Raw genomic sequence first — 57671 nt, 5'->3', positions numbered from 1 at the left:
CTTTGTCCAGCGCTTCCAAGAAGCCGATGGGATATCCTGCGAAACGACCGGCAAGCGGAACATAGGGATCGTCCCTGCCTGCGTTGAACGCGTCCAAGCGCGATTTTCCGTCGATCGGGCGCTCGCCGCTGATGGCGTGATACAGGGTCGCTGCCAGCACATACAGGTCGCTGGTTTCGTCTTGATCGGCACCACGGGCATAAAATTCATGCGGCGAGTAGCCGTCTTTGATGACACGCAAAGTCAGCAGGGCGGCGGAACGGTTTGCGGCCTGTTCGCGGGCTGCGCCGAAGTCGATCAGCACAGGTTCGCCATGCTCATCGATCAGGATGTTGTCGGGCGAGATGTCGCGGTGCAGCATCCCGTTTTCATGGATGAATGATACAGCGGACAGCATCTTCTCGGTGACTTTTACAATAAAGTCCGGCGAGGCGTCGTTGCGGTCATCTTGAATATAATCCAGCAAGTCGCCGCCGTTGATTAGATCCATCGCGATATAGGCGGTCTGATTGTCCTCGAAAACCTGATGCACGTTCACAATGTTCGGGTGAACAAGACGTGCGTGGTTGCGGGCTTCCTGAATGAACAAATCAATGATCGAGCGCAGGTCTTCCGCATAGGCTGGGTCAACAGCTTCAACCTTGCTGCCATCGCGGCGGCAAAGCGCGCTTGGGAAGCATTCCTTAATGACAACATTCCGGTCTAAACTGTCGCGTGCAAGGTAGGTGACGCCAAAACCACCATTGTTCAGGAAGCTTAGAATCTCGTACTGGCCGCGCAGCAATTTCTCACCGGGCTGCAAGGCTTCAATTTGGGGGTTTTCAACATCGTGCCCCGAGGCCTGATTCTGGCTCATTTAGTCTTACCTGCGTGTCTCAATTACTACCGAGGGATACATCTGACCTTTTGGCCTTTATTGTGATGGTAAATGCAACCCCTGATGCCTGAAAGTTAGACTTATGAATTGAGACCAAACTGTGGCGGGCGCATGGCTTCGCTATGACTCAACGCGACAAATCTGGCCGCGTAGTGGCTTTGTTGCTCAAACGGAGAAGATATAGGCGTGCGCCATATGTTTGCGTGCACAGAATCCTTGATCAATTACACAAGATGAAAAGAATTTGTGCCCGGTTGGCTGAATGATTCTTAGCTTGGTTGACGTGATTCTGTGGATAAGTCTTGACTAGCCGTCATCTGCGCGCGTTCCAGACCACGACAGATTGTCAGTGAGCTGCGTCAGGATGCTCAATACAGTTTCAGATGCGTTTGGCGTGTCCTCGAACTGCATTAACGTCAATAGATCCGAAGCGTTTTCAAATTCGCCCACGATCCAATCGGCGGATGAATCGACGCTGCTGCCAGGTTCCAACTTCTGGGTGAAGTCATCAACCAGCTCCTGACACAAGCGCAATAGCTCGGTCGGTTCGATGTCCGGCGAGGCGCGAAGTTCGTTTGTCAGCGAGCGAATCTCGCTCTTCCATTCGTCGAGGAGTGCATTGGAAAGGGGGGCGGTGTCGGCTTGGGATGCCTTTGCGGATCCAGCGGGAGGTTCTGGCGCGGGGGCAGGGGCTTCTTCAGGTTCCGGCTCTGTCGCGGCCTGTGTCGGAGCCAACGCCACAAGCGCAGGAGCGAGTGTTGCTTCCCAATCCGCCTTGGCTTTCTCTAGATCTCGCGCTTTGTGCGTGGCAGCCAGATCCAGAACACATTGCGCCAGATCAGCGCCACCGCAAGAAGACCAAAGCTCGAAATCCGGCTCGGGTTCGTTTGCCATGGCTTGTGCAGCGACGGGAGTGGCGATTGGTACTACGGCCTGAAACATCCCTTCGCTGTCGCGCTTCAAATGCGGAACGAGGCGTGCCAGTGTTTCTTGTACGGTCGGTAGGTCTGTGTGGGTTACAGCCAGCAAGCTGTTTTCATGCAGGTCGGGCGAGACATGCGACCATAGGAAGCGTTCAGTCTCGCGCCAGGGATTGGTGCCGTTGGTGCACCAAATCGCGCAATCGACGAACTTCAGCAGCTCGAGCGTCTGCTTGTAGCTTTCATCCAACGCGCCCGCGCCCGGCAGATCAAACAGAACCAACTCCTGCAGGGCCTCTGATGGAAGGCCAATCGAGATGAAATCCGGTGAATGCTCGGCGGCCTTTTCCAAATCAATTCCAAGAGTACTATCCGCAGGCCTATCCCACCAGCCGACCGAGGTTTCTGGTTCTGCAGCATACTTAACGATGACTAGGGGCAGTTTCAGGTGCTGCGGACCTGTGGGCAGGATGTCGGTGCCGGCTAGCATGTTGGCTAAGCTGGACTTACCCGCGCCAAACTCGCCGGCAAAACCGATTGTGACGGCGCTTTCTAGCTGGTCGATATGTGCCTGCGCTTGTGCCCGCATTGCATCCAACGGGGCCGAGCTGGGCGCGGCCTCTGTCTTGGAAAGAAACTCGTTCAGATTTCCAAGCACTTCGTTTGTTTCTGGAAAGTTAATCACGTGGCCGCCTCGAGTCGCTGTTCAAGCTCTTCGCCCACGTCGAATAGCTCTTCCAGCTCATTTGAAAGTCTCTTGGCGTTTTCTAATGCGGCATGTGCATCAGGTCTAGATGCGGTTTCATCATCAGTCAGTTCTTCGAAGCGCGTAGCCAGAACTGCAAGGTGGTGATCGATGACTGTCGTGAGCCGTTCTGCCAGGTCGGAATGGAATCGATCCACCAGATCAGATGCGATGGACTGGAACTCACGGGTGATCATTTGCTCAGCGCGTGCGACCACGGATTGTTGTTTCAACAGGCGCGCCAGCCACGAGATGCGAAGTTCAACCGTGATGCCACGGGTCAAAGCGCTGGTGTCCGGGCGGTACCAGCGCAGTGCACTTGTATCCACGCTGAGGGGCGTGTCTTCGTCCTCGCTTCCGCGTTCCACAAGAGCCGCGTTAGATTTCATGTCAACGGTGTATAGCTCGTTCAACATGCTTTGGCACTGAGACTTTGCCACTTCCAGAAGCTGGTTACGCATCGACAGGCGCAGGTTGCTGAAATCAAGTTCGGTAGCGCCGCCGGGATCCAACAAGGGCGAAACGCCATCGCGACCCTGAACTACGTCCGACACCATATCGCGCACCGTAATATTCAGTGTTTGCCTCAATGCTTCGGTGCTTTGTTCGGCATGGGTATTCAGTTGATCCTTGGCGTCGATGATCATCTGACTTAGCTGCGAACGAATAGAGTCTTCCATCTGCACGAAATCGTTGTCACCATCATCATCATCCACCAGCTTCAGATGCACACGGCGGCGCTCCAGCTCGCTGGCGGCGAAACTGCGCAGATGCTGCGCGGCAATGTGAATGCGTTCGGCACGCGGCCCGTCTGAGATTTCACGGATCACATGGCTGCGCAAATCCGGCAGGCCCGACGCGATCATGGCCGCAAGGCGCAGGGCGCTTTCAGCAGCACCTTCCGGCCGTGTTTTCTTCAGGCGCTCAATCTCCTCCAGAAACCGTTGCATCTTTTGTGGGTGCGCTTTCAGCCAGGCCAAAATCTGATCATGATCAATGCCGTTACTTTCGCCTGTCAGCGCATAATGGGCCCATTGCGCGCTTCCCATGATGACGGGCATCTGGCTGCTACCCAGAGCTCGCTCAAGCCCAGCTCGCACATCGGCATGCACAGATACAGCATCCTCGACACCGCGATTCAGCTCGTCTACGCGGTTCACGAAGACAACCATCTGGCCAAGCTCAAGTGCCTGCATCAAGCGAAACAGTTTAAGGTCGGCCTGCGACAACGCCTGGTGTGCCGACATAACAACCACGAAGAAATCCGAATTGCGCAAATATTGATGCGAGATCTCTTCCCGGATCAGGAGCGGGTCGTTGATACCCGGAGTGTCGGTGACGGTCAGCGGGAAGGGGAACAGACCCTGTTCAAAAAAGACCTCGGCCTTTCGGGTCAGGTCGCTGAAATAGGGCGCGGTGTGCTCGTCGCGTTCCTCGCCCTCATCCTCGGGATCGGCTCCGGCGCTAACATAACGGGCCAAATCGCTTTGCGTCATGTCTTCCAGATCGTGCGACGTGCCCAGCAGATCTTCATAGCGCTCACCTAACCGAGCCTTAGCGCGCGTTTTCATCGCCTCGATCTGCTCTTCGATGATCTGGCGTTTATAATCGTCTTCACTATCGGGTAGCAGACCGCGAATTTCGTCACCTTCTGACAGCAATGCCTGCCACTGGTCGTTGTCGAAGAAGTGGAAGACGCCGCCCTTGGCGCGGCCGGAGGGGTGCCCGAAATGCATGTCCGTTACCACTGTGGTCCACGGATTCACGTCTGATGGCAAGAAATTCGCCTGACCAGTAAAGCCGTTAATCAACCGTGATTTGCCGGCCTTGATCTGGCCGACAAAGGCTATGCTAGGCTTCAGGGCTTTCAAATCGGTCAAAATACGCGCGATGAACGGCTGCGCGTCATCGCTTGCCGTTTGCGCCATCTGTTCGGCGATCCGAATTAATTCCTGTCGACGGGCCTCATCCATCAATTGACATCCAAATCACTTTTCAAAGCATCTCACCTCGCAAGGCGGTCGTAACAACATTTCAATCTATAGCCGTATTCAGCTGGATTTTTGTTGCGTTGTCAAAGTTTTCCACAATTGGACAACAGAACCGAGCTTTCGGGTAGGGTGTGCTGTCATGGCTGTCGCGTCCGAATCTCGACAAATTGTCAGGCTTGGCATGTCTTGGCTTTGGGAGCGCATTATCACCAATTGAGGCGCGGTGCCTCCATGATCGCTATCGTCTTCCCATGCGGACAAGTCATCCATCAGTTGTTGCACCACATCAATGTTCTGCGTCAGTATTCCGTCTGGACCAGCCACCGATTTGTCATCGTGCGCGACCAATACACGCTGGTCGCCGATTTTCGTCACGCTGGCAAAGAAGTCGGCGGCAAGACCCGAGACCGATTTGCCAGCTGCTTTCTCAGGTTCTGCAGGGGATTCCTCGGGTTCTGGCGGAGGGGGGGGCGCTACAGTCGGGGGCTCCTCCGGCGTGGCCGTTTCTTGGACAGGCGCCTGTTCTTCCGCAGGAGCATCCACCGAAATCTCTTCGAAAGCCGCTTTGATATCAGAGGCATAGATGCCCTTCGTTGCGATATCATCCGCGTCATTCGGGGCTGAGCTGTCCAGCTCAACGCCCTCTCTGGTACAAACTTTCATCAGCACCTCGGCTATCTGTAGGGCCGTCGCATCAGCAAGGTTTTCTATGGTCCCGTTGATTGTCACATCAGTGATTTCAGCCACGCGACCGTTGTTGACCGACAGCGTAGCCGAGTCGTTTTGCGCGTTCGAAAAGCGCACGAAACGGGGCAAGATGGTTGCCTGCAGGCCGGCAACCGCGGCGTGTCTGCGCGCGTCCGCCGTGTCCTGCTTCAGCGCGATAGAACGCCCGCGCCTTGCGATTGCGCCTTCGGCGATTTGCTCGAGGCGGTCGATGATATCTGCTTGGTTCATAACCTGTTTCCCGCCTAGACCGCAGCCGAAATCATATTCATTTTCGATGTGGATTTGGCCAAGGCCAGACCGACATTCGTGTGCCCTTTTGAAACAAAACAGACCACATGATCAGGCTGATCAGCACGTCTGAGAAGCAGGTAAAGGCGGTCGCCGGAATAGATTGCTATCTCGCCGAATCCCGAGCCCTGTGATTCTTCGCCACTAGACAGCAATTTTTCAAAAGCACTTATGCCTTGTCCAAGGATCAGGTTCGCAATCGAGGTCGACATGTTTTCTAGCGCAGCCATGCTGTCATCGTCACGCCCTTCAAGGCCCAGAAGGAACCCTGTCTGCATGTCGATATAGCCAGCGGCCACACAGTTTGGAACGCTCTGCATTGCTGCCGTAAGCGCATCATCAAGCGACACTGGTGTGTCACCTGCCATATCAGATTGAAGCATTTGCATTACAGTACGTGCCAGACGGTATCGCTATCAGCACCCGCGCCACTGAGCGCCTCAAGTGCGCCTTCGGATTGTTTCTCGTGATGCGCGCGGGCGCGCATGTCGAAGCGGGTCAGGAACTCTTGGAAGGCGTTAAGCAACGCCGATGGATCGTGAATGTGTTCAAGAGTCGAGAGATGTTCGGCCCATGCATCAGCCGCGCTTAGCGGATCCGTGTCCGGCATGCTGAAAAGCGTGGAGGCGGGGGGCAAAGCGATCGGTTCAGCGGTCGCAGACGTGGAGGCGGGTTCGATTACATCATCGTTGGCCGGTTCCGTCTCTGCCGTGTCCGACATCAGTCCACCGATCGAGGTCAAAAGACCATTTTCGTCATGAGGCACCGGTGGCGCTGCAGTCGCAACTTCAGGCTCGGCTGGGGTGTCATCTGCAGCGGTTTCCTGCGCTAAAGCAGCACGAAGATCCGGCAGAATGTCCCCTGTCGCGTCCGACTGTTCGGCAACCTCAGGAGTGGGTTCTGGCGCCGGCTCGGGCGCGGGTGTGGCTGGTTCGACTTCGGACGAATCCAGCGCGGCACGGATGCCAGCCAAAGCGGATGGAAGACCCAGATCAACCTCGGCAGCATCGTCTGTGTCGGCTTCCGCAGCTACCTCGACTACTTCAGGTGCCGAGGCGACCTCGTCAACCAGCTCAACAGCTTCTTGAATGGGGTCTACTTCGACCGCAGGGGTCGGCTCCTCGGGTGTCGACGGCATGTCGAATACCGATTTCAGGCCCTGAAGATCGTGGTCTTCTTGATTGTCCGCATGGACCTGAGCGCGCAGCTTGTCGGCCTCGTCGGCGTCAATGCGCTGGCGCGAAGAGCTTACGTCACGTGTTTGGAGCGTGCGGCGTGGGCGTGCCGGGCGAATACTGACAACATTTCCATCTGCCTGCGGCGCGCTTTCTGCCGCGGGTGCTGGCGCAGGACCAGGCGCTGGTTCATGCGTTACAACCGGCTCTGACGCTTGCACCGATGCTGCTGCTGTGGGTTCCGGTGTCGCCTCAGGGGCCCGAGCATGAATAGGTTGACGTATCGCAGGGCTTGCCGGCGTTGGCGCTGGGGCCGGTGTTGGTTCGGGTGTCGCTGCGACCTGCGGCTCTTCCGTTGTGGAAAGAACCGGGGCTGCCCAGACGCGCGTCGACGTCTCGCCACCCAACTGAAGCGCATTGCTTTCCGGCTGGGCGTTTGTGCCATCCGCTTGATAGCGCGCCAGCATAGTGGCACGCGCCTGCATGATGTCGGCAGTGATTTCCAGGAAATTGTCGACCAGCTTACCACCGCCACTGCTTTCCCACAGATTGGCATGCTCGGGGTTGTCGCGGGCAAGGATCGCATCGCGCGCCGAGATCGAGATCATGTTGCGGAACATGTCGCCGGCTTCGCGATTGATACGACGCAGGACCTTGTTCCGGTCTGTCTCTTTCAAGGCATCAGCGCGGGTGACCAGCAGGATCGAGTTTTGGCGCAGACGTTTGGGCAGCGATGCCCAAGTCGCACGCTCGGTTTCGCGCCACGCTTGCGTCGCGTGGGTACACCACAAGACGCCATTGGCTTGACCGACTGCGCGTTGCCAAACGTCGGACGAGATCTTGGGGTCCGAAATGCCTGGGGTGTCGATCAGGTCGACAGCTTCAAGAATTTCAGCTTCCAGATAGATGCGTACGAAATGCGCACCCTGAACACCAATCTCTCCGATTTTGGCAAGGTCGATTTCTTCGCGGCTGCCATCCAGTTTCTGGACATAGGCAGGTTTGTTGCCCCACGAGAACCAGATCGGTGGCAACTGGGTCGCTGTGACCTGCGTGGGCAGCGTGTTACGCTTCAAAAGGAAGTTCAGAAGTGTCGACTTGCCTGCGCTGAATTCGCCCATCAAAGCGAAGACGGGCTTACGATGCGACCAGCGCTTCAAACGCTTCCATTGATCGGCAGTAACAACGCGCGGAGAGTTCTGTTCTGTCATCTGTCTTAGGCCGCCTCGGTGCCCAGATCTTTTAGGATGTCACCCAAAAGCTCGTCCGGAGATTTCGTCGTCTGCAAGCCTGCTGCTTTCAGTGCGTCTGCATCCAACTGTGCCTGCTGCGCGTTGCGCGAAATCCCAAGCAGAGTCTCCTGCTGCTCGACCATGAATTCGGCCAGACCGGCGCGGACGTTTTCCAACACGGCGGCAATCTGGTTTTCTTCAATATCCTTAGTGATCGACTTCGCTTCCGAAGCTACAAGGCTGGTGTAATCAGCCGCATAGGATGCAGCCCCCTTACGACGCTGCCACCAGCGGCGCCACCATGTACTTTGCAGATCTAGCGCGATGGTCCGGCCGATTGCCAAGGGCGGCGGCACGTTGGGGACGATCGGCGGTTCGATCGAGAACTCGCCCAGATGTTGACCCATCAGGTTACGATAGACAGATTCAACATCATGTGCAGCCGACTGATACAGCGCGCCAACCTCTTTACGCATGGCGCGGGCGAAGTTGAAGTAAGCGGATTTCTGAAGTGCGCGGAAGCCCGCCGGATCATATGTCCATGTGCTGTCTTCTCCGGCGGTCTCGAGATGCTCGATGAGCGAAGCCGTGGCACGTTTGATAAAGTTCTCTTCGGTCCGGGCCAGACGCTGCATAACCGAATCGCGCAGCTTGGTGGTCAGATCGCCTACGCGGGTTTCATATTGGTCAGCAACGGTGCGGATGGCTTCCTCGGGCGTTTTGCCGTCAAGGTCATACACCATGGTGCCCGAAACCGTCATGTTCTTCGCAACCGAAGTCGCACGGATTTGGCTGGCAAGGTTGCGGGCGCGGTTGCGGACGCGGTTGCACAGACGTGCGCCTGCGCCCTCTGCAATCCGCTCGTTGATGGCCAACAGCAGGTCGGGCAGACCCGACAGCGCCCAGATCTTCTCAAGCGATGCGCCTTCATTGCCAAAACCGGCAGCAGCATACAGCTTGTTCAGCGATTCCGCCGAGTCGTCGTTCAGAACCGAGGAATCCCCTGTCAGGGCGGCTTCGGCCCACAGCGCGCTTCCGAAAATGACACCTGCATCGGTGCTGATGCCGCTTTGCTTCAGCATTTCGTTTACGCGGTCGCGGATTTCCGGCACTTCGGTAACCGGGTCATGCAATTCGTCGATACGGTTGATGAACAGGATGATCTGACGATTCTCAAACTGCGAGATCATGCGCATCAGCGCGAGATCCATCGTGGTCAGAGCCTGACTTGCGGCCATGACAACAACACAGACCTCGGAGCCACGTAGGCTGCGTAGGGTAATCTGCTCGCGGACCATGAACGTATCGTTCACCCCCGGCGTGTCGCTGATGTTGATCGCAATCGGATATTGCGGAATGTCCATATACAGCTCGGCTGTTTTGGTCACATCCGCGAAACGACCACTTTCGGCGCTGATATCTGGGTCATCTTCGTCGCCCATGCAGACATAGCGTTGAACCAGATCTTCGTCGAAATAGTCATACGAGTGGCTTTGGCCCATGATCAGGTCGAAATGCTTGCCCAGACGCTCTTCCGAGCGTGCCTTCATTGCCTCAACCTGACGGCGGATGTCGTCCATTTCGTCATCTGCCCCAGCACGATTGGCCAATTCACCTAGACGTCCGCCCCCGGCTGTCAGGTTCTGCCACTCGTCATGATCGAAGAAAGTAAATTTTGCTTTGGTATCGCCCGGAGTTCGCGTGTTCATATGCAGCGTCGTCGCGACCGAGGTCCACGGGTTTACATCCGACGGCAGCATGCCCGGACGTCCCGCCATAATGTTCACAAGCGAGGATTTACCCGCCTTTACCTGACCCACAAATGTCACGTTGGCGGTGAACTCGTCCATGCGTGTTTTCAGCTTCGCCAGACGGGCCGAACTGCGTGCGTCTGCAATCGCGGTCAGTTGGTCGATCGTCGCATTAAGGCCACCAAACGCATCGTTCAGCGGTTGCAGGGCCTCGTTTCCAGTGGCGAGAAGATGAATATTGCGAGCCATAATTTAACCCTCGGTGCCATTCATAACAGTGTTCAGACCCGCATCAGCGTTCAATTGCCCTGTCGGTAGGGAAGATGGGGCATCAATCAGTTCAACAAGATCAATGACGTCCTCAATCAGCTTACCTTCTGGAAAGTCCAGGTCTTGAAGACCTTCCGGAATATCCGCAAAAACGCTGATGGTCTGAAAGCGCTGACCATTGTCGAGCTTGGCAATCTGTTCGCCCGCGGGAAAGCCGTCCGCCTTGTTCTCTGGCAGCGCCATCCGCCCATTGGCGAGCATATAGTGCTCCCCTTCGAACGTCGTTAAAGACACTCCAAAGCCAATCCGAGGATATTGCGCGCTAAGAAAACGCAAGCGATCGCTTAGCGTACGGCGCAACAAAAACACGGCGCTCAATTGGATATCAACAACGTTGGACGTAGCGTGCACAGTCATGTCCTTGGTTTCAGGTAGAGTGGTTTACCAGATAGACCACTATGATAATGCGAGGTCGGGGGCTCATTAAGATACATCTTATTGAACTCGGCTTATAAGGGGGCGGATTTTGGGCGCAATTGAGGGTTCTTTGTGCGCCAAATGGGGCGGAAATAAGGCGGATCTGGTTTTGTCGTGCCTCCAGAATGGGTTGGGGCCAGTATTTTAAGGGGGGAATAGGTTGACGCACTCCGGATGGAAGATATCTGAATCCCATGTCAGTTGCCGGCAATCTGGTGCAAAAATGTGTCACGGGATGAGGGTGAATGGTTACCGCTATCTCCTAATAGGCGAATTCGAGAATTACTCGGACGGCAGCTAGGGAATCGCGTGAATGTATCCTTTTGACCATCAGACCGAGAATTTCCAAGTCCTGCACAAATTTAGCTAGAAAACTGTAGCGATTTGATTTGGGACAATTTCCACAACTCTAAGGTCAAGTAACACCCGTGACATAACCACTACACGAGGCCTGAAAATGACTAAACTCCTTCCCGCTTTTGCAGCGCTACTTCTGGCACCTTCGCTGGCGCTGGCAGAAGGTAACCCCGAAAAGGGCGAGAAAATGTACAATCGCTGCTCTGCCTGCCACGCGATTATCAGCCCTGAAGGCGAAGTTCTGGTGAAGGGAGGAATTACCGGCCCGAACCTGTATGGCGTCGTTGGCCGTGCCGCTGGAACTGAAGGTGACTATCGCAATGGCAGCGAGCGGCTTCCGGTCGGGATGTTCACGGATGATATGATCCGTGCGGGCGAAGAGGGGCTGGTGTGGACGACCGAGAACATCAGCGCCTATTCGCAGGATCCGATCGGGTTTATCCGTGAGTATCTGGGCGACCCTAAGGCGCGCCCCAATATGTCAGTTAAGCTGCGGAAGGGCGCCGATGATATCGTGGCCTACATCGCAACGTTTTCGCAATAAGACCAAAAGCGGCGGGGGTGGCCGTCGTTCTGTCGATTATTGGTTCTATCGCTGGATGATCAGTTTCATTTCGAGCTTTCAGCAGACTCGCGAGCGCGGGGTCGCCTGAAACAACAAAAGGCCCCGCGAGGGGCCTTTTTCAATGGTCGGGCTGAGAGGATTCGAACCTCCGACCCCCTGCTCCCGAAGCAGGTGCGCTACCAGGCTGCGCTACAGCCCGACCGTGCCGCGCGGGATAGCGCTTTGCAGGGCAAAGGGCAAGACCCGAAATCTGGTTTCAGGTCTTCTGCGTGCTCAGTCTTGCTGCTTTCGGGTGAACAGGTTCTTCAGCCAGATAAGTGGCAACAGCAAAACGAACCAGAATTTTTTGAGCAGAAGAAGACCTGCGGCCAGGAACCCTGTTTTCGTCAACACCTTTCCAGCGACAAGACCGCCCACACCCACAGCGGCAACGGTGTCCATCGACGGATTGAAGTCGGCATAACGATGCCCTTCGTTGAATTCGGTCATCGCGATCACACTGGGCAATGCGTTCTTTACGGATGGCAGTTCGTCCATGCTTGCGATGAAGTTCTGAACCAGCACACCCTTGCGCCCCAGAACACGCATGTTGAAATTCAGCGTGTGGTCAGGGGAACCACCAAACTCCAGCTCTTTGGCCCAATAGACGACGCGTGCTTCTGGGTCATAGGTCGGATCTTCGGCCCAACCAATCAGGCGAAGGGATTCATATCCGTTCTCCTGACGCCATTCGTTTGCTTCGCGCACCTCTGCCTGCAGATCCTTTAGGATCGCGTCATAATCCTGATCCTGTGCGTCTTTATCATCGACATAGCCGATGTCTTCGAACCAGAGCTCCATTCCCCAACCCGAGCTGTGTAAGGGGGAGGATTCGACCGGGAATACCATCCCCAGCCCACCGTCACTGGGGGGATTTCCCCAGATCTTTTGCAATACGTGGGCGGTGTCGGCCGGGTTCAGATAGAAGAATTTGCCATCCAGCGACAGGGTTGCGAGATTCCCACCGACCACCACGTCCCCGGTGATGAAATCAAGCGATTGAACCAACGCGCGATCTTCCTCGGTCAGTTGATCGGCGATGTCGGGATAGGCTTCATCGAATGAAATTGCATATGCGGGGGCCGCCGCGATGGCGACCGAGGCCGCGAAAATGAAGTTACGAAACATAGTCATCTTTCCAATTAAAGTTGACGTGACTTTGTTTCGAGTGCGTGAGGGTTGCAACTAAAAAGGCCCCCGATTTGACATCAGGGGCCTGAAATTTCGCGATATGTGTCTTACAGGCTGGCGTCCAGCGCAGCGATCACGGCGTTGCCCATTTCGCTGGTCGTGGCTGGCTTTACGCCAGCTTCGTTCAGCAGGTCGCCGGTGCGCACGCCGTCGGCCAGAACTTTCTCAACCGCAGCTTCCAGACGGTCAGCTTCCGCACCCATGTCAAAGCTATACCGCAGAGCCATGGCGAAGCTTAGGATACAGGCGCAGGGGTTGGCTTTGCCTTCGCCCGCAATATCTGGGGCCGAGCCGTGGACCGGTTCGTACATGGCTTTCGGGCGGCCGTTCTCCATCGGAGCACCAAGCGAGGCCGAGGGCAGCATGCCCAGCGAACCTGTCAGCATGGCGGCACAATCCGACAGGATGTCGCCAAACAGGTTGTCGGTATAGATCACGTCAAACTGCTTGGGCGCGCGCACCAGCTGCATGGCGCCGTTGTCAGCGTACATGTGGCTCAGTTCGACCTCGGGATAGTCTTTCGACACCTCGGTCACCACGTCGCGCCACAGGATACCCGATTCCATTACGTTGGCTTTTTCCATCGAGCACAGACGCTTGTCGCGTTTCATAGCCAGTTCGAAAGCAGCACGTGCGCCGCGTTCAATCTCGGCTTCGGTGTAACGCTGGGTGTTCACGCCAACACGCTGGCCGTCGACTTCGGAAATGCCGCGCGGTTCACCGAAATACACGCCCGAGGTCAGCTCGCGCACGATCATGATGTCCAGACCGGACACGATGTCCTTTTTCAGGGACGAGAAGTCGGCCAGCGCGTCAAAGCACTGTGCGGGGCGCAGGTTGGCAAACAGATCCATTTCCTTGCGCAGACGCAGAAGGCCGCGTTCCGGCTTCACCGAGAAGTCCAGATCGTCATACTGCGGACCACCCACGGCACCCAGCAGAACGGCGTCAACTTCCTGTGCCTTCGCCATGGTTTCGTCGGCCAGCGGAACGCCGTGTTCGTCATAGGCTGCACCGCCAACCAGATCCTCGCTGACATCGAAGGTCACGTCGCGTTTCGCGCCGATCCAGTCGATCACCTTGCGCACTTCGGCCATCACTTCCTGACCAATGCCGTCACCGGGCAGAATAAGCAGAGAGGGGTTCGTCATGGGGGCATTCCTTGCACTGAATTCGTCGCAGACGGGCCTAGCCTGCCCGGCCCTCAGCGTCAAGAAAACAAAGGCTCAAAACGCGATATCAACCCAGACAAGCCGGTGACGGGACGCGGTTTCGACCGTTTGCGCAAACGGATCGTCGGGCAGGGGCCAGATGACGCCGCTGTTGATCACCCGCAGACGGGTGTCGGGAAGCACATAGCTGACCCGCAGATTGCCCGGTTTCTGGTCTGGCCAGTCGACTGTATCAAGCGCCGGGTCGGCCCGATGGTCTGTATCTGCCGCCGCCGTGCCCCCGGCGCTTTGCGGGCGGGGGTCTTGCAGCTGCCTGTGCTGAAGAAGCGAGGCAATCGCGTTATGCCGACCATCCCCATCCACAGGGTCTAGATTGGCGTTTCCTGCAATCACAACCGGGCCGGTGGGTGCGGGAAACGGCAGGTCGCCGTCCAGATACTTGGCCCAAAACGTCACTTCGTCATGGTTGCGGCGGCCGTTGCGGTCTTCAGGGCCGTCAAAAACGGGGGTGTTGGCGTGGAAGGTTAGCAGATGAGACGGTGGAGCGTTCTCGGGGCGAAGTTCAACATCCCAATGGGCCACGCTGCTAAGGCGCTGGATCGTCAGGGCTTCGGGCGCAGGGAACGGAATCTCGTCCGCGCCGGGCAGAAGGGCGCCGGGCGTATCTTTCCACAGAAGATCCGAGAAGTCGCGCACATTGCCAATCGGAACGCGTGACAGAACTGCCATCCCGCCTTGCCCTGTGTAGCGGCCAAAGCTTTGCATATCCTCGGGTTCTGCCAGACGCCCGTCACCATCTAAATCGAACCCGGTTTCAATCCCGGTATTTGGTGGGGCGGAAAAAAGGTGGGGCATGTCGTGACCGGCTTGCTTCAGATACGCCTGAAAGGCTGTCAGTGCGTGCCCCTCAACGTCATAATCAAACCCCTGCAACGCCAGCACATCCGGCTGTGCGTGGACTATCACCTTTGCCAAAGCCGTAATCTGCGGGTCTTCCTTCAGGATGTCGCGCAGCAAAAGCCCCGGCCCTTTCTTCCGAATATCCATATGATAGGTCGCGATGCGCAGGGTCTCGGCCAGGGATGTGCACGGTGTGAGGGATAAACACAGCGTCAGAAGCCCGCGCCTCATGCGGTGACAAGTTGGCCGTTGCGGGCTGGTGTACCTTGCCGCTTGCGTTCTTCGTTGATCATAACTGCGACGCGCCGCATCGCAATCCCACGCATAAACATGCTGGCAGGCAAAAATGCCCAAGCGGTGACGGTCCAGATCAAGGTCTGGTCCGCAATCACGTCGAACGTTCCGAACAGGGATGCGGTTTCGACCACGAGCATAGGTGTCAAGAATGGCAACAGGAAGCCGATTGCAATGTTCCAGCGTGCATCACGTTTCAGGCGTCGTACGATGTCACCACCGCTGGTGGGGTCAAAAGTAGGCAGGTTGACCCAGACATTGAACGACGTTTGGCGGAAAAACGGCCAGTTGGTCAAGCGCAGTGCGATCAGGAAAACAGCGACCGATACCAGCGAAATCAGATAGGCCATACCGGCAAAGGCACGCAACTGCACCAACTCTTCGAACGGAGCGTCGGCAGGTAAAAGCGACACAACCGCGTGGACTGGACTAAATGGGAAATCAATCGCCTGCCCAATTAAAATGCCAATCGACGTCAAGAATTCGACAGCTGTTGTCGGATCTGTTTGCGATCGGGCGATAGTGGAAAGGCTGAGTACTGTGGCAAAAAGTGCCATAAAGCGAATGCGGTTAAAGGGGGGGGCATCACGGAACTCGACGATGCTGGGATAGGTCGAAGCATATTCAAACGTGGTTAGCGCTGCCGCTGCCAGTGCAAGGATGGACACAACTTGTCCTCCCTCGGTGCTGACTCCTGGAACCAGGACCGACGGGATAGCAATCAAGACTACCATCAGAAAGGCGCGTACGATGGCGCCGATCAGTCGTTTAACCAATGCCTCTTCCTCCGCATTACGGACGGTGCGATACATGCCGCAACCTTATTCCGCGGCTTGCCCCCACAGGGATTCAAGCCAGAGTGGTGTATTGCGCAAGCTTGTTTCGGAATTGGACGTACTGCAAGGGCTTAGTGGACGTCCAGAGGATTTTTGCCCCAAAAAAGACACAAATGATGCTGGAATGCACCAAGCAGGAGAAAAGAAGGGGCAGATCACTTAGAACAGCCCCTTCTTTTAATTCGATATTTCGCGCTTAGACCCAAGGCCGTGCCGCAGACGCTTTGGCTTCAAAGGCGTCGATCGAGGCTTTCTTCTCCAAAGTCAGCCCGATGTCATCCAGACCTTCCAGCAGGCAGTGCTTTTTGAACGCATCCACGTCGAAGGCGATGGTTTCTCCGTCCGAGGTGGTGATCTCTTGCGCTTCCAGATCCACCGTTATGCGGGCATTGGCGCCTTTTTCGGCGTCAGACATCAGGATGTCGACCTGCTCTTGCGGCAGAACGATCGGCAGGATGCCGTTCTTGAAGCAGTTGTTGAAGAAGATGTCGGCGAAGCTGGTCGAAACCACGCATTTGATGCCGAAATCTGCAATCGCCCAAGGCGCGTGTTCGCGCGACGAGCCGCAGCCGAAGTTATCACCTGCGATCAGAATCTCGGCGTTGCGGTACTGCGGCTTGTTCAGAACGAAATCTTCGATCTCGGTGCCGTCGCGATTGAACCGCATTTCGTCAAACAGGTTTTTGCCAAAGCCCGTGCGGGCAATCGACTTCAGGAACACTTTCGGGATGATCATGTCCGTGTCGATGTTCACAAGCGGCATGGGGGCCGCGATACCTTGGAGTTTTTCAAACTTTTCCATTTTGCGGTCCTCTTAAATCAAGTCACGAACGTCGGTCAGACGACCGGTCAGTGCGGCAGCGGCGGCCATGGCGGGCGACACCAAGTGGGTGCGGCCTTTATAGCCCTGACGTCCTTCGAAGTTGCGGTTCGAGGTCGAGGCGCAGCGCTCATTCTCGGCCAGCTGATCGGGGTTCATTGCAAGGCACATGGAGCATCCGGCCAGACGCCATTCAAAGCCAGCGTCCTCGAAGATCTCGGCCAAACCTTCTTCTTCCGCCTGTGCGCGGACCAGACCCGATCCGGGAACGATCATGGCGCGCATGCCGTCTTTGATCTTCTTGCCTTTGACCACATCAGCCACGGCGCGAAGATCTTCTATGCGACCGTTTGTGCACGAGCCGATGAAGACGGTGTCGATTTCGATATCGGTCAACTTCTGGCCCGGTGTCAGACCCATATAGTCGATCGAGCGGGCCGCCGCGTCGACTTTGCCGCCTTCGAAATCCGAAGGGTTCGGAACAACGCCCGAAATTGGCAATACGTCCTCGGGCGAGGTGCCCCAGGTCACAACCGGCTCGATCTCTTCGCCTTTCAGCGTGACAACCTTGTCGAAATGCGCACCTTCGTCGGTGAAGAGCGTTTTCCAATACTCGACAGCCTGTTCCCACTGAGCACCTTTCGGAGCATGGGGGCGGCCTTTGCAGTATTCAAAGGTGGTGTCGTCCGGGGCAATCAGGCCAGCGCGCGCGCCGCCTTCGATGGCCATGTTGCAGACGGTCATACGGCCTTCCATCGACAGATCGCGGATCGCTTCGCCGCAATATTCGATGACATAGCCTGTGCCGCCGCCGGTGCCGGTTTCGCCAATCACGGCCAGCGTGATGTCTTTGGCGGTCACGCCCGGCTTCAGCTTGCCGGTGATTTCCACCTTCATGTTTTTGGATTTTTTCTGGATCAGCGTTTGCGTCGCCAGAACGTGTTCAACTTCCGAGGTGCCGATGCCGTGGGCCAGCGCACCAAACGCACCGTGGGTCGCGGTGTGGCTATCGCCGCAGACAACGGTCATGCCGGGCAGGGTCCAGCCCTGTTCCGGGCCAACGATGTGCACGATGCCCTGACGCACATCCGAAACCGGATAGTAATGCACGCCAAATTCCTTGGCGTTGGTGTCCAGCGCCTGCACCTGAATGCGGCTTTCTTCGGTCATCTGTGCCGGGTCTTCACGACCTGCGGTTGTCGGCACGTTGTGGTCAGGTACGGCGATTGTTTTGTCCGGGGCATGCACAGTGCGGCCGGTCATGCGCAGGCCTTCGAACGCCTGCGCACTGGTCACTTCGTGAACCAGATGGCGGTCGATATACAGCAAGGTTGTGCCGTCTTCAGCTTCGTGGGCCACATGGGCGTCCCAGATTTTATCATAGAGTGTCTTCGGGGCGGTCATTTCGCTCTCCGTGGATGGTCAGGGAAAAAGGTAGGGCAACAGGGATCGGGCGCCCGCGCGAACGGGCGATAAACTTATAGGCAGGCAAGCACCGCGTTCTGGGCGCCGAAAAAGCGCCACGGCAGAAACGCGTGGTCATCCATGTCAAAAATCCGAGTCATGCCGTCCAGATAACCGTTCCCGCCCTTCAGAGCAAGGGCCGAGGCTCTGGACCTTCTATATGGGACCATGCCATGCTGCCAAAAAAGGAGGGGGAATGGAGCAGGATCCCGCAGCAGAAGTCAAACCGGGCGCGCTTGCCGAACCGGGTGGTCCATCGTTGACTGAACAGCTTTGGTCGCTGTGGGAAGACGGTGGCGACTTCGTGATGAGCCTTAGCCAAACATGGCGGCTGTATCAGGTTCTGATCATGCTTGGGCTTGCGGCGACGGCGTTTGTCGTTTCCCGTATCCTGCGTCCCCGTGTCGAAACCTGGCTCCGCGCCCAAGAAGGCTGGTCCAAGCGCAAGCTGCGCTTCGCCATCCACCTTCGAAATCGTATCGCAATGATGGTCTATATCGTGCTGTCGTGGGGCACCGTGTCGGTAATGCGCGAAGCCACATGGCCATCGCGCAGCTATCTGATTGCGCTTGTTGCCACGATGGTCACGGCGTGGCTTTTGGTCGGCCTTGCCGCGTTCCTAATCGAGAACCGCTCTCTGCGACGTGTCGCCATGTGGGGCATGTGGATCTATGTAACGCTCTATTTCCTTGGCATCACCGAAGAAACGGCAAGTGTTCTGGACAATCTTGCACTGGAAGTCGGGGATTTCCGGATCTCGCTTTGGACCATTCTGCGTGTGGCCGTTATTCTTGGGATCCTCTTTGCGCTGGCACGCATGCTCAGCCGTGGTTCCGCTGCACGCATTCAAGAGAACGAGGATATCTCGCCTTCTATGAAGGTGTTGGCGGTCAAGTTCCTGCAGATGGGGCTGTACGGCGCGGCCTTCTTTATCGCGTTGAAGGCGGTGGGTGTGGATCTGACCGGGCTTGCCTTCCTGTCCGGTGCCATCGGTCTGGGCCTTGGTTTCGGCTTGCAAAAGGTCGTGTCGAACCTTGTGTCCGGCGTGATCATCCTGCTGGACAAATCGATCAAGCCCGGCGACGTGATCAGCCTTGGCGACACGTTTGGCTGGATCGAACAGCTTGGTGCACGCTATGTGTCCGTGGTCACGCGGGACGGGCGTGAATACTTGATCCCGAACGAAGACCTGATCACCGGGCAGGTGGTCAACTGGTCCCACACAAACGCCTTTGTGCGCTTGGATATCTATTTCGGCACTGCTTATGATGACGACCCACACCAAGTCCGGCGTATTGCCATCGAGGCCGCCCGCAGCGTGGATCGCGTGCTCAGCTTCCGCCCACCTGTCTGTCATATCGTCGGGTTCGGAGACAGCTCGGTCGACTATATCCTGCGCTTCTGGATCGACGATCCGTCCGGTGGGCTGACCAACATTCGCGGCAATGTCTATTTGGCGCTGTGGGATGCGTTCCAAGAGAATGGCATCTCGATCCCATTCCCGCAGCGCGAGGTGAAAATGTTGGAAGACACTGGGCCAAAAATCGACCCGTGACTTGTTTACACACCCTTCACGCGGGCTTGACACAGTGTGGATTGAGCTTACCTGCGTGCGATGTTACGATTCTTGTATGCCCAGCACCGGGGTGGATCGGTGTGTAATGTTAGGAGGACAATGTCCTGTCTTTGCAAACAGAGGCTGCATCAGGCGCAGCCGCAGGGGAGCCCGCAATGACGGCCAACCCCGGAAAAACCACCAGCGAACAAATGCTGGCCTTGGTCCTGAAGTCCCTTGAAGATGACAAAGCCGAAGACGTTGTGGTGATCAGCCTCAGCGGCAAGTCTCAGATCGCCGACAACATGGTTGTGTGCTCGGGCCGGTCGACGCGTCAGGTGGCTGCCATTTCTGAGAAGCTGAATGAAAAGCTGAAGCAGGAAATGGGTGTCTTCTCGAAGGTTGAAGGGAAGGGGCAGGGCGACTGGGTTCTGGTCGACGCGGGCGATGTGATCGTCCATGTGTTCCGCCCGGAAGTGCGCGAGTTCTATCAGCTTGAAAAGATGTGGATGGAACCCGGCGCGGCTGACGCTGCGACCTGATCAGGGGGCGAGTGGATGCGCGTGCATGTCTGCGCGGTCGGACGGCTGCGCAAATCGCCTGAACTTGATCTGATCGACGACTATTCCACCCGGTTCGACCGGACCGGGCGGGCACTGGGCCTTGGTCCGCTTTCTTTTCATGAAGTCGAAGACAAGAAGGGCGGCGGCATGTCTGCCGAGGCGCCTTTGTTGGAACGCGCCATTCCCAAAGGTGCGCTGATCTGCACGATGGACGAGCGTGGCAAGGTTATGTCCTCGCCCGATTTCGCCAAGCTTCTTGGCCGTTGGCGGGATGAAGGGCGTCAGGATGTCGCCTTTGTCATCGGAGGCGCAGATGGGATCGACCCGGCTTTGCGCGCCAAGGCTGACGCCAGCCTGTCCTTTGGCAAAATGGTCTGGCCCCACATGCTGGTCCGCGTGATGCTGTCCGAACAGCTTTATCGCGCGGCAAGCATTCTGGCAGGCAGCCCGTATCATCGGGTTTAAGCCTTTCCCGCATCCTAAGTTTGAGCGCAAAGGGCATCGCCTGTCCGCGGGCGGAAGCGAAGCGCCCGCCCATGGGGGCGGACGGGCGCTGCCCGGCGGTGCCGCCGGGCGGAATGTCTACCGTTGCACAGACCCCTCTGACCCCATAGATAGAAGTCGAGCAGACAGAGGACCCCGCCATGACCACCCCGAAACCCGTCGTTTTGTGCATTCTGGATGGATGGGGTCTGCGCGAGGACACCGCCTTTAACGCCCCCGCGCTGGCAAAGACGCCGAATTTTGATCGGTTGATGGCGACTTGCCCGAATAATACCCTGATCACCCATGGTCCTGATGTGGGGCTGCCCACCGGCCAGATGGGCAACTCCGAGGTTGGCCACACCAATATCGGTGCGGGTCGTGTGGTCGCGATGGATTTGGGCCAGATTGATCTGGCGATCGAGGATGGCAGCTTCTTCAAGAACGAGGCGCTTCTGGAATTCGCCGCGAAGGTCAAAGCCGCCGGCGGAACTGCCCATATCGCGGGGCTTGTCAGCCCCGGAGGGGTGCACAGCCATCAGGATCATCTTGTGGCCGCTGCGAAGGCTCTGACAGATGCAGGTTTACAGGTGGCGATCCATGCCATCACCGATGGGCGCGATGTCGCCCCACAATCTGCCCGCGAACAGCTGGCCGCCTTCCAGTCCGCTCTGCCCGAAGGCGCGCGCATCGTTACCCTGTCGGGCCGTTATTTCGCGATGGACCGCGACAACCGGTGGGAGCGTGTTTCGCTGGCTTACGAGGCGATCACCCACGGCACAGGGAAGATCTTCAGCACCGTCGATGCGGCGATCTCTTCCGCTTACAACAATGAAATCACGGACGAGTTCATCCGCCCTGTGATCATCAACGAATATGCCGGTCTTCAAACTGGCGACGGATTGTTCTTCGTCAACTTCCGTGCCGACCGCGCCCGGGAAATCCTGCGTGCCATTGGCGAGCCGGAGTTCAATGAGTTTGAGGTTGGCACTCGCCCGACCCTGTCCGCCCTTCTGGGCATGGTCGAATACTCCGACGCCCACAACGCCTATATGACCACCTGTTTCCCCAAGCGAGACATCGTGAACACGCTGGCCGAATGGGTCGCCAAGCACGGCAAAACCCAGTTCCACACCGCCGAGACCGAGAAATATCCCCATGTCACCTTCTTCCTGAACGGCGGCAAGGAAGACCCGGTTGAGGGTGAGACACGCTATATGGCTGCTAGCCCAAAGGTCGCGACCTATGACCTGCAGCCCGAGATGTCGGCCCCCGATGTAACCGAGCATTTCGTGCAGGCGATCCATGAGGGCTTTGACCTGATCGTCACGAACTTCGCCAACCCCGATATGGTCGGCCATACCGGAGACCTCGACGCGGCCATCGCGGCCTGTGAAGCGGTTGATGATGGTCTGGGGCAGGTAATCGCTGCCCTCGAAGAGGTCGGCGGCGCGATGATCGTTACCGCAGACCACGGCAATTGCGAAACCATGTGGGACGAGGCCACGAACGGCCCTCACACCGCGCACACCACCAACCTTGTACCGGTGGTATTGATGGGCGGGCCCGACGGGATAACTCTTGCACATGGGCGTCTGGCCGATCTGGCCCCCACAGTGCTGGCGCTGATGGACCTGCCGCAACCTGCCGAGATGACCGGCGAAAGCCTTATCCGCCGGTGACCCTGCGCCGTGCTCTCCAGCCCCTTTTGGCGGGTCTTGCTTTGGCGATCTCTGCCGGGGCTTTATTGGCGCAATCTGATCCGACACGGACTGCCCGCGCCGCAATGGAGCAGCTTGAGGTTGCAACCCAAGCCCTGCAAGAGGCGCAGAAATCCGGTGATCGCATTGCGGCGTTGACCCAGACTGTTCAAGCCTATGAAGAAGGGCTGTCTGCCTTACGTGACGGGCTGCGCCGCATCAATCTGCGCGAAACCGCATTGCAAGCGGCCTTTGACGCTGAAAGCGACCGTCTGGGCCAGCTTCTGGGTGTGTTGCAAACGATCGGAAAAGCGCCCGAGCCAGCATTGTTGATCCACCCCTCTGGCCCTGTTGGTACCGCGCGTTCGGGCATGATCCTGTCCGAAGTGACACCGGCCCTGCAAGCCCAAGCCGAAGATCTGCGCGCCCGATTGGAAGAGCAACGCACCCTGCGCGCACTTCAGGAGAACGCAGTGGACACGTTACAAACAGGCCTGACCGGCGTGCAGGAAGCACGGTTTGAACTGAGCCTTGCGCTGGCACGCCGGACAGAACTGCCCCGCCGTTTTGTCGCGGATGAGGAGCGTATGAAAACCCTGCTGGAAAGCGCCGATACGCTGGCCAGCTTTGCCGAAGGGCTGATGTCAGACCCCAAAGCCAATGCCAGTGCGACGGCTTTGCCCGATTTCGCATCCGTACGTGGGCGGTTGGCGATGCCGGTTTTGGGGCGCGTGTTGCGCGGGTTTGGCGAACGTGATGCCGCAGGCATTCAGCGCCCCGGCCTGATTGTCGCCACACGCCCCTTGTCCATCGTGACCACCCCTTGGCCTGCCACAATCCGTTATCTTGGCCCACTTCTGGACTATGGCAACGTTGCCATTCTGGAGCCGGGCGATGGGTATCTGATCGTATTGGCCGGGCTTGGTCAGCTGTACGGAGACGTCGGTGAAGTATTGGCCCAAGGGGCGCCCGTGGGCCTTATGGGCGGGGCAGATCCCGCTGACACCTCACTGGATGATCAAGCGTTTTTGATCGCTGCCACGGAAGGAACTGGCGCAGAGCGCTCGGAAACGCTTTATATAGAGCTAAGAAAAGACGGAACGCCCGTGGACCCGACGACTTGGTTCGCGGCAGGCAAGGAATGATGGTATGAAGAAACTCGTGATGGCCGCGCTGGGCGGAACCTTGGCAGGCGCCATTCTGACCACCCAGGTGGCTGGTCCGCTTGTGGCGCAAGACGCCAGCGAAAACGCAACAGTGTACGAGCAGTTGGATCTGTTTGGCGACATCTTCGAACGCATTCGCGCACAATATGTGGAAGAGGTGGAACCCGGCGAGCTGATCGAGGCTGCCATTGACGGCATGCTGTCGTCGCTTGATCCGCATTCCAGCTATCTGTCGCCCAAGGATGCGGCCGATATGCGCGTGCAGACCCGTGGGTCTTTTGGTGGTCTGGGCATCGAAGTGACGCAGGAAGAAGGCTTCGTGCGCGTGGTTTCGCCGATGGATGGCACCCCCGCTGATGACGCCGGAATGGAGACCGGCGACTATATCACCCATGTGGATGGCGAAAGCCTGCTTGGTCTGACGCTGGACGACGCTGTGAACAAGCTGCGCGGTCCGGTTGGGTCCGAGATCATAATCACCGTGGTGCGTGAAGGCGCGGACGAGCCCTTTGACGTGTCGATTATCCGCGACACGATCAAACTGACCGCTGCCACGGCACGTACTGTTGGCAATACGGTTGTGTTGCGTGTGACCACCTTCAACGACCAGACCTATCCCAACATGGCTGAAGGTCTGTCCCGCGAAGTCGAAGCGCTGGGTGGGTTCGAAAACGTGGATGGTGTCGTGCTGGATTTGCGCAACAACCCCGGCGGTTTGCTGAACCAAGCCATCGCCGTGTCTGACGCGTTTCTGAACAGCGGCGAGATCGTATCGACCCGCGGCCGTAACCCTGAGGAAAGCGAACGTGTGAACGCCGAAACGGGAGATCTGGCGAAAAGCAAGCCCATGGTGGTGCTGATCAACGGCGGCTCGGCTTCTGCCTCCGAGATCGTGGCAGGTGCGTTGCAAGATCACCGTCGCGCCATCGTCGTGGGGACGAAAAGCTTCGGTAAGGGGTCGGTTCAGACGGTGATGCCGGTGGCATCCGAAGGCGCGATGCGCCTGACCACCGCGCGCTATTACACACCGTCGGGCCGTTCCATTCAGGCGCTTGGCGTTTCGCCCGATATCGTGGTTGAACAGCCCCCGCGCCAACCCGCAAGCGAGGAAACGGAAGAAGACACCCGCGGTGCGCGCAGCGAAGCTGATCTGCGCGGACGCCTGAACAATGACAGCCTGTCGGAAGACGAACAGCGCCAGATCGAAGAAGAACGCGAAGCCGCTGAACAGGCCGCTGAACTGCGCGACGAGGATTTCCAGCTGTCCTACGCCGTGGATCTGATCAAGGGTCTGGCGACGATCGCCTCGGCGAAATGATCGCCCGAAGCAGACTACAAAGGGCCGCCTTCGGGTGGCCCTTTTCCTTTGCACCTCAGCCCGGTAGGGTCGCAGAAAAACGAGGCCCCAATGACACCTGACGAGATCTCCAAACTGCCCTATCGCCCCTGTGTGGGCATCATGATTCTGAACGCCGACGGCAAAGCCTTCGTGGGCCAGCGCCTGGATGCCCCGAAACTGGGCACCGAAGCCGCATGGCAGATGCCTCAGGGTGGGGTCGACGACGGCGAAGACCCCCGCGATGCGGCCCTGCGCGAGTTGTGGGAGGAAACCGGCATCACGTCAGATCTTGTCACTGTCGAGGCCGAGCTTGATGATTGGTTGCCCTATGACCTGCCCCATGAGATTGTGCCGAAGATCTGGAAAGGTCGGTATCGCGGCCAGAAACAGCGTTGGTTCCTTTTGCGTTTCCATGGTGATGACGCACAGGTGAACATCGAAACCGAGCATCCTGAATTCAGCAATTGGCAATGGATGGCCACAAACCAGGTTGTCGAAAACATTGTTCCCTTCAAACGTGACCTCTATGCCAAGGTGATGGAAGGATTTCAGGAGTATCTGTGATGCGTTCTCTTTTCACCGCCATCTGCCTTGCGGGTTTGTCGGTTACGCCAACCACAGCCTCGGCGCTGTCCTGCATGCCCTATAATGCCATCGCGGCCTATAATGATGCAGCCAAGTCAGATGACGATTATGTTGTGGTCCACGGCACATTGCAATTCGACGAAAGCAAACTTCCCAAGGTGGATTGGCAGCATCAGGAAGACGTCAAACCGGACAATCACCTGACCGGTCGGATCGAGGGCAAAAGCCTGACGCGCAACGGGTTCACTGCGCAGTTCATGCGCGGCATCGACATCAATGTGCAATGCTATGGGCCGTGGTGTTCAGGGCTGACCAGTGGGGCAAAATATCTTGCCTATCTGAAGAAGGACGGTGACCACTATCTGCTGGAAACCAACCCCTGCGGCGGGTTTGCCTTCCAAGATCCCGACCGGGCCACCCTGTTCAAAGTCACAGCCTGCCTGAATGGCAAGCGCTGCGACCCAGATTTGCCCCGGCGCTAAGTTAGGGCGCGAATCTCCCTTCGCAAACCCGCGAAACCCTCTATAAGGGCGGCAAATCCATGCTGCCCGGAGACCCCAATGTCCTTTGACCGTTCCATCAAGATCGCCCCGTCGATCCTGTCCGCTGATTTCGCCAATTTTGGTCAGGAAATCCAAGCCATCGAAGCGCAGGGCGCAGATTGGGTGCACGTGGACGTGATGGACGGCCATTTCGTACCGAACCTGACCTTCGGCCCGCCCGCCGTGAAAGCCTTCCGCCCGCATGTGAAAACCTTCATGGACGTGCACCTGATGATCGCGCCGGTGGACCCGTATATTGAAGCTTACGCAGAAGCAGGCGCCGATATGATCGTTGCGCATTACGAAGCCGGGCCCCACCCGCATCGTACCTTGCAAGCCATCAAGGCCACCGGCGCCAAGGCGGGCATCAGCCTGAACCCGGGCACGCCCGCATCGGTGATCGAACACTTGCTGCCGCTCTGCGACATGGTGCTGGTGATGAGCGTGAACCCCGGCTTCGGCGGGCAGAAATTCATTCCTTCCTCGGTCGACAAGGTGCGCCAGGTGCGTGAAATGATCGGAGATCGTCAGATCCACATCCAGGTCGATGGCGGCGTCGACCCCTCCACAGTGGGCCCGTTGGTCGCTGCCGGGGCTGACTGCTTCGTCGCAGGCTCGGCGGTCTTCAAAGGTGGTTCGGTCGACAAGCCCGAAATCTATGGCGACAATATTCGCGCCATCCGTGCCGCTGCCGAAGCAGCACAAGGCTGACCACTTTTTCTTGTTTCAAATATCCCGGGGTGAGCGCATCGCGCGAGGGGCAGCGCCCCTCAGGCTCACGCCGTGAGCCACCCCCACCCGTATAGACGGGCGGGACCCTACGCTTTCCTCTAGATCAACACATGCGAATGTGACAATCTGATGCGAATACGTATCGGAGGACCCCCATGTTTCGCATCTCGACCGCCATCCTGACCTGCCTCGCGTTGCCCGCCTTCGCAGACGAGGACATCGCCGACCAGTATCCCGGCTCGGTTCTTTACGAAAAACCGGTTGAGGTCATCCCGGATGTCTGGTCCGCGATCGGGGCGACTGCTCCTCCGACCTATGAAAATGCGGGTCACAACAACAACCTGTCATTCATCGTAACGGGGGACGGTGTGATCGTGGTCAATGCGGGCGCGAACTATAAGCTGGCCGAAGCTCTACATGCGGAAATCAAGGACATCACCGATCAGCCCGTCAAGCTTGTGATCAACGAAAACGGGCAAGGCCACGCGATGCTGGGCAACAACTATTGGATCGGTCAGGGCGTCGAGGTTCTGGCACATGTGGATGCCGCCCATGAGTTCGAGGAATATGCCGGTCAACTGTTTGAAGGCATGAAGCGCTATGCGCAAGAGAACTGGGAAGGCACCGAACCAATGGGCCCGACCCGCACCTTTGACGAAAAAGAAGCCATCACGATGGGCAACAAAACCATCGAAGTCCTCTATTCCGGCCCCGCCCACAGCCCGGGCGATATTCAGGTTTGGCTGCCCGAAGACAGCCTGATGATCGCGGGCGACATGGCCTTCCACAATCGTATCCCGCCGATCTTTGAAGACACCTGCACCAGCTGTTGGATCGAGACTTGGGAAACCGTCTTTGCGCCGATCAATGCGACTTACGTCATTCCCGGCCACGGTTATCCGACCAACATGGCGCAAGTGGAAGATCACACGATTGGCTATCTCAAGCACCTGCGGGGTCAGGTCGGCAAGCTTCTCGAGGATGGCGGCACGTTGGATGAAGCCTATTATGTCGATCAGTCGCCCTTTGCCCATCACGACACGTTTGAAGAGCTGGCCACCAAGAATGCAGGCCAAGTTTATGCTGAGATGGAGTTCGAATAACGCGCAGCTCAGACGCTTTGGCGCAAACCGTCCAGCAAGGCGGCTGTCGCAAAGCCGTCTGGTACAAGCCCAGCGTCATTTTGATACGCCCGCAGCGCTTTGCGCGTGTTGGGGCCGGTGAAGCCATCGGCCCCTTGCGTGTCAAACCCGGCCTTGGTCAACAGGGTCTGAAACTCGGACATCTGATTGCGGGTTAGCGGCGTTAAGCCGTCCGGGCAGCGCGAAACCTTGGCCCGCAAACCGGCTAGACGATCCGACAGATGCCCAACTGCAATGCCATATGCCTCGGCGCGGTTATAGGTCAGAATGACGTGGAAATTGTGGTTCACCACGAAGGCCGGACCGGTTGCCCCTGATGGGCACAGCACAGATGCCGCACCATAATCTGGAAGGTTGCTGTCATCCGCACTGCGCACGCCCATCGCGTTCAAGTCGGCGATACGCATCCGTTGCTCTGGCCCGGTCATGCTGAAATCGAAGTCATCGGGCAGCTGGGCCTCAATCCCCCAAGGTTGGCTTTCGCGCCAGTCATGCTGGGTCAGGTAATTTGCGATCGAGGCCAATCCATCGATCGGATCATTCGACCAGATATCGCATTTCCCGTCCTTGTCGTGATCGACGGCGAATTTCAGAAAGCTTGTAGGTATGAATTGCCCATGCCCCATTGCGCCTGCCCATGAACCCACCAAATCCTCGGCACGTGCGTGGCGGTTTTCAATGATCGACAACGCCGCAGACAGCTCGTCCTCAAAGAACGCGGCCCGGTGTCCGTCATGGGCAAGATTGGCCAAAGCTGTCAGGACGGAATAGGCGCCGCGCACACGGCCATAGTCGGTTTCAACACCCCAAATGGCCAACAGGACCTGAGGGTCCACGCGATAGGTCCCGGCGATCTCGTTCAGGATCTTGCGTTGATCGCGGAATTTCGCACGGCCCTTGCTGACGCGATCAAGCGTGACAACCCGGTCCAGATATTGGGTGATGTTCAGCGCAAATTCGGATTGATTTGACTGCTTTTCGTGAATGCCTGGTTCAGGCACCAGAAAGGGCATGGCCTGCTGTAACAGCTCGCGCGTGACGCCGTTTTTCGAGGCGCGTTCGATATAGCCGTCAAGCCACTGATCAAATCCTGCGCCTGCGTTCACATGTGTTTGCGTCACAACCGACCTCGTATCCCCTAACCGGCATCAGCGCCGGGACCGTTTCACCTTTCGCTTGATTTTGGCGCTACGCTTCGCGTCGGTCATGGGTTTTCGGCGGCCAGATTTCCCCCCTTTGCGGGCAGATACGCGGGGCAATTTCCGGCCCTCAACCTCTAACAACTCCAACGCAAGGCCGCCGGTGGTTGGGATCGCCTCGGTCAGGCGCACGACCACACGTTGCCCCAGCCCAAGTGTTAAGTTCGAGCGTTCGCCGGTCAGGGTCTGATCATCGGCATTGAAGCGGAAATACTCGTTGCCCAGCGTGCTGAGGGGCACCAGCCCGTCCGCCCCGCTTTCGTCCAGTTTTACGAACATGCCGAAGCGGGCAATGCCCGAAATCCGGCCGGTGAATTCGCCGCCAACTCGTTCTGACAGATAGGCCGCAAGATAGCGGTCGGTTGTGTCGCGTTCCGCCAGCATCGAACGCCGCTCGGTTTCCGAGATATGCTTGGCGGTGGCTTCCAGCGTTTCGACATCCTGCGGTGTCAGCCCATCATCGCCCCACCCGTGGCCCGAAACCAGCGCACGGTGCACGATCAGGTCGGAATAGCGTCTGATGGGCGACGTGAAATGCGCGTAAGATTTCAGCGACAGCCCAAAATGCCCGAAATTCTGCGGGTAATAATAGGCCTGCGTCATCGAGCGCAGGGTCGAGATGTTGACCAGCTCGTCAAACTCGGTGCCTTCAGCTTGTGCCAGAAGGTGGTTCAAGTGGCGGGTTTGCAGAACCTGCCCTTTGGCCAGCGTAAAGCCGGATGCCTGTGCGACCTCGCGCAGGGCTTCCAGCTTCTCGGGGCTGGGTTCTTCATGCACGCGGAACAGAAGCGGGCGTTGCAGGCGCATCAGCTCTTCTGCGGCGGCGACATTGGCCAGAATCATGAACTCTTCGATCAGCTTGTGCGCGTCGAACCGTTCGGCAAAAGCGATCGAGGCAACCTTGCCATCCTCGCCCAGAATGATCTTACGTTCAGGCAAGTCCAGATCCAGCGGTTGGCGTGCCTCGCGTCCCAGTTTGGCCGCGCGATAGGCGGCGTAAAGCGGGGTGATCACTTCGTCCATCAAAGGCGCGCACTTGTCGTTGGGCGCACCGTCTTGGGCAGCCTGCACCTCGGCATAATTCAGCGACGCGTGGGATTTCATCAGCCCGCGAATGAAGCTGTGGCTGATCTTTTGTCCCTGCGCGTCCAGCACCATACGAACCGCCAGACAGGCGCGCGGGACGCCTTCGTGAAGACTGCACAGATCGCCGGACAGGCGGTCGGGCAGCATTGGCACCACGCGGTCGGGGAAATAGCTGGAATTGCCACGCTTGCGGGCCTCGACATCCAGCGCCGAGCCGGGCGTGACATAGTGCGCGACATCGGCAATCGCGACCCAGACGACATGGCCGCCGGGGTTCTTGTCGTTGTCATCCGCATGCGCATAGACCGCGTCATCGTGGTCTCGCGCATCGGCCGGGTCGATGGTCACCAAAGGAAGATTGCGTAGGTCTTCGCGGTTCTTCAGGCCCGCAGGTTTTTGGGCGTCAGCTTCGGCGATCACTTTGTCAGGGAAGGCATCAGGGATGCCATGCTGGTGGATGGCGATCAGGCTGACCGCTTTGGGCGCGGTCGGGTCGCCCAGACGCGCCACAATGCGGGCGCGGGGCAGGCCCATGCGGGATTTCGGCCCGGATTGCTGCGCCTCGACCAACTCGCCATCTTTCGCGCCCTCATCTGCGCCGGAATCGACGCGCCATTCTTTGTCGGCGCCCTTGTCGATGGGCACGATCCGTCCGCCCTCGGATCCTTTGCGGAAGATGCCCAGAATGCGTTGGGGGTTGGTGCCGATGCGGCGGATCAGGCGACCCTCGTAAGCGTGCCCGTCGCCCTTCACCTCGGTCAGGCGGGCGAGGATGCGCTCGCCTTGCGCCAGTGCGGGGTCGCCGCCCTTCGCCACCAGAAGCACGCGCGGGGCGGCACCTTCGCCTGTCCATTCGGTGGGATAGGCAAACAGATCGCCGTCCGCATCCGGTCCTTCGATCCGCAACACGGACACGGGCGGCAGTTTATCTGCATCGCGATAGGTCTTCTTGCGTTTTTGCAGATGACCTTCGGCCTCAAGCTCTTTCAGGATCCGTTTCAGATCAATCCGGGCCGCGCCACGAATGCCAAACGCCCGCGCGATGTCGCGCTTGGCGGTCATTGTGGGATTTTCCGAAATCCAATCCAGAATATCTTTCTTGGTGGGCAGTTTGCTCATGCGAAGTAATCCTGAATGATGCGGCTGTAGATGGATTTGAGCTGCGGGATCAGGGCAACCTCGACCCGTTCGTCCACCGCGTGCATGGTTTTGCCGACAAGGCCAAACTCGACCACCGGGCAATGATGCTGGACAAAGCGCGCGTCCGAGGTGCCGCCAGATGTGGATGCCTCGGGCACTCGCCCGGTTTCGGCCTGCACCGCGTTTGCGATCAGGTCTGACAACGGGCCGGGGGGCGTCACGAAGCTTTCGCCCGAGACGCTTACCGTCATTTCAATATCCACGCCCGTGTCCTTGCCAATGCGCTCGGCTTCGGCTCGCAGCCAAGTGGTGATGCTGTCCGAGCTATGGGCGTCGTTGAAGCGGATATTCACCGTGGCGCGGCTTTCGGCGGGGATCACGTTGGTGGCCGGGTTACCCGTGTCGATCGTCGTCACGGCCAGCGTTGAGGCGTCAAAATGGTCGGTGCCCCGATCCAGCTCATGCGCCGCAAGGTCTGCCATCAGGCGGGCCAATGCAGGCACGGGGTTCAGAGCACGATGCGGGTAAGCTGCGTGCCCTTGCACGCCGCGTGCAGTGAAATAGGCAGTCATGGACCCGCGCCGCCCGATCTTCATCATCTCGCCCATGTCATTGGGGCAGGTGGGTTCGCCGACGACGCAATCGGTCATCTGCTCGCCATTTGCTGTCATCCAGTCAAGGATCGCGACGGTGCCGTCTGTGGCGGGGCCTTCTTCGTCCCCGGTGATGGCGATGACAAGCGACGCATCGTGGGGCGCGTTGCGGGTGAAATCCACGGCGGCGGCAACCCATGCGGCCACGCCTGATTTCATGTCTGTCGCGCCCCGGCCGTAAAGGTACCCATCGCGGATCTCGGCGCCGAAGGGGTCGACGCTCCAGGCCTCTACATCTCCCACAGGCACCACGTCTGTATGCCCATTGAAACCCAGCGTGCGTGCGTTCTTTGACCCCCAGCGGGCGTAAAGGTTCGACACGTTGCCCCGATCGACACGCGTGCAGGCGAACCCGGCGTCGGTCAACAGACCCTCAAGCAAAGTCAGCGCCCCGCCTTCATCCGGTGTCACAGATGCGCAGCGCACCAGCTTCTGGGTCAGTGCAATCGGGTCAATAGAGGCAGGGGTGGTATCTGTCATAAAACTCTCCATTCCCCACCTCTGTATCAGGTGGGGCAGGCGGTGCAAATGAATGCAGGCTGCGAAAGCCTGCGCATCGCGTTAATACGTTCGCCAATACTGGACCATGGCGCATCTGCCCGCTAACCTTCGCGCAAATTTCAAATTTTGATCGGAGCGCCCAATGCGTAAAATCCTGTTCCTTCTTTGCCTGTTGCCCTTGTCGGCATGTATCGACGCCGAGTTGACCCTGAAGGTTGAGGGCGACAATGCGACGGTCGCTTCGGTGATTAGGATGGCGCCCGAGGCCTATCAGATGGCGGCGTCCAGCGGCGAGAATCTGTGTGAAGATGGCATCGGCGAGAAGCTTGATGACGGCGGGTACATCTGTTCGGTCGAGGAAACGGGCACAATTGACGAGATGATTGCCGAGCTTGAAAAAGTTAAAGAGAAATCGGACGGGATGGCGCCTGACGAAACGGCCCAGATTGAGCGTCTTGCCGACGGAAACATTCGCGTGTCGATGGATCTGGGGGCGTTGAAGCGTCAGGTTTCCGAAGGCGGCTTGGATCCCGCGATGATCGCCATGCTGCAGCAATCCTTTATCGGCAGACGCCTCCAGATGGAGATCGTGGGCAATATTGTTGAAACCAACGGCGAGAAAGACATGAACGGTCGGAAGGCATCTCTTACCGTTCCGCTGGACAAGCTTCTGATGCAGGACCCTTCGGTGCCGGACAGCTTCATCACCGTCGTGATGCCATAGGGCCTTACTTGATCAAGGACGCGATGACGCCCGGCAGTTCGCTGGGCGTTTTTACGTGTGCATCTGCAGTCGACAGATCATCCTGCCCGCCATAGCCCCAGCCAGCTGTTATGAAGGCCATCCCGTTCGCGCGCGCGGCTTTCAGATCATAGTGACGATCCCCGATCATCACGCAGCGTGCGGGGTCGTCCCCTGTGATGTCCAGCGCATAGGCCAGCAGTTCGGCTTTGTCATTTCGGGTGCCGTCCAATTCCGGTCCGAACTCGTGCGTCATGTACTGCGCCAAGTCAAAATGTGCGGTGATCTTGCGGGCATAGGCATGGGGTTTGGCGGTGGCAATGCTCATCCGGAACTGCGCCGTCAATGCTTCCAGAACGTGTGGAATACCTTTGTAGACAGAGCAATCATACATCCCGCCGCCTGTGTAATGCTTGCGATAGGCATCCAGCGCGGCCTCGGGGTCCGGCGCGCCCAGTTTCTCAAAGCTCCACAATAATGCGGGGCCGATGACCCATTCCAAATCGTCCGAATTGGGCGCGGGAAGGTTCAGGTCGGTCAGTGCTTTGATCACGCTTCCGGTGATGCCTGGCTTGGGGTCAACCAATGTGCCGTCAAGATCCCAAAAGATCATTGCAGGGGGCGCTTTTCATCATCGAAGAACGGGGTCATCTGGGCGACGATCACACTGTTTTCTGACAGCGCACGCCCCATCAGCTTGCGTTCTTCGGCGGGGATGTCGTGACCCTCGGCCAAACGGTCGTCCAAAGATCCGTATCCGCTGACGTCTAGGGGTGACAGATCCGCCTGTTTCAGGATGGCGACGGTCTCGCGCACGGCTTCGGCTTCGTCTACGCCAGACGCGTAGCACACCAGCGCCGCGCCCGTTGCTCCTTCAGGCAGCCCATCATCATCTTTTCGGCCCACCTCAACTAGAAGCGTATATACTTTGTGAGGTTTTTTGGTCTTAGTAGTCTTGGTCATAGAAAAAGGCGTGGCAGAACGCGACGGAAAGCACAAGTGGCAAACGCTAACAGTTGGCACGCGCGTTGTGGCACGGTATGTGAGAGGCCGAAGTGTTGGGAAGAAATGCGCGATGATAACACATAGGCTTTGCCACTTGGTCGCTGTGTGTCTGACAGTGATTTGTATGGCCACGGCGTCACATACACAGACGGCTGATCTTGAATTCGTGACGGTCGAAAGACCGCCATTCGCGATGTCTGGCAATGATGCGCCTTCGGGGTTTGCTATCGACCTTATGACGGCAATCGCAGCTGAGATGGGTCAGACGATCAGTTTTGAGGTTGCCGATAGCTTCCCCGAAATGCTGCAGTTGGTCGAAACCGCACAAGTCGATGGTGCAATCGCCAATATCTCGATCACACGCGATCGAGAATCCCGAATGGACTTCTCGCAGCCGATCTATCACGGCGGTCTTCGTATCTTGGTGCCGCGCCAGCAAGGAGGGGTCAGTATCTGGTCGACCTTATTCAGTCTTGATCTGGCATTGGCCATTCTGGCTGCATTTGCGCTTCTTTTGGGTGGTGGAATGCTGATGTGGCTTTTCGAACGGGATAAGCAGCCCTATTTCGAGGGCAGCGCTCGCGAGGCGATGTTCCCGTCCTTTTGGTGGGCGCTGAATCTAGTTGTGAATGGCGGCTTCGAAGAGCGGATGCCGCGTTCGGCATTTGGTCGGTTATTTGGGACATTCCTCGTGATTTCAAGCCTGTTTATTGTGTCTGTTTTTGTCGCGCATATCACGGCCTCGCTGACGGTCAGTGCGATTTCGGGCTCGATCCATTCTGTGTCTGATCTAGATGGCAAGCGCGTCGGAACCACCGAAGGTTCGACTGCGGCGATCTTCCTTGAGGACCGGAACATGGCTTTCTCGGGCTATGATTCACTGGACGCGCTTTTGGGCGATTTTGAGAATGGCGAGCTGGATGCCGTGATCTTCGATGGCCCCATTCTGGCGCATTACGCTCAGAATGAAGGCGCGCAATATGGCGAGGTGCTGGACAGTGTTTTCCGCCCGGAAAGCTATGGTATTGCCTTGCCCACGGGGACCCCGTTACGCGAGGACATCAATGTTGCCTTGCTGCGTCTGATCGAGACCGGGGCCTACTCAGATCTTTCCGAGAAATGGTTCGGCGGAACGCACTAAGTCAGGGTTCGTCGGCGGGTGCGCTGCGAGGCTTGATGCCATGATCGTGTTTTGTTACGAGATAACGTAACATAAACTTCGCGACATACCCCGATGACCAATCTAAGATCCTCTCTGAAAGCGCGACGGCGTGCGGCCAATCCGATGCAGGAATATGATTGTCTGCCCTCGGCATTGCGTCTTTGGCTTCAGGATGCTGCCCTTCCGTGGTCAGCACCCTCTGCGAAACGCGCGTGGCGCAACGCGATGAAGCAGGCAGGTGGATGTGAAAAACGCGCCATGTCCCACATGGCGCGCCTTGAGACGAAGTCCCTGCAAAAGGACGCCCCACATGTTTGGGGCGACCGCTATCCCGGGATCAATCGCGCAGCAGCTCGTTGATGCCGGTCTTCGAACGGGTCTTTGCATCCACGCGCTTTACGATAACAGCGCAATACAGGTTGATGCCGTTTTTCGAGGGCATCGAACCGGCCACAACAACCGAATAGGGCGGCACTTCGCCATATATGACTTCGCCGGTTTCGCGGTCGACGATCTTGGTCGACTGGCCGATGAAGACGCCCATCCCAAGGACCGAGCCTTCGCGCACGATGCAGCCTTCAACAACTTCGGAACGCGCACCGATGAAGCAGTTGTCTTCGATAATGGTCGGACCAGCCTGCATGGGCTCCAACACGCCACCAATGCCAACGCCACCCGACAGGTGCACGTTTTTACCGATCTGGGCACAGGACCCAACGGTGGCCCACGTGTCGACCATGGTGCCTTCGTCTACATAGGCGCCAAGGTTTACGAAGCTCGGCATCAGAACCGCGCCGGGGGCGATGTAGGCCGACTTGCGGACGACGCAGTTGGGCACAGCGCGGAAGCCAGCGGCTTTCCACTGGTTGTCGCCCCAGCCTTTGAACTTTGAATCGACCTTGTCCCACCAGCCGCCGCCTTGCGGGCCGCCGGATTGCTCTTCCATGTCTTTGATGCGGAAGCCCAGCAGCACGGCTTTTTTGGCCCACTGGTTCACATGCCAGTCACCGTTTGTCTGTTTCTCGGCCACGCGCAGCGAACCGCTGTCCAGCGCGTTCAGCGTGTCCTCGATGGCTTCACGGGTCTCGCCAGTGGTGGCGGGGGTGATCGTGTCGCGCGCCTCCCAGGCGGCTTCGATGGCGGCTTCCAGTTGGGCGTTCGACATGTCGGTATCTCCGTAGGCGCGTAATGTTCCACAAGGCCTATAAGGCCCACCCCCCTTTTTCGCAATGCCTTCAGGCCTTCGTGCGCCTATCTGCGTCGACCCGCGCACCCCAAGCGACGTTTTCGTTGCGCGAATGTGAAAACGAAGCTCTGGTCCTTTAGCGCTAAAGCCGCTACGCCTTGAGGGAAACGCAAACGTGACAGGACCAGTGCTATGAAAGACGATCGTAACCACCCGCTTCGCGACAGCCACCAAGACCGCGAGGCCGCGCACCACACCCCGGATACGCCACAGACCCGTGCGCCTGCCTATAAGCTGGCGTTTGACGATCCCGAGTTTCTGTGCCGGGACGAACTGCGCCCGGTACGTCTTCAGCTGGAACTTCTGAAGCCCGAACTGTTGATGCAGGAATACGGCGTGGAAAGCACCGTGGTTCTGTTCGGCGGCGCCCGTATCCCAGAGCCGTCGAAGAAAGACACGGCGCGTACGCAAACGCTGGCCGATCTGTCCAAGTTCTATGACGAAGCACGTGAGTTCGCGCGTCTGATGACGCTGCGGTCGAAGGTGAACAACCATCGCGAGAACGTCGTCGTGACGGGCGGCGGCCCCGGCGTGATGGAGGCCGGAAACCGCGGTGCAGAAGATGCGGGCGGTGTGTCCATCGGCTTGAACATCGTTCTGCCGCATGAGCAGGCCCCGAATGAATACGTGACGCCCGATCTGTGCTTCAACTTCCACTATTTCGCCATCCGCAAAATGCACTTCCTGATGCGCGCCGAGGCAATCGCGATCTTCCCCGGCGGCTTCGGCACGCTGGACGAACTGTTCGAGGCGCTGACCCTGATCCAAACCGGCCGCATGAAGAAAGTTCCGATTCTGCTGTTTGGGCGCGATTTCTGGACCAAGATCGTCAACTGGGATGCTCTGTCCGACGCGGGCACCATCAGCGCCGAGGATCTGGACCTGTTCAAATTCGTCGAAACCGCGCAGGAAGCGGTGGATGCCATCGACAACTGGCCCAGCGCCGAAGCGCGGGATGAGTTGCCGGGGCGGTAACGGATGCGTGGTGTGGCGGTGGTATTAGGCGCGGGCCTGATTGCCGCCCTCATGGCCGGAACCATTGTTGGGTTCATACGTTTCAGTTCGTTCACGAATGACGTCAAGCACTCAGAGCTAACGTTGTCTCCCGCGGCGCAAAGCTATGCGGATCAGTGTGGCGAGCATATGAAGGCTGGAATCGCCCAGCGCCACCGGGTTGGGCGATATGCTGAGTTTATATATGCTTCTGATGTCCAGCGCCGCTGCAATTGCGCGGCGGTCGAAATCGAAGTGTTGAATGACGGGTATGTTCAGGTGGCCCGAGAAATACTCGCTTTGCTGCCAGAGGGGCGATCCGATGAGATCACCCCTCGAATCAGGAACCAGATACGCGATGTCGGGAAACGAAATGAGTTGTCCGACAGTGGGCTTTTTGAGGTTCTTCGGATCAGCAGTCAGGCGATAAGGACCTGTTTTGCGCGCTAGGTGCGGGAAAATGCGTTAGACCGTCTGCGATTATACCCTATTCAGTTGATTACGCCCGTTCCCGTCAGGCTTGCGTGGGCTAAATGATATGGGCAAGCGGCCCGGCGAAATCCGCCGCGTTGACCTTAAGAACTTCAAAAGCTTGCATTTGATACACTCTTTGGGTGATTCTTGTTACATAGATGTAGAGTTCACCGGGGGCGCGTATGCCGGTATTTATTTCGCCTACGACGGCGCAGGTTCTTGATCCAGCCTTTTGGGCTGGGTTGACGATCGACGGCGATAGCACTTTCGACGCGACCGGCGTAGCGAATACCCATCAAATCGTGATGACCGCCACTGGGATCACGATCACGGACACGACTTCCGGCGTTGTAACCAGTTTCTCCAATGCAGATCTGGGTGGAGGGGCATTCAGCAATTTCGTATCCTTTCGCGCCAACAATGCGGATGCAAATGTCAGTGGGTCGGTGGGGCTAGGTGGCACTGGTTATCGTGGAGGATCAGGAAATGACACGTTTACCGACAGTGGCAGCGACGGAGGCACCATTCGCGGGCGCGGCGGGGACGACACTCTGATCGGTGGATCCGGCGACAACCAGATCCGAGGCGGAAGCGGTAACGATACACTGATCGGCGGTGGTGGGAATGACGACCTTCGCGGTGGTTCTGGTAACGACACGCTGATTGCAGGCACAAGCTCGGGCAACCTAATCGGTGGTGGTGGTGACGATACGATTTTTGTTGGCGAGAACACGTCGTTCGTAAACGGTAGTGCTGGTGACGATTCAATGGTGTTGCCGCCGGGTGCTACGTTTTCTCCCTTCAGTCCGGGCGGGCTTAGCGGCGAAATTACCTTTGCTGACGGGCGGGTCATCACCTATCTGAATATCCCAGAAGACAACATTACCGTCGCGTGTTTCGCCGCTGGAACGCATTTGCAGACGCCAACCGGGCAAGTGGCTGTCGAAAACCTGCAAGTTGGTGATCTGGTCGATACTTTGGATTTTGGTCCCCAGCCCGTGCGGTGGATTGGTGTTCAATCTGTGCCGGGGGTGGGGCGGTTTGCACCTGTCCGATTTGCCACCGGGGCTATCGGAAACACCGCACCTTTATACGTATCCCAACAGCACCGAATGTACATGTCTGACTGGCGCTGTGAGTTGTTGCTTGGCGAGGCCGAGGCGCTGTGTGCGGCAAAGCATCTGGTGGATGGAACAGCGGTAACGCAACGCCCCGTTGAAAGAGTGACCTATTACCATGTCATGTTTGACTGCCATCAAATCGTGTTTGCCAATGGCGCACCATCCGAAAGCTTCTTTGTCGGGGACTATCACGCGCGCGCCGATGTAGAGACCTATAACGAGCTGATTGCGCTGTTCCCCGAGCTAAAAGACCGTTCCCATCCCGCCCGCCAACCAGCGCGGATGTTTTTGAAGAAGTATGAAGCGCGGACCATAGCCGCGCTTCATTAGGACCATGCGATGTGCCGGTGGGTTATCCCGTCAGCTCGACACAGGTTCCATGATCAATATCGTTGATCACACCCTTGGCGTTCATATCATATGTAAGCTTTTTGAAGTCGATGGTGAATGTCAGAACTGTATCATCGTCGACCACCAGAAACGTCTCGGCAGCCAAATCATCGTTTTTGTCATGCAGCCCGTGCAGGACCTGCGCGTCTTTTGACAGGATGGGCGTGTCCAGATGGCCGTGTCGGCCCTCGGCATCCTGCCACAGTTTGATAACACTTCCATCCTCGACAGAGGTACACTCGAACTTACGGCCTTCGGCATAGGCGGGGGCTGCAGTCAGAAAGGTCACGCAGCAAAAAGTTGTCGATCTCATCAGGTCGTCCCGTTGATTTACACAAGCCAATTGGTTCGGACGCGGGGGCGTCTCGATATCTAAGGCAGGGTGTCTTAAGGTTCAGGTTGTGAAGCAGCTGGACACGGATGTGCCCAACTGTTTTCAGTGTTAAAGATCTTGGATGCAGGTCGTCAACTTAAGAAAGAATAAATATCTCTCTATACCACTCAAAGGGGCATCTAGGTGTTCAGACCCGCTTCTGCTTCGATCTGCTTTCGCGACTTGCGGGCACGTTCGGTCGCAGATTTCAGCTGGCCACAAGCCGCCATGATATCCTCGCCGCGTGTTTTGCGGATCGGGCTGGCATAGCCAGCCTGATAGATGATGTTCGCAAAGGCGCGGATGCGGTTGTTCGAAGACCGCTTGTAAGGCGCGCCGGGCCATTCGTTGAACGGGATCAGGTTGATCTTGGCCGGGATGTTGTGGCGCTTGATGTGGTCTATCAGGCGATGCGCGTCTTCGTCTGAGTCATTCACGCCATCCAGCATCACGTATTCAAACGTGATCCGTTCGCTGTTCGACGCCTTAGGATAATCCGCCAACGCGCCCAACAGCTCTTCGATGTTCCAACGTTTGTTGATCGGGACCAGCACATCACGCACATCATCCGTGGTGGCGTGAAAGCTGATCGCCAGCAAGCAGCCGATTTCCTCGGCAGTGCGGGCGATTTCAGGGACAACGCCCGATGTAGACAGAGTGATGCGGCGACGCGATAGCTGGATGCCCTCGGCGTCCATCGCAATCTTCATCGCGTCGCGTACGTTGTCGAAATTATACAGCGGTTCGCCCATGCCCATCAGCACGATGTTGGACAGCAGGCGGGTTTCATCCTTGGGCGCACCGGGGACAGGCCATTCGTCAAGATCGTCGCGTGCCATCATCACCTGACCGATGATTTCACCAGCGGTCAGATTGCGCACCAGTTTCTGCGTGCCGGTGTGACAGAAAGAACAGGTCAGCGTGCAGCCAACCTGAGACGAGATACACAGCGTGCCACGCCCTTCTTCAGGGATATACACGACCTCGACCTCGTGCCCGCCCGCGATGCGGCACAGGTATTTGCGCGTGCCGTCCTCGGATACCTGACGGGTCACGACTTCGGGGATCTCGATCACGAAATGCTCGGCAAGTTGAGCGCGATAGGCTTTGCCCAGATTGGTCATGTCGGCAAAGTCGCGTTTGCCCCACTGATAGATCCACTGCCAGATCTGACCTGTGCGCATCTTGGCCTGCTTTTCAGGCGTGCCCATTTCGATCAGCGCATCCCGCATCTGGTCGCGCGTCATCCCCACGAGGTTGCGCTTGCCAGCCTCAATGGTCTTGCGGGGGATGGTCATTACATCCTGAGTGATTGGGGCCTTGGGGTCCATGTCGCGTTCCTTACCGTGCAGGGCGGCAGTCTATAGGGCAACATACATAGCTTGTCACGCGAAGGTTTTCACCCCCGCGTGGCAGATAACCTTAGTCGGTCGGGAAAACCGAAGCGCTTTAATTGGTGCAGCGCTTACTGGCTTCGTCCACGGCGGCTGTGAAGCCCAGCAGGCTGAACGAGTCCTGTGTCTTCGTGCCACGTGCCGATTGTGCCGACAGTACCGCCTTGGCGCCGCCCTTCATCGCCTTGATGATTTTCGTGTCATCTGCCGGGCTTGCTGCCCAAGCCCATTCGCCGTCAGTGAACAGCTGGAAGCTGTTGCTGCCAATCGTCATATCCACGGTCGAACCCGGCGCGAAGGGATAGCCGCCCGTGAAGGACACTTCGCCTTTCACTTTGTTGCCGGGGCGATAGCTGACGAACAGCAGGATATCACTGCGCTTCACAGCAACGGCGCGGCCGTTGCGGGTGTTCACCGTTTCCTTAGGGCTAGAGACGCTCCAGCACTCGGTCGGGTTTTTCTCGACGAAAACGCTCCAATCGGTGTTCGCGGCCACCCGGTTCGAGCTTTCTTGTGCCATGACACCTGTCGCTGCCACTGACAGTCCAAAGGCACCTATTGCACCCAAAATCAAACGATTCATGTCTAATACAGCCTCCGCTGCCTCTGCCTCGGACCGTCGCGCTGTCATGGCCATCTTAAGTGGCCCTTGACCAAACCGCTCAGGTCGTTTCCATGTCTGCACGCGCAGTTTAGCGTGAAAAGACAGGGTAATGAAAGCCCCAGCGGCGGAATTCCGCGTGTTTCTGGGAAGTGGGAGAACAAGATGAGCAACGCAGAACGTTTGGTCGAGGTCTGGCGTGGTGGCATTCTGGAAAGTCAGCACCGGGGACACGCCGTTGTTGTCGATAAAACGGGCGCGATTGTGCATGCTTGGGGGGATCCCGATCAGGTGATTTTGCCGCGTTCATCCGCCAAGATGTTGCAAGCCTTACCGCTTGTGGAAAGTGGTGCCGCAGATGCGGCCGGATTGACGACCGAGCAGCTGGCTTTGTCCTGCGCCAGCCATCAGGGTGCGGCCATTCACACCGACCGTGTGACGCATTGGTTGGCGGATATGGGGCTGGGTGCTGATGATTTGCGCTGCGGTCCGCAATGGCCCGCCGACAAGCCCGCCAAGGTTGGGCTGATCAAGACAGATGACAGCCCCTGCCGCATCCACAACAATTGCTCGGGCAAACATGCGGGGTTCCTGACGCTAAGCCGCCATATGGGGGCGACGGACCCGGAATATGTCGACGTGGATCACCCAATTCAGGTGGCCATCAAGCAAGCATTTGAAGAAGTCACGGACGAGGTTAGCCCCGGATATGGGATCGACGGCTGCTCTGCACCCAATCACGCCAGTTCGCTTTTGGGCATGGGCCGGGCCATGGCAGGGTTCGCCGCCGCGAAAGAGGATGGCGACGCGCGCGCGCGGGCATCCGTTCGACTGCGCGAAGCGATGATGCTGCACCCCGATCTGGTGGCCGGTGAAACCCGCGCCTGTACCGAGCTGATGCGCTCGGCCCCAGGAAAAGTTGCTTTGAAGACCGGAGCCGAGGCGTTCTTTGTCGCGATCATCCCCGAGCTGGAGGTGGGCGTGGCGCTGAAGATCGAGGACGGCTCGACTCGCGCGTCCGAATGCGCTGTCGCGGCGATTTTGGTGAAGCTGGGCGTTCTGGATCCGGCGCATCCGGATGTGAAGAAACGTCTGAACCCGGATGTGTTGAACTTCGCGGGGCTGAATACTGGCAGCATCCGGCCGTCTGAAGCGCTGTTGACGCTGTAAGCCGCCATGCCCCGAGCGCCAGCTCGGGGCTACACCCAACCCGAACCGACCGTCAGGTCGCGTAAGGGGCGGGAGCGGCTTCCTGACGGAAACCGCGCTGTCGGTGGCTCACTTCGTGAGCCTGAGGGGCGTTGCCCCTTGTCTGACATTCCTGCGGAACGTCAGACTACCCCAGGATATTTCGGACGAGAAAAGCTATAGTAGATCGGTGATCAGTTTAAGCGCCATGGCGGAAGACGCGATGACCAGCAGGGGTTTGATAAGTTTGGCTCCGATGCGCGAGGCAAGCGAGGATCCGACATAGGCGCCCGCCATTTGGGCGGCACCCATGGCAAGGCCGATTACCCAAAGCGGTGAGAGGACCAGCAGGAACCCAGCCAGCCCGCCCACATTCGAGGCGAAGTTCAGAAGTTTGGTATGGGCTGTGGCTTTCAAGATGCCGTGACCTGCCATGGCGACAAATGCCAGCATGAAGAACGCCCCGGTTCCAGGGCCAAGAAGGCCATCGTAGAAGCCGATCAGAGGGACAAACGTGAGGGTAAACAGCGCTGGCGTCAGGCGCTGGTGTCGGTCCGTGTCATCCAGTCCCGGTTTCAGGGCGAAGAACAGCGCGATGGCGACCATCAGGATGGGTAGGATCCAGCGGATCAATTCGGTCGGAAGGGCGTTGACTGACAACGCGCCAACCAAAGAGGCCACAAAGGATATGACGGCTGGTTTTATCTGCCTGCGCAGATTGACATGCCCTTTGCGCGCATAAGTCACCGCAGCCATACCTGCGCCAAACAAGCCCTGCACTTTGTTCGTTGCCAGCGCAGTCACGGGGGGGACGCCCGCCAGAAGAAGGGCCGGGACAGTGATCAAACCGCCTCCGCCCGCGATGCTGTCGATAAAGCCCGCAACAAAACCTGCCACCAGCAGGAACAGCAAGATTTCCGTTGAAAACTCAGCCATTTACGAAGTCTGACTGGGCATAGCCTTGGATGTAGAGCAGTGCGGTCAGGTCGCCGTGGTTAATGCGGATATCACATTCGGCGGCAACAGATGGCTTAGCGTGAAGGGCAACCCCCGCGCCAGCCAGTCCAAGCATGCCCAGATCATTGGCACCATCGCCCACGGCCATTACCTCATCATGAGACAGGCCAAGGCGGGCGGTGATCTCTTTCAGCGCCTGCACCTTTGCCTCGCGCCCTAAGATGGGCATGCCCACCGTGCCGGTCAGCGCGCCGCCGTTGGCGTTCAACGTATTGGCGCGGTTTTCGTCAAAGCCCAACGTGGCTGCGACATGGGCGGTGAACGCCGTGAACCCCCCGGACACCAGCGCCGCGTAAGCGCCGTTTGCTTTCATCGTCGCCAACAGTGCCTTGCCCCCCGGCATCAAGGTAATGCGATTGGCCAGAACGTCGCCAATAACGCTTTCGGGCAGACCTTTCAGAAGCCCGACACGTTCGGTCAGGGCGCCTTCAAAGTCCAGCTCGCCGTCCATCGCACGCGCGGTGATGTCTCTGACGCGCTCACCGACGCCCGCCTCGTCCGCCAGTTCGTCGATGCATTCCTGCTGGATCATGGTCGAGTCCATATCTGCCAGCAGCATCTTCTTCTTGCGCCCTACAGCGGGCAGAACGATCAGGTCGATGCCCATATTTTGCAGATCTTCCCACACGTCCCATTGATTGTCAGGCAGCGCGTCCAGCGAAAACTCGGCCGCCTCGTCCGGCGCCAGCCATGCGGCGTCACCTCCGCCCCACGCGTTGCGCAGGTTTTCGACCAGTGCGGGCTCGAGGTTGCGGACAGAGGGCGAGGCGATCAGCGTGGCGATATACATGCGTGGGCTTTCATCTGGTCTTTTGGTTGCCTGTTTCATGCGGCAGATCAGGCAAGGTTCACAAGCATTAATCGGCCTGCGCAGCTTGAAAGCCGGGTTTCCAGCTGTGACGCGAGTTTCCGATAGTGGTCATTTCGTGCCCGTTTTCGACATGTCAGACGTCAAATCCGACGCTTTTTTGCTTGTGCAGCATCCGAACGCGCCTTACTTCGGTCAGTGGGACACCCTTCCCCAACGAAGGGCACATATCTGCGAGGGTATCATGACTGATATTTCGAAACCGGCTACGCGGCCGGCAAATCCGCGTTTTTCGTCTGGCCCCTGTGCCAAACCCCCCACATGGAATCTTGATGCCTTGGCCGACGCCGCCTTGGGCCGCTCGCACCGTGCCGCCATCGGCAAGGACAAGCTGAAAGCGGCTATCGAAGGCACGCGCGACGTGCTGGGCATCCCCGCTGACTATAAGATCGGCATTGTTCCTGCGTCGGACACTGGCGCGGTTGAAATGGCGCTGTGGTCGCTTCTGGGTGCCCGCGGGGTCGAGATGCTGGCATGGGAAAGCTTTGGTTCGGGCTGGATCACGGATGTGAATAAACAGCTGAAGTTGGACGCCGTCGCCAAAACCGCCGATTACGGCCAACTGCCTGATCTGGCATCCGTAGATTTTGCAAATGACGTTGTCTTCACCTGGAACGGCACCACCTCGGGCGTACGTGTTCCGAATGGCGACTGGATTGCCGATGACCGCGAAGGTCTGACCATCTGTGACGCGACCTCGGCCGCGTTCGCGATGGACCTGCCGTGGGACAAGCTGGATGTGACCACGTTCTCTTGGCAGAAAGTGCTGGGTGGCGAGGCTGCACACGGCATCCTGATCCTGAGCCCCCGCGCAGTTGAGCGTCTGGAGAGCTATACCCCCGCATGGCCGCTGCCGAAAATCTTCCGCCTGACCAAAGGCGGCAAGCTGATCGAAGGTATCTTTACCGGAGCCACGATCAACACGCCGTCGATGCTTGCGGTCGAGGACTATCTGTTCGCACTTGATTGGGCGCGTTCGGTTGGCGGGCTGCAAGGCCTGATCCACCGCGCGGACGCCAACACCAAAGCCGTCGCGGATTTCGTCGAGATGCGCGATTGGGTCGACTTCCTTGCCGAAGACGCGGCGACGCTGTCGAACACTTCGGTCTGCCTGAAGTTCACCGACGATCGCATCAAAGATGGTGCAACCTTTGCCAAGGCCGTTGCCAAACGTCTGGAAGCAGAAGGTGTGGCGCTGGACGTTGGCGCATATCGTGACGCCCCTGCCGGTCTGCGCATCTGGTGCGGCGGCACGGTCGAGACGTCGGACGTCGAGGCCCTGATGCCGTGGCTGGATTGGGCGTTCAATGCCGAGATCGCAGAACAATAAAGAATTTGCTCTGCGCAACGACGCGCAGAGCCTTCCCCATCATCTTTGAAGAAGGACCAACACCATGGCCCCCAAAGTTCTCGTATCCGACAAGCTTTCGGAAACCGCCGTTCAGATTTTCCGCGACCGCGGCATCGAAGTAGACTTCGAACCCACGCTGGGTAAAGACAAGGACGCTCTGGCTGCCAAGATCGGCGAATATGACGGTCTGGCGATCCGCTCGGCCACCAAAGTGACCGACAAGATCCTTGAAGCCGCGACAAACCTGAAGGTTGTTGCGCGCGCTGGGATCGGTACCGACAATGTGGACAAAGTAGCCGCGTCGAAAGCCGGTGTGATCGTTATGAACACGCCGTTCGGCAACATGATCACCACCGCCGAGCACGCCATTGCGATGATGTTCGCTGTTGCCCGTCAGATCCCGGAAGCTTCGGCCTCGACCCATGCAGGGAAGTGGGAGAAGTCGAAGTTCATGGGTGTCGAGCTGACCAACAAGACGCTTGGCGTCATTGGTGCAGGCAACATCGGTGGCATTGTCTGCGACCGTGCGCTGGGTCTGAAGATGAAAGTGGTCGCTTACGATCCCTTCCTGTCGGAAGAGAAAGCCGACGCAATGGGCGTCGAAAAGGTCGAGCTGGACGAGCTGCTGGCCCGCGCCGATTTCATCACTCTGCACGTGCCGCTGATCGACGCGACCCGCAACATCCTAAGCCGCGAGAACCTGTTGAAAACCAAAGCCGGTGTGCGCATCATCAACTGTGCCCGCGGTGGTCTTGTCGACGAAGAAGCCTTGGCAGATTTGCTGAAATCGGGTCACGTTGCCGGCGCTGCATTTGACGTCTTCGCCGAAGAACCTGCGACCGAAAACCCGCTTTTCAACCTGCCCAACGTGGTCTGCACCCCGCACCTTGGTGCGGCAACGACCGAAGCGCAGGAAAACGTGGCGCTGCAGGTGGCGGAACAGATGTCGGATTATCTGTTGACCGGTGCCGTTCAGAACGCGCTGAACATGCCGTCTGTGACTGCCGAGGAAGCCAAGGTCATGGGCCCGTGGATCAAACTGGCCGAGCATCTGGGTGCTTTCGTAGGTCAGATGACGGACGAGCCGGTGAAGGCTGTGAACATCCTTTATGACGGTGTTGCGTCCGAGATGAACCTGAAGGCGCTGGACTGCGCCGTGATCGCGGGTCTGATCAAGCCGCAAACCCCGGATGTGAACATGGTGTCGGCGCCGGTTATTGCTGCGGATCGTGGGATCAAAACCTCGACAACGACACAAGCCAAGGGCGGCACATTTGACGGGTACATCAAGGTGACCGTGGTGACGGAAAACCGCGAGCGCTCGATCGCGGGCACAGTCTTCTCGGACGGCAAGCCGCGTTTTATCCAGATCAAAGGCATCAATATCGACGCCGAGATTGGTCAACACATGCTTTACACGACCAACAACGACGTGCCGGGCATTATCGGCACGCTGGGGAAAACCATGGGCGAAAACGGCGTGAACATCGCCAACTTTACGCTTGGCCGGAAAGAGACCGGCGGTGACGCAATTGCGCTGCTTTATGTGGACAATTCGATTCCAGAGCCGATCTTGAAGAAGCTCTGCGATACGGGCCTGTTCAATTCGGTCAGCCCGCTGGAATTCGACGTCTAAGACGCTGAAGTCAAAGAAAAGCCCCGGATTTCCGGGGCTTTTCTGTTTGCGGATCAGTCAGCGTCAAGCAGGCCTGATCTGAACAGAACGCCTGCTGCGACAGCGCCCAGAATGGGGGCCGCAAAGAACAGCCAAAGCTGGCTGATGGCGTGGCCGCCGGCAAATAAGGCAGGCCCAAAAGACCGGGCGGGGTTTACCGACACGCCGGTCACGTTGATGCCGACAAGGTGGATCACAACCAGGGTCAGACCGATGGCCATGCCGGCCACAGCAGCGGGTGCTCCTGCCCCGGTGGATCCAAGGATCACCACGACAAACAAGAAGGTCGCGACCAGTTCGAATACGAAGGCGGCGGTCATGGTGTATTCACCAAGATATCCTGCACCCCAGCCGTTCTGCCCCAGACCAGATACGGCGACGTCATATCCGCCACCTTTTCCGGTCGCGATGACGTAAAGGATCGCGGCGCCAACCACGGCACCGGCCATTTGTGCAAGGATATAGGTCACGGCTTTGGAGCTGGGCAGGCGACCTGCAATCACGGCGCCGATGGTCACGGCTGGGTTGATGTGACAGCCCGACACGCTGCCGATCCCATAGGCCATACCGATCAAGGCAAGGCCAAAGGCGAAGCTGATACCGGTCAGGCCAATATCGGCCCCGGCGATGACGGCGGCGCCACATCCGAACAGCACCAAGGTCATGGTGCCGATAAACTCTGCTACTGCGTGTTTCATAGGGGGAAGTCCCTCTTCCATAATTTGTATTGCCCTCCATTCTGGGCTGGACAAAGACGCGGGTCGCGGGGAATTTGGCATCATCGAAACCCACAAGGACATACCGACATGACGCGCGCTTACGCGATCGGAGATATTCACGGCCATCTGGATAAGCTGGAAGCGGCACATGCGTTGATTGCGGAAGACCGCGCACGGTGTGGTGACGACGCTGCTCCGGTTGTTCATATCGGAGACCTTGTGGACCGTGGCCCAAACAGCAAAGGCGTGATCCAATATGTGATCGATGGCCAAGCGCGCGGCGAAAATTGGGTGGTGCTGAAAGGCAATCATGACCGCATGATGGAGATGTTCCTGCGTGAACATCCCATGGTCGACACTCAGCTTCTGTATGACTATAACTGGCTGCATGCGCGGATAGGCGGGATCGAAACGCTGGCGAGCTATGGTGTTGAGGTGCGCGAGGGGCTGCGCACCTTCCAGTTCCATCCGTCCGCGCGTGCCGCTGTGCCAGAAAGCCATCGCGCATACTTGGCGGGCCTGCCGTCATTCTACCGTCTAGATGACCTATACTTCGCCCATGCAGGCATCCGCCCGGGAGTCGCACTTGAAGACCAGACCGAGGATGACCTGTGCTGGATCCGTAAAGAGTTCCATCAGTCCGACACCAATCACGGCCCACTGATCGTGCATGGGCATACGCCGGTCGACGAAGTGACGCATTACGGCAATCGCCTGAATATCGACACGGGCGCAGGGCATGGGAAAGACATGGCTGCCGTCGTTATCGAAGGGCGGGACGTGTGGCAGCTTGGGCCGGACGGACGGCGGGACGTGAAGCACGAGAAACCGATCTTCAATTTTTAACGCGCCGTTTCCGGGGATAGCTACTACAGCGGAGCTCGATACAGCTCTAACAACGGCTTCATGTTCTTTGCATGCCGCGCAACCAATTGCTTTTGCAGCATCATGTCAGGGATCAGGCGTGCAGGATCGGGAAGATGTTGCGCATCCAGAAGCTCGGGGAAGATGGTCAGGATCTCGTCGCGGGCTTCGGGCGCAATTGCGTTCAGAGCTTCGGGGCCTGTGTACAGGCTTTCGCTGGGTGCGCCTTCGGCGATCAGAACTTCATGTGTGTCAAACAGCAGGTGGACATAGGTCACCGCATCCACCTGATCATCAACATAAATCCCCGGCAGCACAGTCAGCTTAATGGCTGGGATCAGCACGTCGCGTGCGCCAAACATCCGGCAGGTGATTTTCGAGGATACAAGCATCCGGTGTTGGCGCGACACATGCAGGTCCCGCTTGGGCATACCATCGCCCAAGGCCCCTGCGGTTATGCGAACGGGGTGAAGCTTGGGGTTTGCGGCCAGTGCATCTGTGTCGATCCGACGGTGATAGCTGCGAAGAAGCGGTTTGGCTATGGGCCTTCCGCTGTTGGCATCTAGGGTCAGGACCAAAGCGCCGTCGGCCAGATCCTCGATACGTGCGGGGCCGCTTGGCGTTTCGACCAGCGTTCCGGCGGTGAAACAGGGAATACCCACATCCATCAGCTTGGCATCAGTATCCAAATCTGATGGCGGCACGCCCACAAGCCGTACGGTTTCGCCATTCGGGAAGGTCAGGATTGATCCGCCTTCGCCATCCGATGTGACAGTGACATCGTTCACATCGACCGGATTTCCCGTGTCGTCATTCAGCGCGGTGACGTCCAGCAGGTCCTCGCCGATGTTGAAGTCGCCGACCGTGTCGTCGCCGCTGCCGTCGGCCAGCACGAAGACGTCATTTCCAATGCCGCCTTCCATATAGTCATCACCGGTGCCGCCAGTGATCTGGTCGTCACCCTCTTGGCCATAGATCAGATCATTACCCGCGCCGCCATCGATGATGTCATTGAATGAATATCCACTGGCCGCTGCGCTCGCGGGCGTCAGCGAGATGCTGACATTGTCCAGCAATACGCCAAGGCTGTTGTCTTGGCTGGCAATTTCGCGGAACCCAATCGTATCGGTTCCGGGGGCGCCTGTGATGGTGATTGTGGTCGTCGTGAAGCTGCCGATGGATGACGGAGATATCGTGGCGACCACAATGCCATTTACAGTAACTTCGAAATCATCGCCTGCGCTGCTTCCGGGCCGCGCCGCGTGATCAAACGTCAGTTGATAGGTGACCCCATCTTGCAGGTCGGTATCTGTCTGGACATGGTCAATGCCGCTGGTGTTACCGTCAAGCTCGATAAAGGTGCCGCCGTCGGCCGGGTTTAACCCACCGAAGCCAAACCCCCAACGCTCGATCGTGCCGCCCGATCCAGTATTGTACCAGCCATCAATGCTTCCTGCGCTCCAGCCGTTGTCGCCCTGGTTGGATTGCAGGCTGCCATTGTCCAAATATTGCACATCGCCATAGATAATGTCGGCCCCACCCCCGCCCGAGATGGTATCATTCCCCTGTTCGCCAGCGATGGTGTCGTTGGCGTTGTCTCCGTCCAGAATGTCGTCCCCATCCGTCGGGGTGCCAGTTACCGTCATGAGTTGGCCTGCGTTAAGGTTACTTATGTGCTCAATAGGTTGTTTATCGGCGTTCTGAAGCTTCGTAACGGGGATTTCTGCCGATTTTATGACCTATAGCTGCGCGGGATGGATGTGGGGTTAACGCTTTACGTCAAGAAAAAGCCCCGGCGTTTCCACCGGGGCTTTCGTTTGGTTGAAAACACGCACTCAGCCGAGACCGGGTGCCGGTTCGGGTTACCCCGAACCGTTCGAATTACTCGTCAGCGTCTTCTTTCTTTTTCTTCGGCTCAGGGGCAACCTCTTCGCCGGTTTCCTGATCGACAACTTTCATCGACAGGCGAACTTTGCCGCGGTCATCAAAGCCAAGCAGTTTGACTTTGACTTCCTGGCCTTCCTTCAGAACGTCCGAAGGATGGTTCAGGCGGCGGTTTTCGATCTGGGATACGTGCACCAGACCGTCGCGCTTGCCGAAGAAGTTCACGAAGGCGCCGAAGTCGACGATCTTCACAACTTTACCGGTGTAAACTGCGCCTTCTTCCGGCTCGGCGACGATCGCGTGGATCATCTCGTAAGCCTTGTTGATGGCGTCGCCGTTGGGTGAAGCGATCTTGATCACGCCGTCGTCGTTGATGTCGACCTTGGCGCCCGACACTTCCACGATCTCGCGGATGACCTTACCGCCCGAGCCGATCACTTCACGGATCTTGTCGGTCGGAATGTTCATGGTCTCGATGCGCGGTGCGTGCGCCGAGAATTCCTGACGACCTTCGGTCAGCGCCTTGCCCATCTCTTCGAGGATGTGCAGACGGCCACCTTTGGCCTGCTCCAGAGCTTTCTCCATGATCTCGGGCGTGATGCCTGCGACCTTGATGTCCATCTGCAGCGAGGTGATGCCGTTTTCGGTACCAGCCACTTTGAAGTCCATGTCGCCCAAGTGATCTTCGTCACCCAGGATGTCGGTCAGAACAGCGTACGAGCCGTCATCTTCCAGGATCAGACCCATGGCCACACCAGCAACAGGCGCTTTCAGCGGAACAGCCGCGTCCATCATGGACAGCGAGCCACCACAGACCGACGCCATCGAGCTGGAACCGTTCGATTCAGTGATCTCGGATACCAGACGGATGGTGTAGGGGAAGTCAGTTGCCGACGGCAGAACCGCCTGCAGCGCACGCCATGCCAGCTTGCCGTGACCGATTTCACGACGGCCCGGAGGGCCAAAGCGGCCAACTTCGCCAACCGAATACGGAGGGAAGTTATAGTGCAGCAGGAAGTTCGACTTGTAGGTGCCGGTCAGCGCGTCGATCATCTGCTCGTCGTCGCCGGTGCCCAGAGTGGTCACAACCAGACCTTGGGTTTCACCACGTGTGAACAGGGCCGAACCGTGTGTACGCGGCAGGATGCCAACCGTGCTGTCGATGGCGCGGACAGTGTCTAGTGCGCGACCGTCGATACGCTTGCCGGTTTTCACAACGTCGCCACGTACAACAGCCGATTCCAGCTTCTTCAGAGCAGTGCCGAGGTTTGCGTCCTCTTGCTGCTCTTCGGTCAGGGCGTCGATAATGTCAGCTTTGGCAGCCGAAACAGCAGCAACGCGTTCCTGCTTGTCGGTGTTGCCGTAAGCCGCGCGAATTTTGTCTTCACCAGCGGCTTTTACAGCTTCGTACAGCTCCGAGTAATCGGCAGGCTGGAAGTCGAACGGCTCTTTCGCGGCGTCTTCGGCCAGATCAATGATCAGGTCGATGACCGGCTGGATCTGCTCGTGCGCGAACTTCACCGCGCCCAGCATTTCAGCTTCGGACAGTTCGTAGGCTTCCGATTCCACCATCATCACGGCGTCTTTGGTGCCGGCGACAACAAGGTCCAGACGCTGGTCCGGGTTGTTGCGCAGATCGTGCATGTCGTCGCAGGTCGGGTTCAGGATGTATTCGCCATCCTCGAAACCAACGCGGCAGGCGCCGATCGGACCCATGAAGGGCGCGCCCGAAATGGTCAAAGCCGCCGATGCCGCGATCATAGCAACCATGTCGGGGTCGTTGACCAGATCATGCGACAGCACGGTACAGATCACCAGAACTTCGTTTTTGAAGCCGGGAACGAACAGCGGGCGGATCGGGCGGTCGATCAAGCGCGAGGTCAGCGTCTCTTTTTCGGTCGGACGGGCTTCGCGTTTGAAGAAGCCACCGGGGATTTTACCAGCGGCATAATATTTTTCGTTATAGTGAACTGTCAGCGGGAAGAAGTCCTGACCGGGCTTCTGCTGGCGCGCGAAGGTCACGTTGGCCATGACAGAGGTCTCGCCCAGAGTGGCGATGACCGAACCGTCGGCCTGACGGGCAACCTTGCCCGTTTCCAGAGTGAGGGTTTCTTCGCCCCACTCCATCGATTTTTTGGTTACGTCAAACATCATGTTTTCCTAATTGGGAGCACTCCCGGCCCTCCGGGTCTCCCGTTATCATGGCGGCCCCATTGCCGCCGATCCCTCTATCTTTTCATGCGCCGGGACCGAAGCGTCACGTCTCAGATGGGCGCTCTGTATAGGAAAAAAAGAGCATTGGGAAGTTGTCACAAAGAAATGGCACTAAAATGAGCGAAAGCCGCGATGATCTGGCCTGTTGTGTCTGCGGGCGCGTTCAGCAACTATGGCGCGTGTTTTGAAGGACGACGCTGATATGACCCTTGATACTGTCCGCATTCAGACCTGCATTGACCGCTTCCAAAAGGCGCAGGGCCTGCCCGATCTGCAGGTCAGTCTGGGCTTTTCCGGACAGGATGACATCCATAGCTTTGCAGGATGTGCGGGCGCGACGTCGGGCGATCCCGACGCAGGTTATTTTCTGGCCAGCGCCACCAAGCTTTTCGCATCTGCGATGATCTTTCAGTTGCGGGACGAGGGGCATTTGTCGCTGGACGATCCTATCACCGCGTTCTTCCCCGAGGGCGCGTTGGACGGCCTGCATTTCTATAAGGGGCAGGATTACACGGCGCAGATCACAGTGCGCCAGCTTCTGTCACATCGCGCGGGGTTGGCGGATTATTTCGAACAGAAACGTGTGGATGGCAGCGTCTTTGCGGAAGGCATGTTGCAGGGTCAAGACAAGGCGTGGAGCCTTGAGGACGTGATTGACGCGAATAAAACAAGCCTGACGCCACTGTTTCCGCCCGGCGCGGCGGGTAAGGCATCTTATACGGATACCGGGTTTCAATTGCTGGGCGGCATCATCAAAGCGGTGACTGGACAGGACGAGGCCACCGTCGTTCAAACCCGTATCGCGGGTCCGCTTGGCCTGACATCAACCGGGCTGTTTCGGCGCGACGGGTCCACCGTGCCTGCGCTGCCGCTGCGAATGAACAAGGCCCCGCTGTCGATCCCCGCCGCGCTGGAAAGCACGCGCTTGGATGGTGGCGGATATTCCACCAGCGCCGAGATGCTGCGCTTTCTGAAAGCCTTTTATGAAGGTGCTTTGTTTGACATCGCCCGGGTCATGCAGGTGCAAGAGTATCGGCGCATCTTCTTCCCGCTGCGCAATGGGACGGGGATGATGATGTTTCACACGCCTTGGTATTTCTCGCCCTTCAAACGCCAGCCGGATCTGCTGGGGCATTCGGGGATCAGCGGGGCGTTTGCCTATCATGCGCCTTCGACGGGGCTGTATATCAGCGGAACCACCAACGAGCTGGCAAAGCGCAGCCTGCCATACCAGCTGATGATTCGCCTGATGTCACTGCTGTAGAGCTTATTGCGTCTGCGGTGCCTGCTTGCGGGTCAGCTTGCCGCGCGGCACTTTCTTGATGCCAAAGGCCTTGCGGGCGGTGACCAGACGCAGATCCTCGGGATCCATGCCCATGGACAGGATGGTGTCGCGGTCAAACCGCTCGCGCGCCAGTTCAGGGTCGTGCTTGGTGCCGAACAGACGGTCGATCCAGTTCATGCCGAAGCTGACATGGAAGGTCGCTTCGTGATCCTGAAAATGGTGAGCCAAGTGGGTGCGCGTGACGCGCTGTCCGAACCAGCCTTTCGGCACGCTTACATGGGCCAGAGTGTGGCAATATTCATAGAAGGTGAAGGCGCTGACTGATCCCACATACAGCGCGACATAGGCAAACAACGCCGCAGGCCCCAAGCCAAGGAATGGCCACAGGATCAGCGTATGAACCACGAACGAGATTGTTCCGAATTTAAGAGCATACCAGTGATCGCCGCCTGTGAAGAACTCGGGGTCATTGGGGAATTCATGATGGCCAATATGGCTTCGGTACAGGTCGTTGAACACGCCTTGGTCCGTGGGTGGTTCGCGATGCAGAAGGAAACGGTGCATGACGTATTCGACGAAGAATTGCGCGACCATGCCATAAGCGATGGCCAATATCAGCCATGGCGTGAACCAATACACCAAGGCAAACAGCCCAAACAGCCAGAATGGAAACAGCCGGTGCAGGCTGCCCATATTCATCAAAACACGGATTGCTTGTATCATCGTAGTCTCCTCAGCTTTCCATAGGCTGCACAATGACCGCCGGTCATTTCAAGCAAAACCAAACGTCAAGCTTCAGCGCCCCCGGGATGTACTGAATTTGAATCAATCCTTGGTTGACTCGGCGGCGACTGCTGTCTCACATTTTAGATAACTTCTTCGCTCATGTGTGGTGGGCCACTCCAAAGGTGTGCAAATGATTAGAACACTAGCCCTCATCCTAACCTTGTTTGCCGGATCTCATGCGGCGATGGCCGGAGAGCGCGACGCCCGGATCTTGGTGATCGGGGACAGTTTGATGGCATGGCATAAGATGACGGGCCGTTCGATCGGGCATATGTTAGGCCGCTATTTGCACGAGCCTGTGGTGAACCGCGCGATTGGCGGGGCACGCATCATCTATAACCTGCCGATTTCGGGAAGTATGGGGATGAAGATCAGTCGCCAGTTTCGCGACGGAGATTGGGATTGGGTCGTCCTGAATGGTGGCGGCAACGACCTGTGGTTCGGATGTGGTTGTAACCGCTGCAACCGCAAGATTAACCTGATGATTTCGATCAATGGCCGGTACGGGCCGGTGCCGGATCTGATCAATCGGATCCGCGCGACAGGGGCGAAGGTTATTGTAATTGGCTATCTGCGATCACCTGGTGTGGGATCGCCGATTGAGAACTGCCGCGACGACGGTGATGCCTATGAGGCGCGGCTTCAGCATATGGCCCAGCAAATGAAGGGCGTCTACTTCATGTCGAACAAGGATCTGGTGCCCCATGGGGATCGGTCGTATCATGGCATTGATATGATTCATCCGTCTTTTAAAGGGAGTGCGATGATCGCGAAGCGCGTGGCGCTGTTGATCAAGAAGTTGGATCGCAAAAGGTAATGGCTTGGCGCTTATGCAGCGTTCAAGTACCCCACAAACAGCGAAATAAAGGCACCCACATGAACTACCATGATTGCCTTGTCCTTCCACATCACACCAACTGCGAACCAAAGGAAAATGCCTACGAAAAAGGCATACACGTTCCAAGGGGTCATGTTTAGACCAGTCATGCCATAGCCAATCAGCTGGATTACGGTAGCGGCCCATTTCACGATATCAACTGTTTGCACGGCACTCTCCTGTAAAGCGGTAAACTGACGGTACCGTGAAAAAAAACGCCCGCCTTTTGCAAGACGGGCGTTTCTATCCAAGTGGTTCTGGTCTTAGCGACGCAGACCCAGACGCTTGATCAGGTCCTGATAGCGTGCTTCGTCTTTGGCGCGGGTATAGTCCAGCAGCTTGCGGCGCTGGGCAACCATCTTCAGAAGACCACGGCGACCGTGGTTGTCTTTCTTGTGCGTTTTGAAGTGCTCGGTCAGGGTCGCGATGCGCGACGACAGGATGGCAACCTGAACTTCGGGCGAACCGGTGTCGCCTTCTTTGGTGCCGAATTCCTTGATCAGGCGGTTCTTTTCTTCTGCAGTAATCGACATCGGGGTCTCCTTCATAGGTTAGAGTGGATGGCGCAGGCCGGGATGTCGTCCAGCAAGGCCCATGGAGATACCCGCCATTTATAGCGGATGCGGGTGTCTAGTCGGATTCCACGCTAAAGGCAAAGGAAATCATTGCGCGGGTGGTGCGACCTTGATTTCGTCAATGATCTGCGTGGCCCAGTCGCCCAAAACTGGGATGAAATCGATCGATCCCAGCATATAGATGACCCACGAGACCAAAATGGTGGCACCCAGCACGGATCCCAACCCGAATGCCAGTCCGCGATACAATTGAAACAGGCCCAGCTTGAACAGGCTGTCATGCAGCCGGATAAAGCGGTGGTTGTTCATGCGCGCGACCTCGGCCCGAAGGGCGCGCAGCTCAGTCGAAAGCTGTTCTTTGCTCAGAGGCGCCTCTTTCTCAGGCGTT

55 protein-coding genes and 1 tRNA gene (2 of these 56 running past the window's edge) are annotated in these 57671 nt (G+C 57.8%); 23 read left to right on the top strand and 33 right to left on the bottom strand.

Features of this window, described 5'->3' with window-relative positions:
* The 8 genes from FIL88_RS12095 to FIL88_RS12060 all read right to left on the bottom strand — a co-directional run.
* On the bottom strand, positions 1–856 hold the beginning of the coding sequence (locus FIL88_RS12095) for a serine/threonine-protein kinase (RefSeq protein ID WP_142854132.1). 1265 nt of this gene lie to the left of the window's left edge; 856 of the gene's 2121 nt are visible here — the first part of the coding sequence; its start codon is at positions 854–856; the stop codon falls past the left edge of the window.
* A gap of 327 nt (positions 857–1183) precedes the next feature.
* A complete protein-coding gene (locus FIL88_RS12090; protein WP_142854131.1) occupies positions 1184–2482 on the bottom strand; it encodes a dynamin family protein in 1299 nt (432 codons plus the stop codon).
* The gene (locus FIL88_RS12085) at positions 2479–4515 is read right to left on the bottom strand and encodes a dynamin family protein (protein WP_142854130.1); all 2037 of its coding nucleotides are present in this window, start codon (positions 4513–4515) and stop codon (positions 2479–2481) included. The genes FIL88_RS12090 and FIL88_RS12085 overlap by 4 nt, the downstream gene beginning before the upstream one ends.
* A 78-nt stretch (positions 4516–4593) precedes the next feature.
* Positions 4594–5490: a hypothetical protein gene (locus FIL88_RS12080; protein ID WP_142854129.1), complete on the bottom strand. Its 897-nt coding sequence runs from the start codon at positions 5488–5490 to the stop codon at positions 4594–4596.
* 14 nt (positions 5491–5504) lie between these two features.
* Positions 5505–5933 carry a hypothetical protein gene (locus tag FIL88_RS12075; protein WP_142854128.1) on the bottom strand — a complete coding sequence of 143 codons (429 nt, stop codon included), beginning with the start codon at positions 5931–5933 and terminating at the stop codon, positions 5505–5507.
* A 5-nt stretch (positions 5934–5938) separates the two neighbouring features.
* On the bottom strand, positions 5939–7936 hold the full coding sequence (locus FIL88_RS12070) for a dynamin family protein (RefSeq protein ID WP_142854127.1): 1998 nt from the start codon (positions 7934–7936) through the stop codon (positions 5939–5941).
* Between the two features lie 5 nt (positions 7937–7941).
* Positions 7942–9957, bottom strand: a complete 2016-nt coding sequence (locus FIL88_RS12065; protein WP_142854126.1) for a dynamin family protein — start codon at positions 9955–9957, stop codon at positions 7942–7944.
* Between the two features lie 3 nt (positions 9958–9960).
* Positions 9961–10395, bottom strand: coding sequence for a hypothetical protein (locus tag FIL88_RS12060; protein ID WP_185960928.1), 435 nt, complete (start codon positions 10393–10395; stop codon positions 9961–9963).
* Positions 10396–10912: 517 nt separating this feature from the next.
* Here FIL88_RS12060 and FIL88_RS12055 point away from each other — a divergent pair.
* The gene (locus tag FIL88_RS12055; RefSeq protein ID WP_142854124.1) at positions 10913–11356 is read left to right on the top strand and encodes a c-type cytochrome; all 444 of its coding nucleotides are present in this window, start codon (positions 10913–10915) and stop codon (positions 11354–11356) included.
* Between the two features lie 143 nt (positions 11357–11499).
* On the opposite strand, the gene FIL88_RS12050 is transcribed toward FIL88_RS12055, so the two are convergent.
* The 7 genes from FIL88_RS12050 to leuC form a co-directional block, all read right to left on the bottom strand.
* Positions 11500–11576: transfer RNA gene (locus tag FIL88_RS12050), tRNA-Pro, on the bottom strand.
* A 74-nt stretch (positions 11577–11650) separates the two neighbouring features.
* Entirely contained in the window at positions 11651–12550 is a 900-nt protein-coding gene (locus tag FIL88_RS12045) for a DUF2167 domain-containing protein (protein WP_221931149.1), read from the bottom strand.
* A 104-nt stretch (positions 12551–12654) separates the two neighbouring features.
* The gene (leuB, locus tag FIL88_RS12040; protein WP_142854122.1) at positions 12655–13758 is read right to left on the bottom strand and encodes a 3-isopropylmalate dehydrogenase; all 1104 of its coding nucleotides are present in this window, start codon (positions 13756–13758) and stop codon (positions 12655–12657) included.
* A gap of 75 nt (positions 13759–13833) precedes the next feature.
* Positions 13834–14910, bottom strand: coding sequence for an endonuclease/exonuclease/phosphatase family protein (locus tag FIL88_RS12035; protein ID WP_142854121.1), 1077 nt, complete (start codon positions 14908–14910; stop codon positions 13834–13836).
* The gene (locus FIL88_RS12030) at positions 14907–15785 is read right to left on the bottom strand and encodes a hypothetical protein (protein WP_246066704.1); all 879 of its coding nucleotides are present in this window, start codon (positions 15783–15785) and stop codon (positions 14907–14909) included. Before FIL88_RS12030 ends, FIL88_RS12035 begins: the two co-directional genes overlap by 4 nt.
* 220 nt (positions 15786–16005) lie before the next feature.
* On the bottom strand, positions 16006–16611 hold the full coding sequence (leuD, locus tag FIL88_RS12025) for a 3-isopropylmalate dehydratase small subunit (RefSeq protein ID WP_142854120.1): 606 nt from the start codon (positions 16609–16611) through the stop codon (positions 16006–16008).
* A gap of 12 nt (positions 16612–16623) precedes the next feature.
* Entirely contained in the window at positions 16624–18033 is a 1410-nt protein-coding gene (gene leuC, locus FIL88_RS12020) for a 3-isopropylmalate dehydratase large subunit (protein ID WP_142854119.1), read from the bottom strand.
* A 256-nt stretch (positions 18034–18289) separates the two neighbouring features.
* Between leuC and FIL88_RS12015 the strand changes: the two genes are divergently transcribed.
* The 10 genes from FIL88_RS12015 (at position 18290) to FIL88_RS11970 (ending at position 27861) form a co-directional block, all read left to right on the top strand.
* Positions 18290–19648 carry a mechanosensitive ion channel family protein gene (locus tag FIL88_RS12015; RefSeq protein ID WP_142854118.1) on the top strand — a complete coding sequence of 453 codons (1359 nt, stop codon included), beginning with the start codon at positions 18290–18292 and terminating at the stop codon, positions 19646–19648.
* Between the two features lie 176 nt (positions 19649–19824).
* The gene (gene rsfS / locus FIL88_RS12010; protein WP_142854117.1) at positions 19825–20190 is read left to right on the top strand and encodes a ribosome silencing factor; all 366 of its coding nucleotides are present in this window, start codon (positions 19825–19827) and stop codon (positions 20188–20190) included.
* A gap of 15 nt (positions 20191–20205) precedes the next feature.
* Positions 20206–20676 (top strand): 23S rRNA (pseudouridine(1915)-N(3))-methyltransferase RlmH, encoded by a 471-nt coding sequence (gene rlmH, locus FIL88_RS12005; RefSeq protein ID WP_142854116.1) that lies wholly within the window; start codon positions 20206–20208, stop codon positions 20674–20676.
* Positions 20677–20855: 179 nt separating this feature from the next.
* Positions 20856–22376 (top strand): 2,3-bisphosphoglycerate-independent phosphoglycerate mutase, encoded by a 1521-nt coding sequence (gpmI, locus tag FIL88_RS12000; protein WP_142854115.1) that lies wholly within the window; start codon positions 20856–20858, stop codon positions 22374–22376.
* The gene (locus FIL88_RS11995; RefSeq protein ID WP_322788898.1) at positions 22373–23539 is read left to right on the top strand and encodes a murein hydrolase activator EnvC family protein; all 1167 of its coding nucleotides are present in this window, start codon (positions 22373–22375) and stop codon (positions 23537–23539) included. The genes gpmI and FIL88_RS11995 overlap by 4 nt, the downstream gene beginning before the upstream one ends.
* Positions 23540–23543: 4 nt before the next feature.
* The gene (locus tag FIL88_RS11990; RefSeq protein ID WP_142854114.1) at positions 23544–24878 is read left to right on the top strand and encodes a S41 family peptidase; all 1335 of its coding nucleotides are present in this window, start codon (positions 23544–23546) and stop codon (positions 24876–24878) included.
* 90 nt (positions 24879–24968) lie between these two features.
* Positions 24969–25463, top strand: coding sequence for an RNA pyrophosphohydrolase (locus FIL88_RS11985; RefSeq protein WP_142854113.1), 495 nt, complete (start codon positions 24969–24971; stop codon positions 25461–25463).
* Positions 25463–25966: a hypothetical protein gene (locus FIL88_RS11980; RefSeq protein ID WP_142854112.1), complete on the top strand. Its 504-nt coding sequence runs from the start codon at positions 25463–25465 to the stop codon at positions 25964–25966. The genes FIL88_RS11985 and FIL88_RS11980 overlap by 1 nt, the downstream gene beginning before the upstream one ends.
* 78 nt (positions 25967–26044) lie before the next feature.
* Entirely contained in the window at positions 26045–26737 is a 693-nt protein-coding gene (rpe, locus tag FIL88_RS11975; RefSeq protein WP_142854111.1) for a ribulose-phosphate 3-epimerase, read from the top strand.
* 176 nt (positions 26738–26913) lie between these two features.
* Positions 26914–27861, top strand: coding sequence for an MBL fold metallo-hydrolase (locus FIL88_RS11970; RefSeq protein WP_142854110.1), 948 nt, complete (start codon positions 26914–26916; stop codon positions 27859–27861).
* Positions 27862–27869: 8 nt separating this feature from the next.
* Here FIL88_RS11970 and FIL88_RS11965 read toward each other — a convergent pair whose 3' ends face one another.
* The 3 genes from FIL88_RS11965 to dapE are packed head-to-tail and all read right to left on the bottom strand — an operon-like array spanning position 27870 to position 32458.
* A complete protein-coding gene (locus FIL88_RS11965) occupies positions 27870–29021 on the bottom strand; it encodes a lytic murein transglycosylase (protein ID WP_246066703.1) in 1152 nt (383 codons plus the stop codon).
* A gap of 27 nt (positions 29022–29048) precedes the next feature.
* Positions 29049–31304, bottom strand: a complete 2256-nt coding sequence (rnr, locus tag FIL88_RS11960) for a ribonuclease R (RefSeq protein ID WP_142854109.1) — start codon at positions 31302–31304, stop codon at positions 29049–29051.
* On the bottom strand, positions 31301–32458 hold the full coding sequence (gene dapE / locus FIL88_RS11955) for a succinyl-diaminopimelate desuccinylase (RefSeq protein ID WP_142854108.1): 1158 nt from the start codon (positions 32456–32458) through the stop codon (positions 31301–31303). Before dapE ends, rnr begins: the two co-directional genes overlap by 4 nt.
* Before the next feature lie 163 nt (positions 32459–32621).
* On the opposite strand from dapE, the gene FIL88_RS11950 reads away from it, so the two are divergent.
* Positions 32622–33203 carry a hypothetical protein gene (locus FIL88_RS11950; RefSeq protein ID WP_142854107.1) on the top strand — a complete coding sequence of 194 codons (582 nt, stop codon included), beginning with the start codon at positions 32622–32624 and terminating at the stop codon, positions 33201–33203.
* Positions 33204–33207: 4 nt separating this feature from the next.
* Here FIL88_RS11950 and FIL88_RS11945 read toward each other — a convergent pair whose 3' ends face one another.
* Positions 33208–33834, bottom strand: coding sequence for an HAD hydrolase-like protein (locus FIL88_RS11945; protein ID WP_142854106.1), 627 nt, complete (start codon positions 33832–33834; stop codon positions 33208–33210).
* A complete protein-coding gene (locus tag FIL88_RS11940; RefSeq protein ID WP_142854105.1) occupies positions 33831–34184 on the bottom strand; it encodes a hypothetical protein in 354 nt (117 codons plus the stop codon). Before FIL88_RS11940 ends, FIL88_RS11945 begins: the two co-directional genes overlap by 4 nt.
* 208 nt (positions 34185–34392) lie before the next feature.
* Between FIL88_RS11940 and FIL88_RS11935 the strand changes: the two genes are divergently transcribed.
* Entirely contained in the window at positions 34393–35367 is a 975-nt protein-coding gene (locus FIL88_RS11935) for a transporter substrate-binding domain-containing protein (RefSeq protein WP_246066702.1), read from the top strand.
* Positions 35368–35460: 93 nt separating this feature from the next.
* Positions 35461–35748, top strand: a complete 288-nt coding sequence (locus FIL88_RS11930; RefSeq protein WP_142854103.1) for a DUF6525 family protein — start codon at positions 35461–35463, stop codon at positions 35746–35748.
* Here the strand turns inward: FIL88_RS11930 and dapD are convergent.
* Positions 35726–36553, bottom strand: coding sequence for a 2,3,4,5-tetrahydropyridine-2,6-dicarboxylate N-succinyltransferase (dapD, locus tag FIL88_RS11925; protein WP_142854102.1), 828 nt, complete (start codon positions 36551–36553; stop codon positions 35726–35728). The two genes, FIL88_RS11930 and dapD, sit on opposite strands and share 23 nt — an antisense overlap.
* Positions 36554–36766: 213 nt before the next feature.
* Here dapD and FIL88_RS11920 point away from each other — a divergent pair, with 213 nt between their 5' ends.
* From FIL88_RS11920 to FIL88_RS17055, 3 genes are all read left to right on the top strand, one after another.
* Positions 36767–37609: an LOG family protein gene (locus FIL88_RS11920; protein ID WP_142854101.1), complete on the top strand. Its 843-nt coding sequence runs from the start codon at positions 36767–36769 to the stop codon at positions 37607–37609.
* Between the two features lie 3 nt (positions 37610–37612).
* Positions 37613–38077 (top strand): hypothetical protein, encoded by a 465-nt coding sequence (locus tag FIL88_RS11915; RefSeq protein ID WP_142854100.1) that lies wholly within the window; start codon positions 37613–37615, stop codon positions 38075–38077.
* Between the two features lie 206 nt (positions 38078–38283).
* On the top strand, positions 38284–39552 hold the full coding sequence (locus FIL88_RS17055; protein WP_142854099.1) for a Hint domain-containing protein: 1269 nt from the start codon (positions 38284–38286) through the stop codon (positions 39550–39552).
* A gap of 22 nt (positions 39553–39574) precedes the next feature.
* Here FIL88_RS17055 and FIL88_RS11905 read toward each other — a convergent pair whose 3' ends face one another.
* From FIL88_RS11905 to FIL88_RS11895, 3 genes are all read right to left on the bottom strand, one after another.
* Positions 39575–39925 carry a hypothetical protein gene (locus tag FIL88_RS11905; RefSeq protein WP_142854098.1) on the bottom strand — a complete coding sequence of 117 codons (351 nt, stop codon included), beginning with the start codon at positions 39923–39925 and terminating at the stop codon, positions 39575–39577.
* A gap of 200 nt (positions 39926–40125) precedes the next feature.
* Positions 40126–41316 carry a dual-specificity RNA methyltransferase RlmN gene (rlmN, locus tag FIL88_RS11900; protein ID WP_142854097.1) on the bottom strand — a complete coding sequence of 397 codons (1191 nt, stop codon included), beginning with the start codon at positions 41314–41316 and terminating at the stop codon, positions 40126–40128.
* Between the two features lie 118 nt (positions 41317–41434).
* A complete protein-coding gene (locus tag FIL88_RS11895) occupies positions 41435–41962 on the bottom strand; it encodes an invasion associated locus B family protein (protein WP_142854096.1) in 528 nt (175 codons plus the stop codon).
* 183 nt (positions 41963–42145) lie between these two features.
* Between FIL88_RS11895 and FIL88_RS11890 the strand changes: the two genes are divergently transcribed.
* Positions 42146–43150, top strand: coding sequence for an asparaginase (locus tag FIL88_RS11890; RefSeq protein WP_142854095.1), 1005 nt, complete (start codon positions 42146–42148; stop codon positions 43148–43150).
* A gap of 195 nt (positions 43151–43345) precedes the next feature.
* On the opposite strand, the gene FIL88_RS11885 is transcribed toward FIL88_RS11890, so the two are convergent.
* Together FIL88_RS11885 and serB are read right to left on the bottom strand one after the other, a co-directional pair.
* A complete protein-coding gene (locus FIL88_RS11885) occupies positions 43346–44104 on the bottom strand; it encodes a TSUP family transporter (protein ID WP_142854094.1) in 759 nt (252 codons plus the stop codon).
* Complete coding sequence (gene serB, locus FIL88_RS11880; RefSeq protein ID WP_142854188.1) at positions 44097–44975, bottom strand: phosphoserine phosphatase SerB; 879 nt, start codon at positions 44973–44975, stop codon at positions 44097–44099. The genes FIL88_RS11885 and serB overlap by 8 nt, the downstream gene beginning before the upstream one ends.
* A gap of 262 nt (positions 44976–45237) precedes the next feature.
* Between serB and FIL88_RS11875 the strand changes: the two genes are divergently transcribed.
* Positions 45238–46383: a phosphoserine transaminase gene (locus FIL88_RS11875; protein WP_142854093.1), complete on the top strand. Its 1146-nt coding sequence runs from the start codon at positions 45238–45240 to the stop codon at positions 46381–46383.
* Between the two features lie 64 nt (positions 46384–46447).
* Entirely contained in the window at positions 46448–48040 is a 1593-nt protein-coding gene (gene serA / locus FIL88_RS11870) for a phosphoglycerate dehydrogenase (RefSeq protein WP_142854092.1), read from the top strand.
* A 53-nt stretch (positions 48041–48093) separates the two neighbouring features.
* Here serA and FIL88_RS11865 read toward each other — a convergent pair whose 3' ends face one another.
* Positions 48094–48777 (bottom strand): aquaporin, encoded by a 684-nt coding sequence (locus FIL88_RS11865; protein WP_142854091.1) that lies wholly within the window; start codon positions 48775–48777, stop codon positions 48094–48096.
* A 108-nt stretch (positions 48778–48885) separates the two neighbouring features.
* On the opposite strand from FIL88_RS11865, the gene FIL88_RS11860 reads away from it, so the two are divergent.
* Positions 48886–49644, top strand: coding sequence for a metallophosphoesterase (locus FIL88_RS11860; RefSeq protein WP_142854090.1), 759 nt, complete (start codon positions 48886–48888; stop codon positions 49642–49644).
* A gap of 23 nt (positions 49645–49667) precedes the next feature.
* Here the strand turns inward: FIL88_RS11860 and FIL88_RS11855 are convergent, their stop codons facing one another.
* Positions 49668–51308, bottom strand: a complete 1641-nt coding sequence (locus tag FIL88_RS11855) for a Hint domain-containing protein (RefSeq protein ID WP_142854089.1) — start codon at positions 51306–51308, stop codon at positions 49668–49670.
* A gap of 235 nt (positions 51309–51543) precedes the next feature.
* Positions 51544–53697, bottom strand: a complete 2154-nt coding sequence (pnp, locus tag FIL88_RS11850; protein WP_142854088.1) for a polyribonucleotide nucleotidyltransferase — start codon at positions 53695–53697, stop codon at positions 51544–51546.
* 265 nt (positions 53698–53962) lie between these two features.
* Here pnp and FIL88_RS11845 point away from each other — a divergent pair, with 265 nt between their 5' ends.
* Positions 53963–55024: a serine hydrolase domain-containing protein gene (locus FIL88_RS11845; RefSeq protein WP_185960927.1), complete on the top strand. Its 1062-nt coding sequence runs from the start codon at positions 53963–53965 to the stop codon at positions 55022–55024.
* A gap of 3 nt (positions 55025–55027) precedes the next feature.
* On the opposite strand, the gene FIL88_RS11840 is transcribed toward FIL88_RS11845, so the two are convergent.
* Positions 55028–55768, bottom strand: coding sequence for a sterol desaturase family protein (locus FIL88_RS11840; RefSeq protein ID WP_142854086.1), 741 nt, complete (start codon positions 55766–55768; stop codon positions 55028–55030).
* Between the two features lie 193 nt (positions 55769–55961).
* Between FIL88_RS11840 and FIL88_RS11835 the strand changes: the two genes are divergently transcribed.
* Complete coding sequence (locus tag FIL88_RS11835) at positions 55962–56648, top strand: SGNH/GDSL hydrolase family protein (RefSeq protein ID WP_142854085.1); 687 nt, start codon at positions 55962–55964, stop codon at positions 56646–56648.
* An 11-nt stretch (positions 56649–56659) separates the two neighbouring features.
* Here FIL88_RS11835 and FIL88_RS11830 read toward each other — a convergent pair whose 3' ends face one another.
* The 3 genes from FIL88_RS11830 to FIL88_RS11820 all read right to left on the bottom strand — a co-directional run.
* Positions 56660–56878 carry a DUF6552 family protein gene (locus tag FIL88_RS11830; protein ID WP_142854084.1) on the bottom strand — a complete coding sequence of 73 codons (219 nt, stop codon included), beginning with the start codon at positions 56876–56878 and terminating at the stop codon, positions 56660–56662.
* 93 nt (positions 56879–56971) lie between these two features.
* Positions 56972–57241, bottom strand: a complete 270-nt coding sequence (gene rpsO / locus FIL88_RS11825; RefSeq protein WP_133485011.1) for a 30S ribosomal protein S15 — start codon at positions 57239–57241, stop codon at positions 56972–56974.
* A 129-nt stretch (positions 57242–57370) separates the two neighbouring features.
* Positions 57371–57671, bottom strand: the 3' portion of a protein-coding gene (locus tag FIL88_RS11820; protein WP_221931148.1) for a DUF5665 domain-containing protein. It continues 20 nt past the right edge of the window; 301 of the gene's 321 nt are visible here — the last part of the coding sequence; its start codon lies off the right edge, out of view; its stop codon occupies positions 57371–57373.

Origin of the sequence: Aliiroseovarius halocynthiae, assembly GCF_007004645.1 — a bacterium.
Classification (GTDB): domain Bacteria; phylum Pseudomonadota; class Alphaproteobacteria; order Rhodobacterales; family Rhodobacteraceae; genus Aliiroseovarius; species Aliiroseovarius halocynthiae.
Note: the sequence above shows the minus strand (reverse complement) of the source record. Positions and strands in the feature narration are given on the sequence as shown.

Coding starts and splice junctions, on each gene's coding strand:
- FIL88_RS11875 (WP_142854093.1), top strand. CDS start 45,238: ATGACTGATATTTCGAAACCGGCTACGCGGCCGGCAAATCCGCGTTTT.
- dapD (WP_142854102.1), bottom strand. CDS start 36,553: ATGTCGAACGCCCAACTGGAAGCCGCCATCGAAGCCGCCTGGGAGGCG.
- FIL88_RS12065 (WP_142854126.1), bottom strand. CDS start 9,957: ATGGCTCGCAATATTCATCTTCTCGCCACTGGAAACGAGGCCCTGCAA.
- FIL88_RS12015 (WP_142854118.1), top strand. CDS start 18,290: ATGGAGCAGGATCCCGCAGCAGAAGTCAAACCGGGCGCGCTTGCCGAA.
- rpsO (WP_133485011.1), bottom strand. CDS start 57,241: ATGTCGATTACTGCAGAAGAAAAGAACCGCCTGATCAAGGAATTCGGC.
- FIL88_RS11895 (WP_142854096.1), bottom strand. CDS start 41,962: ATGAATCGTTTGATTTTGGGTGCAATAGGTGCCTTTGGACTGTCAGTG.
- FIL88_RS11860 (WP_142854090.1), top strand. CDS start 48,886: ATGACGCGCGCTTACGCGATCGGAGATATTCACGGCCATCTGGATAAG.
- leuC (WP_142854119.1), bottom strand. CDS start 18,033: ATGACCGCCCCGAAGACACTCTATGATAAAATCTGGGACGCCCATGTG.
- FIL88_RS17055 (WP_142854099.1), top strand. CDS start 38,284: ATGCCGGTATTTATTTCGCCTACGACGGCGCAGGTTCTTGATCCAGCC.
- FIL88_RS12055 (WP_142854124.1), top strand. CDS start 10,913: ATGACTAAACTCCTTCCCGCTTTTGCAGCGCTACTTCTGGCACCTTCG.
- FIL88_RS11990 (WP_142854114.1), top strand. CDS start 23,544: ATGAAGAAACTCGTGATGGCCGCGCTGGGCGGAACCTTGGCAGGCGCC.
- FIL88_RS11835 (WP_142854085.1), top strand. CDS start 55,962: ATGATTAGAACACTAGCCCTCATCCTAACCTTGTTTGCCGGATCTCAT.
- rnr (WP_142854109.1), bottom strand. CDS start 31,304: ATGAGCAAACTGCCCACCAAGAAAGATATTCTGGATTGGATTTCGGAA.
- FIL88_RS11845 (WP_185960927.1), top strand. CDS start 53,963: ATGACCCTTGATACTGTCCGCATTCAGACCTGCATTGACCGCTTCCAA.
- FIL88_RS11950 (WP_142854107.1), top strand. CDS start 32,622: ATGCGTAAAATCCTGTTCCTTCTTTGCCTGTTGCCCTTGTCGGCATGT.
- pnp (WP_142854088.1), bottom strand. CDS start 53,697: ATGTTTGACGTAACCAAAAAATCGATGGAGTGGGGCGAAGAAACCCTC.
- serA (WP_142854092.1), top strand. CDS start 46,448: ATGGCCCCCAAAGTTCTCGTATCCGACAAGCTTTCGGAAACCGCCGTT.
- FIL88_RS12035 (WP_142854121.1), bottom strand. CDS start 14,910: ATGAGGCGCGGGCTTCTGACGCTGTGTTTATCCCTCACACCGTGCACA.
- FIL88_RS11840 (WP_142854086.1), bottom strand. CDS start 55,768: ATGATACAAGCAATCCGTGTTTTGATGAATATGGGCAGCCTGCACCGG.
- rsfS (WP_142854117.1), top strand. CDS start 19,825: ATGACGGCCAACCCCGGAAAAACCACCAGCGAACAAATGCTGGCCTTG.
- FIL88_RS11865 (WP_142854091.1), bottom strand. CDS start 48,777: ATGAAACACGCAGTAGCAGAGTTTATCGGCACCATGACCTTGGTGCTG.
- FIL88_RS12075 (WP_142854128.1), bottom strand. CDS start 5,933: ATGCTTCAATCTGATATGGCAGGTGACACACCAGTGTCGCTTGATGAT.
- FIL88_RS11945 (WP_142854106.1), bottom strand. CDS start 33,834: ATGATCTTTTGGGATCTTGACGGCACATTGGTTGACCCCAAGCCAGGC.
- FIL88_RS11890 (WP_142854095.1), top strand. CDS start 42,146: ATGAGCAACGCAGAACGTTTGGTCGAGGTCTGGCGTGGTGGCATTCTG.
- gpmI (WP_142854115.1), top strand. CDS start 20,856: ATGACCACCCCGAAACCCGTCGTTTTGTGCATTCTGGATGGATGGGGT.
- FIL88_RS11905 (WP_142854098.1), bottom strand. CDS start 39,925: ATGAGATCGACAACTTTTTGCTGCGTGACCTTTCTGACTGCAGCCCCC.
- FIL88_RS12085 (WP_142854130.1), bottom strand. CDS start 4,515: ATGGATGAGGCCCGTCGACAGGAATTAATTCGGATCGCCGAACAGATG.
- rpe (WP_142854111.1), top strand. CDS start 26,045: ATGTCCTTTGACCGTTCCATCAAGATCGCCCCGTCGATCCTGTCCGCT.
- FIL88_RS12080 (WP_142854129.1), bottom strand. CDS start 5,490: ATGAACCAAGCAGATATCATCGACCGCCTCGAGCAAATCGCCGAAGGC.
- rlmH (WP_142854116.1), top strand. CDS start 20,206: ATGCGCGTGCATGTCTGCGCGGTCGGACGGCTGCGCAAATCGCCTGAA.
- FIL88_RS11980 (WP_142854112.1), top strand. CDS start 25,463: ATGCGTTCTCTTTTCACCGCCATCTGCCTTGCGGGTTTGTCGGTTACG.
- FIL88_RS11920 (WP_142854101.1), top strand. CDS start 36,767: ATGAAAGACGATCGTAACCACCCGCTTCGCGACAGCCACCAAGACCGC.
- FIL88_RS12070 (WP_142854127.1), bottom strand. CDS start 7,936: ATGACAGAACAGAACTCTCCGCGCGTTGTTACTGCCGATCAATGGAAG.
- FIL88_RS11915 (WP_142854100.1), top strand. CDS start 37,613: ATGCGTGGTGTGGCGGTGGTATTAGGCGCGGGCCTGATTGCCGCCCTC.
- leuB (WP_142854122.1), bottom strand. CDS start 13,758: ATGACGAACCCCTCTCTGCTTATTCTGCCCGGTGACGGCATTGGTCAG.
- FIL88_RS11855 (WP_142854089.1), bottom strand. CDS start 51,308: ATGACGGTAACTGGCACCCCGACGGATGGGGACGACATTCTGGACGGA.
- leuD (WP_142854120.1), bottom strand. CDS start 16,611: ATGGAAAAGTTTGAAAAACTCCAAGGTATCGCGGCCCCCATGCCGCTT.
- FIL88_RS11885 (WP_142854094.1), bottom strand. CDS start 44,104: ATGGCTGAGTTTTCAACGGAAATCTTGCTGTTCCTGCTGGTGGCAGGT.
- FIL88_RS11930 (WP_142854103.1), top strand. CDS start 35,461: ATGACCAATCTAAGATCCTCTCTGAAAGCGCGACGGCGTGCGGCCAAT.
- FIL88_RS12060 (WP_185960928.1), bottom strand. CDS start 10,395: ATGACTGTGCACGCTACGTCCAACGTTGTTGATATCCAATTGAGCGCC.
- FIL88_RS12030 (WP_246066704.1), bottom strand. CDS start 15,785: ATGTATCGCACCGTCCGTAATGCGGAGGAAGAGGCATTGGTTAAACGA.
- FIL88_RS11940 (WP_142854105.1), bottom strand. CDS start 34,184: ATGACCAAGACTACTAAGACCAAAAAACCTCACAAAGTATATACGCTT.
- serB (WP_142854188.1), bottom strand. CDS start 44,975: ATGTATATCGCCACGCTGATCGCCTCGCCCTCTGTCCGCAACCTCGAG.
- FIL88_RS11985 (WP_142854113.1), top strand. CDS start 24,969: ATGACACCTGACGAGATCTCCAAACTGCCCTATCGCCCCTGTGTGGGC.
- rlmN (WP_142854097.1), bottom strand. CDS start 41,316: ATGGACCCCAAGGCCCCAATCACTCAGGATGTAATGACCATCCCCCGC.
- dapE (WP_142854108.1), bottom strand. CDS start 32,458: ATGACAGATACCACCCCTGCCTCTATTGACCCGATTGCACTGACCCAG.
- FIL88_RS12045 (WP_221931149.1), bottom strand. CDS start 12,550: ATGACTATGTTTCGTAACTTCATTTTCGCGGCCTCGGTCGCCATCGCG.
- FIL88_RS11970 (WP_142854110.1), top strand. CDS start 26,914: ATGTTTCGCATCTCGACCGCCATCCTGACCTGCCTCGCGTTGCCCGCC.